Origin of the sequence: Thalassospira lucentensis, assembly GCF_050516545.1 — a bacterium.
Classification (GTDB): Bacteria; Pseudomonadota; Alphaproteobacteria; order Rhodospirillales; family Thalassospiraceae; genus Thalassospira; species Thalassospira lucentensis_C.
The window spans coordinates 230687-288357 of sequence record NZ_CP191544.1 but is presented as its reverse complement, the minus strand read 5'-3'; the positions used below and the strand labels follow the sequence as shown (position 1 = coordinate 288357).

The following is a 57671-nucleotide window of genomic DNA, read 5'->3' as shown; positions in this document are numbered from 1 at the left end:
AGCGCCCGGTCCCGCTTGGCGAAGACGAACTTGCTTTGCTGTTAAAGCCCGACGATCTGGCCGACATGGTCACCTATGTGGTCGCGGCCCCTACACGGGTCTGCTTCAATGAAATCGTGATGTCCCCAACGCACAACCGGGCCCTTCTGCCGCAGCCCTAAGGTCGGGGTGCCGTTACCTCGTAGACATAAAAAAGGCAGCGCCGATGATAATTCATCGCGCTGCCTTTTGATTGCTCTTCAGAAATCCCTGATCACATCGCACTTGCCGCGCGCGATGCCTGATCATAGACACCGGAAATGGCGCGCAGCGTTTTGGCAACGTCGCCGACTTCTTCGCTGTTTACGCCAAGACGCTGGAAGGTTTCGACAAGACAGGCTTCGCGGACTTCACGGTATTTTTCGCACATCGCGCGTCCGTCTGCGGTTGTGCCGTAATGCACTTCCTTGCCGCGCTTGATGCCTTCGACCAAACCAAGCTTGCGAAGCTTTTTCAGGGAATAGTTCACAAGATGGCTGTCTTCGACATTCAGAACAAAGCAGACTTCAGAAAGGCTTTTCTCGCGTTCGCGTGAATTGACATTGTGCAGCACAAGAATATCAAGCACGGACACATCGGGCATCCCGGCGGCCCGCATGCAACGTACCATCCAACGGTTAAACGCATTCCCCGACAAGATCAGGGCAAATTCAAGCTCGGACAGTTCGGCAGCGCGTTCCGAGACAAGATGTGACGATGAGACAATACGCGTTTTTTCAGCCATCCGACGTTCCCTGCTTTCAATTCTTCAGCTCTGTTATCGTCGATTTCAAATGAAATCATCGCAAGTTTGTCGGGATTTTATCGTAATAAAGGCGACAAGGTAAAGCCCCTGCCGCCTATTATTCTCGACAAATCATCGTCAAAGTGCGCGCATGCGTTCCAGGAACCCATCAATCTGGGTGCGCAAATCACTATTTTGTCTGTCCAGATTGTCCGCCGATGCGTTGACGTCTGTTGCCGCAGTGTTGGTTTCACTTACCGCCGCTGACACGCCTTGCATGGCCGATGAAATTTCCTCAGTCCCGGCAGCTGCCTGCTCAACATTTTGTGAAATTTCACTGGTGGCGACGGTTTGTTGTTCCACCGCAGCTGCAACGGCTGCAGCACGTTCACTGATATCGGCAATCATGGTGACGATTTCGTCAATCGCATCAACCGCAATACCCGTTGCCTGCTGGATATCATTGATCTGGGTGGTGATGTCTTCGGTCGCCTTGGCGGTTTGGTTGGCAAGGTTTTTGACTTCGCTTGCGACAACGGCAAAGCCTTTTCCGGCATCTCCTGCACGGGCAGCCTCAATGGTCGCATTAAGGGCGAGCAGATTCGTTTGACCGGCAATGTCACTGATAAGGCCAATAACCTCGCCAATTTTAAGGGCCGAATCATTCAAGCCCTGAATATTGTCATTGGTACTGCGCGCCCGCTCGGTTGCGGAAAGCGCCATGTTGGATGTTTCACTGACCTGACCGGAAATCTCGTTGATCGAAGCCGAAAGTTCCGTTGCCGCGGTTGCCACCAATTGGACATTTGCCGATGCTTCTTCGGCCCCCGATGATACCGCCATGGATTGATTGGCTGCTGTATCTGCACTGCTGCGCAGAACGTTGGAAACCTGATGGAGTTGCTTAACAGCTGCGGTCACGTCAACCATTACCGCAACAACGGCCTTATCAAATTCCTGAATATACTGTTCTTGCGTTTCCATGCGTTTGCGCCGCTGTTCATCGCGCTTTTTCTCGGCCGCTTCGAGTTTGATGCGCTCTATTCCATTTTCACGGAACACAAGAACCGCACGGCCCATCTCGCCAATTTCATCAGCGCGTTTGACTTCATTGATATCCACATCAAAGTCATTATCGGCAAGACGGGTCATTTTGTTGGTGAGACCTGCAATCGCACGAACAATGGCCCGCGACAGCAGGAATGAAAGCCCTAAAAGCGCGATCAGTCCAATGATATACATCACAACTGTAACTGTCAGACTGGTCGCCGCAATTTTTTCGGCACGTTGCTTTTCCGCCAATGCCTTTTCACCGATAGACACACTCAACGCGTCAAGGATCGGTTCGGCTTCGGCATAGTAATCAGACAGAAGGCCCAATTCGGAATTGCGTTTCAGAATTTTTTCAGCCAGTGCTTTAAAATCACTGACATAAGAATTCATCAGCTTGGCAATATCGGCTTTTTCGCCCTCAGAAATATCTGAAGCCGCGAGTGCCGGACCGAATTCTTCCAAACGGCTATCAATGCGCTCGACATATTTTTCATCAATGCGCGCGAGGAAATCTTTTTCGTGGCGCCGCATCATTAACATGATGATCGTCAGCTTATCCGCATTGTACTTGCCCAATGCTTCTTCAACATCATGCACGGATCCACGCAAGCTTCCCAAGAGACCGCTTTCTTCGTCAAAGCCGATCTCCCGCTGCAAATTGACAATCGTGGTAAACTCGTTTGCATAACTGGCAAATGCGGCCCTGATTTGAGACATCTCAGCGTCATAGGCCTCCAGGCTCTCATCAGCTTCAAGTAGGTCCAAATCAGCATTCACACGCGCAACGACATCGCCATGCTGGGTGATATATTTCTCATCAAGCCGAAGCAAGAAATCCTTTTCACGTCGGCGGGCATCGAGAAAATCACGCGAGATTGCATCCGCGACCAGTTTCACATCGAATGCGTTCTGGGCAACCACTTGTGCTGATTGTCGTTGCTGATTGGCGACAAACTGCACAGCCCCCACCACAACAAAGATCACAAATGCTACAGCACCGATCAACGAGATTTGATAGAGAAGTCTCATACGGGAAAGAAAATTCATCTCGGCCCCCAAGCCTTGAACCTGCACTATGCTTAAGTATTTCAATTCATAAGTCAGGTGCAGATCCGCGTTAAAAGACGAAGCGGGAAACGTCGTCACCCCAGTCCTTGTAGTTTGGGATGCAGTAGTCAATTTATCAGAAGATAAATATGACAATTTTGTTACAAGCCATCGATTTCTGGGATTCCAATCGCTTTCTGGCGTGAATATGCATTTCCACCGGCACCCGCTTTTACGTTATTCAAACACATTTGCACCCAGACCATACAAAACAAGGGGGAAGAACAATCTCCCCCCCCCCCCCTTTCGAGTAGATTCACTTATGCTTTCTGCCCGTTAAGTTCAGGATACGTCACGCATCCGTTCAAGGAATTGGTCAATCCGGGTGCTTAGATGATCGCTTTGCGTCCCCAGATTGTCTGCCGATCCCCGGACATCGGATGCCGCATTGGTCGTATCATTCACGGCAGTCGATACGCCTTGCATGGCAACCGAAATTTCACTGGTGGCCGATGCAGCCTGTTCCACATTCTGCGAGATTTCGCTGGTGGCAACGGTTTGTTGTACGACCGCTGCTGCAACGCTGGATGCCCGTTCACTGATATCGCTGATCATGCGAACGATTTCATCAATGGCCCCGACCGCTGACTGTGTTGCCTGTTGGATATCATTGATCTGAACGGTGATGTCTTCGGTTGCCTTGGCGGTTTGATTGGCAAGGTTTTTAACTTCGCTGGCAACCACGGCAAAGCCTTTGCCAGCTTCCCCTGCACGTGCGGCTTCAATCGTTGCGTTAAGTGCCAGAAGATTGGTTTGCCCGGCAATATCGTTGATCAAGCCAATGACTTCGCCAATACGCACAGCTGCGGCATTCAAGCCTTGGATATCGTCATTGGTTGTTTGTGCGCGTTCGCTGGCCGAAATCGCCATCTGGGACGTATCACTGACCTGTCCGGCAATTTCATGGATGGAAGCGGAAAGTTCGGTTGCTGCGGTTGCAACAAGCTGCACGTTCGAAGATGCCTCTTCCGTACCAGCAGATACCGTAACGGATTGTTCATTGGCCGTTGACGCGCTTTTGCGCAAGGCTTCGGAAACGGTATGAAGCTGCTGAACCGCTGTACCGACCTCACTCATCATAGCAACAACATCATTATCGAATTCACGAATATGCTGTTCCTGTTTCACGATGCGTTGGCGTTGTTTTTCATCTAGTTCGCGTTGTTGATTTTCAAGTTTTTGCCGTTCAAGTCCGTTTTCACGAAACACAACAACGGATCGGCCCATTTCGCCGATTTCGTCTTTACGATCTGCTTCTTCAAGTTTGACATCAAAGTCATTTTTCGCCAGTCGCGCCATTTTGGTTGTCAGGCCGGTAATCGCGCTTACAATTGCCCGCGCAAGGATAATTGACATCAAAATCAGCACGACCGCACCGGCAATGAAGATACCAAACGTAATACGCACACCGGTCTGCGCAATTTCTTCAGCTCGGAGCTGCATGCTTGCTGCAACCTGCCCGATGTCTTGACTTAGCGATTCAAGAACCGGCTCGACCGCAGAATAATAAGCGCTCAGTCTTCCCAGGGATTCTTCGCGGGCCAATGTCGCCTCGGCCAGCGCCTTGAAGTCCGATACATAGGACTCCATCAACTTACCAAGTTGGGCTTTCTTGTCATCTTGAATGCTGCCGGCCTTTTGCAAGGCGGCCGCGAATTCTTTGGACGTTGCTTCGACGCTGTCGATATAGGCCGGGTCAAGACGGGCGAGAAAATCCTTTTCATCGCGGCGCATTTTCAATACCGCAATCGACAGATCCTTAGAATCAGTAAGGCCCAGCATGGCTTCGAACTTCGCTACTTCGCCAAGGGCCTTCTCGACCTCGGATGCGGCCGTCCGCATTTCACCAAGCAGCCCCATATTCTCATCAAGACCCACTTTGATCTGCAGGTCGACCACAGTAGCAAATTCACTTACATAGTCTTCAAATGCGACGCGGGCCTGTCCGACATTATCAAGAAGCCCGCCCAGCTCTTCACGTCCAGCCAGTTCGTCAAGCCCGGCACGCACTGCCTTGGCCGTTTCACTGTGGGCTGTGATAAATTCCTCGCTTCGGCGCAGAACGAAATCTTTTTCGTGGCGCCGGGCATTTAGAAATTCCCGCGACACTTCATCAACAGTCAATTGATCAGCCGTTGCTGCCTTTGCGATCAATTGGGCAGATTGGCGTTGTTGATCGGCAACAAATTGTGTCGTTCCAACGATGGCAAAGATCACCAGCGCAACGATGCTTAGCAGCGAAATCTGGTATACCAGCTTCATGCGCGACAAAAAGGACATGTTTCCACCCCGGATTTAATGTTTGGGCTTATTGTTATCGTTTTATTATTTGACCCTAATTGAACCATTCTACCTTTGGTAGATCAATAAACACTTAAGTATATATCTAAAGGGCATTATTCTTTCATTTGGGTACCTAGAATCATAATTCCACTATTTATTTTCCGTCTTTGCCAACTATGTTGTGTGCTGGGAAAGATGGTATGAATGGAACACCATTCCAATTCACACCACGCATCACAAAAAGCAGGACACAAATCACCCATGAGCATCTGGGGCAAAATTATTGGCGGAGCAGCAGGTTTTGCCTTGGGCGGACCGTTGGGCGCAATCCTTGGCACAGCAGCCGGCCATGTCGTCGACAAAATTAAAAACGGTGCCAGCAGCCCCCAAATTGGCGGCCAGGACCCAAGGCAGATTGCCTTTGCAACCGGTGTCATTGTGCTGGCGGCCAAAATGGCCAAAGTCGACGGCCATGTGAGCCGTGATGAAGTCAATACGTTCAAACGTGTTTTCCACATTCCACCGGGCGAGGAAAAGAATGTTGGGCGTATTTTTGATATGGCGCGGCAATCTTCAGACGGGTTTGAAATCTATGCCCGTCAGATTGCAACCATGTTCCAAGGTGAACGTGCGTTGCTTGAAGGCATCCTTGAGGCCCTTTATCAAATCGCCATGGCGGATGGGCAATTGCATCCGGCAGAACAGGACTTTTTGAAAAAAGTCGCGCATATCTTTGGCTTTGCGGATGTTGATTTTGACCGTGTCCATCATGCCTTTACATCCTCAAACGGGCCGGACCCGTATGAGCAGCTTGGCCTTGGACGCGATGCCAGCGACGATGATTTAAAGTCAGCCCATCGCAAACTGTCACGCGAAAATCATCCTGACACCTTGATGGCCAAAGGTATGCCTCCGGAATTCGTTGAACAAGCCAACGAAAAAATGGCGCGGATCAATGCCGCATGGGATCAAATCCGCAAGGAACGCGGGATCCGCTAACCAAAAACCGTGCAAACACCCCAAAAACGAATGATTTCCCTTGCAACAGCACCAGATTTGCTGTTTGCAGAGGGCCAGTCATTCTGACCATTTTTCTGTTCTCAAGCTTATCGGTTTTTCCATGGCGCCACCGCTGATCAATATTAACGACATTCACCTGACCTTTGGCGGGAATGATCTGTTTTCCGATGTCTCCTTTGCCATCGGTGAACGCGATCGCCTGTGTCTTGTCGGGCGCAATGGTGGTGGCAAGTCGACCTTGCTTAAAATCATCGCCGGCGAGATCGAAGCCGATGGTGGCGAACGGTTCGTTCAGCCGGGCTGCAAAGTCGCCTATCTTAATCAGGAACCGAAGTTCGACGGATATGACACGGTCGAGGAATTTGTTCTTTCGGCTCTGGATGCGCATGAAGAAGAATATTCCTATCGTTCTGACATGCTGTTGGCATCGGTTGACATCGACCCGAAAGCCGATCCCAAGCAACTTTCAGGTGGCGAAGGTCGCCGTGCTGCGATTGCGCGTGCATTGATTGCCGACCCACAGGTTTTGCTGCTTGATGAGCCGACCAACCATCTTGATCTCCCGACGATTGAATGGCTTGAAGGCGAGATCAAGAATTTCCGCGGTGCTGTCGTCGTGATCTCGCATGACCGGGCATTTTTGAATGCGGTTTCCAACGGGGTTCTGTGGCTTGATCGTGGGGTGATGCATCAAGGGTCGCTTAACTTTGCCAAGTTCGAAGAATGGTCTGAGGAAATCTATCGCAAGGAATCCGAAGAACGCGCGAAGCTTGATAAGCTGATTGCCAAGGAAACCGTTTGGTCGGTTCAGGGCATTTCCGCCCGCCGCAAACGTAATCAGGGCCGCCTGCGCCGTCTTTATGACATGCGAGAACAGCGGTCCAGTCAGATTGATCGCATCGGCAATGTATCGCTTGCGGCAGACACAGGTTCTGCTTCGGGTAAGGTTGTGATTGAGGCAACCGACATCGCGAAATCGTTTGGCGACCGCCAGATCATTACCGATTTCTCCACCCGTATTTTGCGCGGTGACAAGGTTGGCATTATTGGCCCGAATGGAGCTGGTAAAACAACGCTTTTGAAAATGCTGACCGGGCAGATTGAGCCCGATAGCGGCACAATCAAAATCGGCACCAACCTGAATGCCAGTTACTTTGATCAGAAACGCGTCGCCCTTGATGATACCAAAACCCTTTGGGATACATTGTGCGATGTCGGTGGCGATCAGGTCATGGTGCGTGGCAACCCGCGCCATGTGGTCAGTTACCTGCGTGACTTCCTGTTTGATGAGAAACAGGCAAGAAGCCCGGTTGGCGCACTTTCGGGTGGGGAGCGTAACCGTCTTTTGCTCGCCAAACAGCTTGCCAAGCCGACCAACCTTCTGATCATGGATGAGCCGACCAACGATCTTGATATGGATACGCTCGATCTGTTGCAGGAAATGCTTGATGATTACGAAGGCACCCTGCTTCTGGTTAGCCATGACCGTGACTTCCTTGACCGGGTTGTGACATCCTCCATCGTCATGGAAGGCGACGGTTTGGCGGTTGAATATGCTGGCGGGTATTCCGACTATATCACGCAGCGCAAATTATCGCAGGCCGAAGCACCAAAGGACGACAAGAACCTTGGAAAACTTGGCAAGAAACCCGCGGGCAATAGTGGCGCAAAACCCAAGGCAGCCGCCAAAGTAAAGATGAGCTACAAGGACCAGCGCGAATACGACAATTTGCCCGGTGATATGGCGAAGCTTGAAAAAGAAATCAGCACGCTTGAAGAAGCGCTTGCTGATAGCAACCTGTTCGTCAAAGAACCGGCAAATTTCCAAAAGAAAGTTGATCGTCTGGATGCAGCGCGTAGCGAACTTGCGGCATCAGAAGAACGCTGGCTTGAACTTGAAATGCTGCGCGAGGAACTTGGGCAGGCATAGGCCTCGCTTCCAGACACCCAACCCTTCTGTCTTTATTTCAACGTAACTTATCCATGCGGAGCTTTACCCGCATGGAGAGTTGCGTCAAACTCACATCAAATAATTTAACTTTTGAGTTGAAAAGAACTCATTTGTCGTTTGACGCCAAACAGATGACAAAGGGTCTGTCCGTGCATCCGATCTAGTTGGATTGATTGCGAGGGCCGTCTCATCAGAGTTATCCAAATGCCCGCCCCCATTTTGCAGAAAGCACGCACGATGCCCTTAAAAGCCGTCCTTATGGCCCTGTCCGTTGCCGTTATCTGGGGCATCAATATGCTCACGGTCAAAGGGGCGGTTGGTGAAATCCCGCCATTCATGTTGACCACGATCCGCTTTGTCGCTGTGGCGATTTTACTGGTGCCGTTCGTTAAGATGCCGCGCGAACATCTGGGCAAAATTGCCATAACGTCGCTTGTGTTTGGATCCCTTCATTTTGGCGTGTTGTTCTTTGCGCTTTCACTGATTGATGCCGGGCCGGTGGCAATTATCATTCTACTCGGCGTGCCATTTTCATCGATGCTGGCGACCTATTTCTTTGATGACCGGCTTGGATGGAAACGGTTATCGGGGATGGCACTGGCCTTTATCGGCGTCACGATCATGTTCTGGGACCCGACCATGACCGACTTGCAACTCCCGCTTCTGTTGGTGGTGTTTGCCGCCTTCATGTGGGCAGTTGCCAATGTCATGATCAAGAAAATGGGCGATATCAACACGTTCGAGCTAAATGGTTGGATGGCCTTGATGGCAGCCCCCCAGTTGCTTTTACTGTCCCTGATCTTCGAACCGCATGCGTTTGAGGCGGTTATGGCGGCAAGCTGGGTTGCATGGGCAAACCTCAGCTTCACGGTGATTATGTCATCAATCGTTGCCTACGGATTTTGGTATCATTTGCTAAAGACCCAAGATGTGAATGTGGTGGTGCCTTGGTCATTGCTTGCCCCTGTTATCAGCATTCTGGGATCGTTCATCATATTTGACGAGACATTCTCATTGCTTAAAATCATTGGCAGTGCCGTTGTTCTGTGCGGTGTCACCGTCATCATGTTGCGCAAACCCGTACACCGCAAAACGCAAGGGATGGACTGATCCAGATGGTGGAAAGGGATATCAGGGACGGGTTACTTAAAAACGTGATTGACCATCCGTCGCCAAATTTCGGGCCGCGTCCAGATAATTGCCCGATAGATATCCTTGTCTTGCACTATACCGGCATGAAAAGCGGAAAAGACGCGCTTGATCGACTTTGCGATCCGGACAGTTCCGTTTCCAGTCATTATCTCGTTGAGGAAGATGGTCGTGTCTTCCACCTTGTCGATGAGGACAAACGTGCGTGGCATGCCGGGCGCGGCAATTGGCAGAATTGCGTTGATGTGAATTCGCATTCGATTGGCATTGAAATCGTCAATCCCGGCCATGAATTTGGCTACCGCCCGTTTCCCGATGAACAAATAGCGTCGGTTATTGCACTTTGTCAGGACATTCTGACCCGACATAACATTCCCTCCGATCGCATCATTGCCCATTCCGATATGGCGCCTGATCGCAAAGAAGATCCCGGCGAGTTTTTCCCATGGAACTTGCTGGCAGAGAACGGCATTGGTCTTTGGCCCGGCACCCGTCAAACTTCGCCGGTTGATCTACCTGAATTTGATCGCCTGCTGGATCAGATCGGTTATGGCAACCCGTCCGACGATGTCACCGATGCTGAACAGGATGCTTACTGCATCAAACGATACATCGCGTTTCAGCGCCATTGGCGACCATCGGATATTTCCGGTGTGATTGACGATGAATGTATGGGTATTGCCCAAGCCCTTGCCCGCAAGCTATAGGCGCCCCGGCATCAACCGCTTTGACCACCGCTTTTTCTTGACGCAACGCGCGATGTAACCTACATCACCGCCACCAGATGGCCGGATGGCTGCCCTTGCTGCTTGCAGTCGGGGAGGAAAGTCCGGGCTCCATGGAAACACGGTGCCAGATAACGTCTGGCGGGGGCGACCCTAGGGAAAGTGCCACAGAAAGCAAACCACCGACACGGCGCAAGCCCTGTCGGAAAGGGTGAAAGGGTGCGGTAAGAGCGCACCGGTCCTTCAGTAATGCGGGACGCATGGTAAACCCCACCGGGAGCAAAACCTAATAGGAATGGTCGGCCGGATGCTTCGGCATTGTCGGCAGGTGGGTTTTCGCACCACCATTCGGGTTGGTTGCAGGAGGCGTTCGGCGACGAACGTCCCAGATGAATAGCCATCCAATGCGGCTTGCCGCATGGACAGAACCCGGCTTACAGGCCATCTGGTCTTATTTTCTTTCGCCAAAAGACAAAAGGCGATGACATCCAAAGGGTCATCGCCTTGCAATAGTTGATATCCCGCGAACCGGAATAGCCGGAATATTCAGCCGCGTTCCGCAATTGACTGCGCAAAATACGTATCGGCTTCTTCCTGCGTTCCTTCTGGAATATCGACAGCGGTCTGATCTTTGATCATTTTGCCCAGTGTCGGCAGGGTTTTGCGGTCAATCTGGACATTGGCATCCCAAAGCTTGGAGCGCATCAGCGATTTCGCACAATGCAGGAAGGCCTCGTCAACCGTGATCCGGATTGCCGTAATGGGCGGCTTTGGCGTATCGGCAAACAGACCCAGCAAGGCGGGATCGGTGCTGATTTCAGCCGTGCCATTAATCCGCAGCGTTTCGTTGATACCCGGCACAAAGAAAAGCATGCCGACTTTCGGGTTATCAACAATGTTTGACAGCGTATCTACACGATTGTTACCCGGACGGTCGGGCATGACGATCGTGTTGTCATCAAGCACCTTGATAAAGCCCGGTCCATCGCCGCGCGGGCTGACATCGGCATCACCATTGCAATCGGCCGATGAAATCACGGCAAAGGGCGAAAGTTCGATAAAATGCTTACAATGCGGGTCAAGTTTGGACAGACACTTGGCAACAGCCAGTCCCATTGGTTCGCCGTAGACAGCACGGAGTTTTTCCTGAGTATCGATTTTGGTCATGGGGCGCACCTTCTGCGGGAATCAGGGGCCGAAATTGCGTCACTTGAGAACGCAAGTCAATTGCCGATCAACCCAAAATGATCTCGCTGACTGTTTTGACGGCTGCGAATTCGCCATTGAGACTGGCAAGGGTCACGTCGTGCACAAGATCAGCCTTAAAAACCCGGCCATCGGGCAGGCTACGATCAAATGTTCCACAGGCATCAGATGCGATAGTCGCATCAAAACCAAGATTACCGGCCATGCGTGTTGTGGTATTGACGCAATGATCGGTTGTGATCCCGCACAGAATCAGTTTCGAAATGCCTTGTGCGCGCAAATCCGCCTCAAGACTGGTTCCGATAAAGGCAGAATTGACATTCTTGCCATAGACAGGCTCACCCGCAATCGGCGCCAAGGCAGCCTTGATTGCGTTGCCCGCATTATCAGGATGCAAGCGTGATTTTGGTTCGGTTGAGTCATGCTTTACATGGAAAACCGGCTGGCCAATCTTTCGCCAATGGGAAAGTAACTTTTCGCCATTGATTTCTGCATCCGGGTTATTGCGATTTCCCCAATAATCAAGGTCATCAAATCCTTGCTGCCAATCAATCAGGATCAGGGCGGTCTGGCTCATTTCGGGGCTCCGGTATTCTCGGTGGAAGTGTGACAGGTATTTCTATGACCCATTTTACCCACAAAGCCGCTGGCGGAAATGACAATCACCCCACCAATTCTGCCAAACGACCTAAAGCCAGCCTTTGCGTTTGAAATACCAAAGCGGCAAGACAGCCGAAAGCACCATCAATCCAATCGCCACCGGATAACCAAACTGCCAACTGAGTTCGGGCATGACATCGAAATTCATGCCATAGATGCTTGCGATCAAGGTTGGCGGCAGGAACGCAGCAGCGGCGACTGAGAAAATCTTGATGATGTTGTTTTGTTCAAGACTGATCATGCCAAGGGTGGCATCGAGCAGGAAGGTTACTTTGTTCGCGATGAAATTGGCATGTTCCGTGATCGACACAATATCGCGCGAAATCACTTTAAGCCGCGCTTTGGCGTCTTTCTTCAGCCGGGTCTGGGTGGACAGGAAAAGCCCGACGCGGTGCAGGTTCAACAAACTGTCCTTGGCCTTGCCCGAGAGGTTACCCGTCCGTCCGATCTGACGCAGGGTATCGCGGTGATCCTGATCCGATCCGCGATCCTCGGGGTTGGCAAAAACCTGATTTGACAGGCTTTCAAGATCGGTTGCCGTTTGCTCCATCACATCGGCCAGACGATCGACAATCTGTTCAAGCAGCCCAAACAAAACCGCCTCGGCACTATTGGCCAAGGACGGGCTGCGTTTGACCCGACGGATAAAGGTTTTGAACGGCACCGGATCAGCATAGCGCAGCGTAATCAGGGTTTTCTTAACCAGAATGAAGGTCACAGCCGTTGTTTGCGGGGCGTCTGTCGCCGCGCGGTTCAAAACCGATACGGTCATAAACAGCGCGCCGTCTTCGTCATACAAACGCGAAGAAAGTTCAATTTCCTGCATTTCCTCGCGGGTCGGCACTTCAATCCCGAACCGTTCTTCAATGGTATGGATTTCTTCTGGCGTTGGCGAGAGAAGATCAATCCAGACAGGTTGGCGTTCGGCCTTTGCCACTGTCGGCGCAGGCGCAGAAGTTGGCTCAGGATCTGGCGTGGCCGCTACCTTTTGGCTAGGACCAGCTTCGATGTTAGCGCTAACACCAACAGGATTAGCGGCAGTATCTTCTGCGCCATCGCCGCTTTCGGGCGTCGAGCGCACCGGGGCAAAAAATTCGCTGGTGTCCATCAATCTTTCTCCATCCATGCTGGCTTGCCGTTGGCTCCGGATACCAGATTATTGTTTTAGTGCCATATGGTGTTTGCGTCGCCATCCAACCCGAATTGGCCTGCGCAAACCAACGATCGTTCAATGACGGTCCTTCCTAGAACGGCAGCACCGTCTGGAATGCAAACGGATCGAGGTCCGGGTCGTCTCCGCGCTTATCGTCATAGGTCAGGCGCGCCTGATCAAGGAATTCGTCCTTGCTAATCATATTGTCATTATTGGTATCAAAATTCGGAAACAGGATTTCAAGCCGACGGCTTTCGGTGCGCAATCGTTGCCGGTTGGCTTCTGCTGATCCTGGCAATTGTTCGACGGCGGTAAATTCACGTCCGACCAGAACGTTATCGCCATTGATATCACGTCTGCGAAACATCCAGCTTGAATAAGATGCTGCTTCATCAGCATTGATGCGGCCATCCTGATCAATATCAATCGGATGATATTGTTCCCGATAGAGTTTGACCTGTTCGGGAATGCCCGATGTCACAACACCAGCCCCGCCATTTTTCTGGGCGAGTGCCTTGGCAATGGCTTCACTCAACCCCGGAATATTTGCAGCACCATCGCCGGAAACGCTAGGAACGCCAGTCAACCCTGCGGCACCATCTGCCCCGTCCAGACCACCAAGCCCCGACAAACCGCCCAGACCAAATTGCGACATCAATTCAGGATTATTCTGCAATTGTTTCATGATCAATGGCAGTAATTCACGTACTTGCGGCGATGAAACTTCGGGCGAATTTGAACTGCTGCCCGCCTTATCAAGGGTTAAGCCCTGCGCCAAAGCAGAACCGTCGCCAGCAGGATTAAAGCCGGGCATCGCAACCGCGCCCAGAAATGCGCAACCCATTAATAAAGTGGCAGCTTTTATCCGCAACAATCGCTTCCTTCATTTCACTGACGCTGCCCCGCGCCAGAAAGTGACACATAACAGTCAGGCGTAACACGGCATTTGATTTCAATGCCAGCTCACCGACATTACGCAAGACTGCCGATCATGCCAAACATAGCGATCATAAAGTTATCTGGCATCCCTTCCATCAAATGTCATTCAGACATTCTGCAGGAGTTCGCCCGCGCATCAAACCCGATTGGGACCCAAATCGCAAATTGTCTTCAAACATCGCCCACCAGAACCCAAAACCGCACAGGACCCATTTAAACCCGGAAACAGGTTTTTTAGGGGCCTCCCATGGGAACCCATGGAACGGATTTGGGATTTTATGGGCACAGTATGGATAAGATCGTGTTTTTGCATGTTTTTGGCGGATTTCAGGCTTTTTGCATATACCGCAGAATCCGCGGAAATGTGCTGAAACGTCATAGTTGACCCCATCAAATCCCATTGACCCCCATCATTTCCCATGATACCCCATTAATAGGCACAAATTCCGTGTCACGCGGGGCATATCCAATTCAAACAGCGACAGGTCACATGACCGCCCATCTCGGGTTCTGATTTGAAGACGGATTTTTTGATCAGGGGAATGGCGAAGTGCTGTTCACAGGGACGCACATTCACAAGCTGGACCGAAAGGGGCGCGTATCCGTCCCCAAAAGGTTCCGTGCGGCCCTTGACCAAGAAGAGTTCTCTGGCATTCACCTGTACCAATCCCATAAGGAAAGTGCTCTTGAAGGCTGTAGCCACAGCCATATGGAGCGTATTGCAGCATCCCTAGATGAACTTGATATGTTCTCGGACGAAGCCGACGACCTGGCTGATACCATCCTTGGTTCGTCCCATATGCTGCCATATGACGGCGAAGGCCGTATCATCCTTCCCGCGGAATTGATCGAATTTGCCCGCATCGAAGATCAGGTCGCCTTTGTCGGCCGTGGTCGCACCTTCCGTCTGTGGAACCCTGACATCTTCAAGCCCCTGCAAGATGCCAGCCGGACCCGCACACTGAACCGTGGTGCGACGCTTAAGCTCAAACCGATGGCTGAATTCCCGCAAGGCGCACGTCCCAGCGCCCCAACCGGGGAGGACGCATCATGAGCGATAACGACATCAGCTTTGCCACAGAAGATCGCCCGCATAAGCCGGTCTTGCTGCGCGAGGTGCTGGACGCTCTGGCACCGTGTGACGGCGAAATCATGGTTGACGGCACCTTTGGCGCAGGCGGTTACTCCCGCGCCATTCTTGATTCTGCCAAATGCGAACTTTACGGCATCGACCGCGACCCAAGTGCAGTTGCGACCGGGCGGAAATTTGAAACCGAATTCGACGGCCGCTTCCATATGGTTGAAGGGTGCTTTGGCGATATGGGCCGTTTGATCCCGGCTGCCGGACCCCAAAAAGTGGACGGTATCGTTCTGGATATCGGCGTTTCATCGATGCAGATCGATCAGGCCGATCGCGGCTTTTCGTTCCGCACCGATGGCCCGCTTGATATGCGCATGTCGATGTCTGGCCCAACCGCGGCCGATTTCATCAACACCGCCGAAGAAGAAGACATCGCCAACGTCATTTATCGTTATGGCGAAGAACGTGCTTCACGCAAGGTCGCGCACAAGATCATTGAAATGCGCGCTGAAGAACCCTTTACCACAACATCCCAACTTGCCCGTGCGGTTCGTTCGGTCGTGCGCAAATCAAAAGATGGCATTGATCCAGCCACCCGCACGTTTCAAGCCCTGCGCATCTATGTGAATGATGAGTTGGGCGAACTTGAACGCGCGATGGATGCGGCTGAACATCTTTTGAATCCCGGCGGGCGTTTGGTGGTTGTGACGTTCCATTCGCTTGAAGACCGTCAGGTTAAAACGTTTATGAAAGCGCGTTCGGGTGATCCGCGCAAAATGTCGCGCCGCCTGCCCGGCGAACCAGAAGTCGCCATTCCGACCTTTACGACCATCACCCGCAAAGCTGTGACAGGTCAAAAGGACGAAATCCGCGCCAATCCACGTGCGCGGTCGGCCAAACTTCGTGCAGTTGCCCGTAACGAGCAGCCCGCCACACCGCAAGGGGGCAAAGAATGACCCGTGCGGTAACCATCATCGGTCTTTTCCTGACCATTCTGATTGGTGCGGGCACCTATTGGGTCAGCCACGAAGTCGAACGTCTTGAAAAACACTATGCCGAAATTCAGACAAACATTCTGGCCGAACAGGAAAGCATCCATGTGCTTCAGGCCGAATGGAGCTATCTGAACAATCCGGAACGGATTGAACGGCTGTCGCAAGAATATCTCAGCCTTGATCAGATCAAGGTGCTGCAAATGGCCAGCATCGACGATCTTCCAGAAGATGCCGATCTTCATCAGTACCGCATCGACAAATTCGGCGAAGCCGTTGCGTTTATGCCGGTTCCGCGCGCCCGTCCGGGTGATCTGATGTATGACGAAGCTGCTGACGCCATGATTATTGGCGCCCCGTCGGTCGCAACCGATACCGGAGGCGCACAATGAGCTTCACACGGTTCACATACTGGCTGCGCGGTGATCGCCCGGAACTTGGCCCGGATCAGCGCGAGCGTTTAGCGCTTGAAACCGCGCGCAACCGCATTTTCATTACCGGTGCGATGTTCATTATCGGTTTTTGCTGGATCACGTATGGTCTGGTTGATGCATCTGTCCTGCGTCAGGGCAATGAGCCCGCGGTTGCGTCGGGAACCGATGCCCGCGAACTTAAAACCGAACGTGCCGATATTGTTGATCGCAACGGCATCTTGCTTGCGACCGATCTTCCGACCAATTCGCTGTATGCCGATGCCCGTGTCGTTAAGGACCCGGTTGAATCAGCTGACCAGTTGCTTACGGTTTTGCCTGATCTGGATCGCGATACGCTGATCCGGCATTTAAGTTCGCGCAAACCCTTTGTCTGGCTGCGCCGCAACCTGACACCTGAACAGCAATATGAAGTCAATTCGCTGGGTGTCCCGGGGCTTAATTTCCAGCGCGAAGAACGCCGGGTTTACCCGCATGGGCGTCTGTTCGCCCACGTGCTTGGTTTTACCGACATTGATAATAACGGCATTGCCGGTGCCGAGCGCAAATTTGATAACGAACTTCGGATCAATAACGGACCACTTCAACTTTCGCTTGATACCCGTGTGCAATATGCGCTTGAGGAAGAAGTCGGAAGTGCCATGGAAACCTATAGCGCGGTCGGCGCTGCTGGTTTGGTCATGGACATTTATACCGGCGAAGTTGTTGCGATGACCTCGCTTCCGAATTTCGACCCACACCGTCCGGGACAGGCCCCGGCAGACGCGCGGTTCAATCGCGCGACGCTGGGCGTTTATGAAATGGGGTCGGTGTTTAAATTGTTTAACACCGCAATCGCGCTTGAAACCGGCACGGCGACATTGAACTCGGTTTACGATGCGACAGAACCGCTGCGCATTGCCCGGTTCTCGATCCGCGATTATCACGCTGAAAACCGCTGGCTGACGGTCCCGGAAATTCTGGTGCACAGCTCCAACATCGGGTCGGCCCGGATGGCCATGGCCTTTGGCGGCGACAACCAGCAAAAATATCTTAAAAAGCTTGGCATGCTCGACAAACCGGAGATCGAGCTTCCTGAAGTTGGCGGACCGCTTGTGCCCAGTCCGTGGCGCGAGATCAACACCATGACAATCGCATTTGGTCATGGGTTGGCTGTGACCCCGCTTCAGGTTGTCAGTGGCATTTCCACCATTGCAAATGGTGGCATTCGCCGCCCGGCGACCATCGTTAAGCAAGATGGCGCACCGGCAGGTGAACGTGTGTTTTCCCAACAAACTTCGGAACAGCTCCGGCGCTTGATGCGCCTGGTTGTAACCGAAGGGTCGGGTAAAAAAGCCGAAGTGGCGGGGTACTTCCTTGGCGGGAAGACCGGCACCTCGGAGAAACTTGTGAACGGGCGCTACGTAAAGAATGCCCGCATGTCGACCTTTGTCGCCGCCTTCCCGATGCAGGACCCGAAATATGTGGTTCTGGTGACGTTAGACGAGCCCAAAGGCACCAAAGAAACTTATGGATTTGCCACAGCAGGTTGGGTGTCCGCCCCTGCGGTTGGCAAGGTTGTGACACGTATTGCTCCCCTTTTGGGCATTGAACCGGCGAATGCGAAGGCGCCGGAGATCGAGCAAGCGTTGCAGATTGAACTTCGCAAAGGGGAACGCAAACTTGCGTCTTTCTGAGCTCATGGCAGGTGATCAAGCGGCACTTAAATATGCCGAAGGACAGGACCCGAACATTTCGGGCCTGACAGCAGACTCACGCACCGTGAAGGATGGCTATATGTTTGCCGCCCTTTCAGGTGCCAGAGATGACGGCTCCAAATATATCGCTGATGCGATCAAACTTGGTGCTGCGGCCATCCTTGCAAAGGACGGCACCCCACGCCCGACAGCCGCGACAGTTCCGCTGATACCAGTGGAAAATCCGCGCAAACGTTACGCCCAGCTCGCTGCCCGTTTTTATGGTCAGCAACCGGCAAACATTGCGGCGATTACCGGTACAAACGGCAAAACATCGACCGCGATCTTTACCGAACAGCTTTGGACGATCCTTGGCAACCTGTCGGGGTCCATCGGCACCCTTGGCATTCGTGCCGCCGGGGCGAAAATCCCCGGATCGCTGACGACACCTGATCCGGTTGCGCTTCATCAAAGTCTTGATGAAATGTGTGGCATTGGCATCACCCATGTTGCGATGGAAGCAAGTTCGCACGGGCTTGATCAATATCGCCTTGATGGCGTGAAAGTAACCGTTGCCGCCTTTACCAATCTGTCGCGCGATCATCTTGATTATCACGGCACGTTCGAAAAATACTTCGCCGCCAAGGCCCGCCTGTTTAAGGACCTTCTGGTTGCCGATGGTACCGCGGTTCTAAACGCCGATGTCGAACAGTTCGCGATGCTGAAAAAGATGTGCGAAAAGCGCGGTGTGGATGTTTTGTCCTATGGTCAGAATGCCGATGACATCAAACTGATCAATGCCACCCCTGACAGCACCGGCACCAAAATCACCCTTCTGGCCAAAAAAGGTGAATACAGCATTCATCTGCCTTTGATGGGCAGCTTCCAGGTGATGAACGCGCTTGCAGCCCTTACAATCGTTGTTGCATCGGGTGCTGATCTTGATCAGGCGGTCTTGGCCCTTGAAAAACTTGAAGGTGTTCGGGGTCGTCTGGAACTTGTTGGCAAGACAAGTTTCAGGGCACCGGTCTTTGTTGACTATGCCCATACGCCAGACGCGCTTGAAACCGTGATCAAGGCCGTTCGCCCGCATTGCAAAGGCCGCATCGTTTGTGTATTTGGTGCTGGCGGTGACCGGGACGTTGGCAAGCGCCCATTGATGGGTGCCGTTGCCAAGGATTTTGCCGATATCGCCATCATTACCGATGACAATCCGCGCAGCGAAGACCCTGCCCTTATTCGCGCTGCCATCAAGGCAAAATGCGACGGTGCGGTCGAGATTGCGGATCGTGCAGAGGCGATCAAACGCGGCATCGGCATCCTGCAACGTAACGACGTCCTTATTATCGCCGGAAAAGGCCACGAAAGAGGCCAAATTGTCGGCGATACGGTTCTTCCGTTTGACGATGCATCTGTTGCCCGCAACATTCTTGCCGGCGGCAACTGACAAAAATTCCCGTTACGGCAACTGGCCGTGACGGCCTGACCGAAAAGAAAGCAATAGGATGACGAAGGCTGTTTTATGGACGGCAGGAGATGCCGCAACCGCAACCGGTGGCAAAACCACGGGCGACTGGTCCGTAACGGGTATCTCGATTGACAGCAGAAAAGTCAGTAAGGGTGATTTGTTTATCGCCCTTAAAGGTCCGAATTTTGACGGCCACAAATTTGCCCAAGCCGCCCTTGATACCGGTGCGCATGCGGTCATGGTTTCCGATGCCCGTGGCATTACCGAAACCGACAAGGTTCTTCTGGTTGATGACACGATGGCAGCGCTGGAGCGCCTTGGCATTGCAGGCCGCGCACGCAGCAGCGCCAAAATCATCGCCATTACCGGCAGTGTTGGTAAAACCGGCACCAAAGAAGCCCTGAAATACGTTTTATCCCAACAGGGTAAAACCCACGCCAGCCCGGCCAGTTTCAACAATCACTGGGGCGTTCCGATCAGTTTGGCGACACTGCCTTCTGATGCGCAATATGGCGTTCTGGAAATCGGCATGAACCATCCGGGCGAAATCAGCCCGCTGGTTAAAATGGCCAAACCGTCGGTTGCCTTGATCACCACCGTTGTTGGCGCTCATACCGAGTTCTTTAAGGACGAAGGTGAAATCGCCATGGCCAAGGCCGAAATTTTCGACGGTCTGGACACAGACGGCACCGTGATCCTGAACCGCGATAATCTGCATTACTTTGCCCTTGTGCGTCGTGCCAAGGAAATCGGACTGACCGACATTAAATGTTTTGGCACCGATGCCATGGCCAATTACCGATTGTTTGAAGCGAATATCGTCACCGATGGCAGTGCCGTTCGCGCCCGTGTTGGGAGCCGCGATCTTGAATATTTCATTGGCTGCCCCGGCGAACACTGGGTTTTGAATTCACTGGCCGTTCTTGGCTGTGTCGAGGCAATCGGGGCTGATACGGAACGCGCGGCACGCGATTTGGCCGATGTGACACCGCCTGCGGGTCGTGGCGAAATCTCGATCCTCAAAGTCCCGTCAGGGGATGGCACTTTTACGCTGATTGATGATGCCTATAACGCCAATCCGACATCCATGATGGCCGGGATCAAGGTTCTTGCACAAAGCAAGCCGGGTGAAAATGGGCGCAAGATTGCGGTTGTCGGTGACATGCGCGAGCTCGGCGATGATGCGGTTAAAATGCATGCCGATCTGCACCAACCCTTGACCGCGTTGGAGATTGATCGGGTTTATTCCGTCGGGCCCCTGATGGCTGAGCTTGATAAAACACTGCCTGCTGAACGCAATGCCGGTCATTTTGACACCGCCGAGGACGCAATCGACCCGATCAAGGCCGATTTACGCGATGGCGACGTTGTTTTGATCAAAGGATCGCTTGGCATTTACGTTTCGAAAATTGTATCGGCGCTAAAATCCGGTGGTGTGGTCGAACAGACCGCAACCGAACAGAACTAAGTCGCAGAAGGAACGACAAGAGCGATGCTCTATAATCTGCTTTATCCACTGGCCGATCAGATGCCGGTTTTCAACCTGTTTCGTTACATCACGTTCCGGACAGGTGGCGCGATCATAACGTCGCTTATCCTTGCTTTTGTTTTGGGTCCGTCCCTGATCCGCTGGTTGCGATCAAAACAAAGCGAAGGACAGCCGATCCGCGAAGACGGCCCGGAAAGTCACCTTCTGACGAAAAAAGGCACCCCGACGATGGGCGGCCTTTTACTGTTAATCTCAACATCGATTGCCACCCTTTTATGGGCGGACTTGACCAACGCCTATGTCTGGGCGGTTTTGCTGGTCACCATCGGCTATGGCTTCCTTGGTTTCCTTGATGACTTCCTGAAAGTTTCCAAGAAAAACACCAAAGGGTTGCCCGGCAAGATAAAGCTGCTTGGTCAGTTTTCGATTGCCGCAGTCGCTGCGTTCTGGATTTCCTATAACACGGCAGATCCGCTTTCGACCGCGCTGGCTTTCCCGTTCTTTAAAAATTATCTGCTTGATCTTGGCTGGTTCTTTGTCCCGTTTGCCATGTTTGTCATGGTCGGGGCATCCAATTCGGTCAATCTGACTGACGGGCTTGATGGTCTTGCCATCGTGCCGGTCATGATTGCTGCGGCAAGCTTTGCCCTGATCACGTATCTGATCGGGAACGTGCAGTTTGCCGAATATCTTCAGGTCCATTATGTCGCAGGTTCCGGCGAGTTGACCATTTTTCTTGGCGCACTGGTGGGGGCTGGCCTCGGGTTCCTTTGGTACAACGCCCCGCCTGCGATGGTGTTTATGGGCGATACCGGATCACTTGCCCTTGGTGGCGCACTTGGCGCGGTTTCGGTTGTCACCAAGCATGAACTGGTTCTTGCCATCATTGGCGGTTTGTTTGTTCTCGAAACCCTGTCGGTGATCATTCAGGTCGGGTCGTTCAAACTGACCGGAAAGCGCGTTTTCCGTATGGCCCCGCTGCACCACCATTTTGAGAAAAAAGGTTGGCAGGAACCCACCATCGTTATCCGGTTCTGGATCATTGCCGTCATTCTGGCCTTGGTCGGGCTTGCAACATTGAAACTTCGGTAAGGATACCGTCACGTGATTGATCTTTCGCATCTGCGCGGCAAAACCATTGCGGTGTTGGGTCTGGGGAAATCCGGACTTGCCAGTGTGAAAGCATTGATCAATGCAGGCGCGATTGTCTGGGCGTGGGATGACACGGCACAAGGCCGCGATCTGATCGAACCGTTGGGTCTTGCCCCGATCAATCTTGCGGAATGCGACTGGACGGAACCCGACATGCTGGTGATCAGCCCGGGCATTCCTTCGACCTTCCCGACCCCGCACCCCGCAGCCGAAAAAGCCCGCCGTGCCGGAAGGCCGATCATTTGCGATGTTGAATTGCTGTGTACTGCACAGGCCGATGTGCCGACTTTGGCCATCACCGGGACCAATGGCAAATCGACCACAACGGCCCTGACCGCCCATATCATCGCCCAAGCCGGAATTAAAACCCAGGCCGGTGGCAATCTTGGCAATGCCGCCCTTGGCTTAGAGCCATCTACAGCCGATGATTGCCTTGTTCTGGAACTGTCATCCTATCAGCTTGATCTGCTTGAACATTCTGAATTTGATGCCTGTGCGCTTTTGAACATCACCCCGGACCATCTTGACCGCCATGGCGGGATGGATGGCTATATCGGGTCCAAACGCCAGATCTTCGCACGCAACAAGGGGCCGAAATGGGCGATCATTTCAATTGATGATGAACCCTGTGCCAAGATGGCGGTTGAACTGGCCCGCGAAGGCGGTCGCCACATCATCGAAATTTCGGTCAAAAACCCGGTAGATCACGGCATTTACGTCGATGACAACGGATGGCTGATTGATGATCTTTCAGGGGCCAAAACCCGCATTCTTGATCTGAATACTGTTGCCCATATGCCGGGCAAACATAACTGGCAAAACATCGCCTTTGCTTACGGCCTTTGCCGAGCACGCGGTGTTGATGCCACACGGATCATTGATGGGGTCATGTCGTTTCCGGGGCTTGCACACCGTCAGGAACGGTTGGGCAGCATTGATGGTGTCGTGTTTGTCAATGACAGCAAGGCCACCAATGCCGAAGCATCGGCCAAAGCACTTTCCTCATATCATAATGTTTATTGGATTGTTGGCGGAAAACCCAAGGAAGGCGGCATTGCCGGACTTGAGGAATTCTATCCCAACATCAAGAAGGCCTATCTGATCGGGGCAGCGGCCAACGAATTTTCCGAGGCCCTTGGCGATGACCTGCCATGGGCAAAGTGTGAGACCCTTGATGTCGCCACCAAGGCGGCATTTGAGGATGCCAAGGCAAGTGGTGATGACGCGCCGGTGGTAATGTTAACCCCGGCCTGCGCATCCTTTGATCAGTTCAAAAGTTTTGAAGCACGTGGCGACGCATTTCGCGATCTTTACAACGCACTGGCCAAGGCCGGGAAGGTAAACGCATGAAGTCGCTGTTTGGCACGAACACCAACATTGCCTTTTCCCGTGCGGATACATCCGTTCTGGGCATCTGGTGGTGGACCGTTGATCGCTGGCTGCTAGCTGCCATCATTCTTTTGATGGGGATCGGGGCGCTTTTGGTCATGTCGGCAAGCCCGCCGGTCGCCGATCGTATCAATGTCGACAGCTTTCACTTTGTTACCCGCCAGTTCGTGTTTCTTGGCATGGCTGTTGTCTGCATGCTGTCGATTTCGCTGCTGCCGGTGAAATGGGTGCGACGGCTGGCATCCTTTATGTTTTTGGGCGTTATTTTCCTTTTGATCGTCACACCCTTTATCGGGTCCGAGATCAAAGGGGCGGTGCGATGGATCCATGTGGCCGGGGTAACGATCCAGCCGTCAGAGTTCCTGAAACCGGCATTTGCTGTCGTTGTGGCATGGATGTTTGCCGAAGGTCGGCTTAACCCGAACTTCCCGGGCTATATCGTTTCCAGCCTGATGCTGGCGATTTGTATTTTCCTGTTGATGATCCAGCCGGATTTCGGTCAAACCGTTGTTGTGACATCGATCTGGTCGGTTCAGATTTTCCTTGCTGGCCTTCCGATCATTTTGGTGTTCTGTCTTGGGCTTGGCGCGGTCGGCTTGGCCGTTAGTGCCTATTTGATCCTGCCACACGTGCAATCACGCGTGGATCGCTTCCTTGATCCGGCATCGGGAGACAATTATCAAATCGAACGATCCATGGAAGCCTTCATGAATGGCGGCATCATGGGCCGTGGCCCGGGCGAAGGCTGGGTTAAAAATTCCATCCCCGATGCCCATTCCGATTTTATCTTTGCCGTTGCCGGTGAAGAATTCGGACTTTTGTTCTGCGTGTTGGTCGTTGGTGTCTTTACCTTCATCATCATGCGTGGCCTGTCGCGCCTGATGGGGGAACGTAATCTGTTTGTCGTTCTGGCCGTCACCGGCATTCTGGTTCAGTTCGGGTTGCAAGCGGTGATTAACATGGCCTCCACCCTGCAACTGGTCCCGCCAAAGGGCATGACATTGCCGTTCGTATCGTATGGCGGATCTGCCACCATCGGTATCGCGATCGGCATGGGATTTGTTCTCGCCCTAACGCGCAAACGGCCCGGCGAATAAGCGGATCAAACGCGCACCTTGCCGTTCTTATAGCTGCATAGAAAACCGATTGTGGCCCAGCCCTGTCACGGTTTACGACGGACCCAAAATAATATGATCGATATTCTGCACGCCGAACCAAAGCACCGTTCTGGCTGGGAACAACTTTGGCGCCAATACATTTTCAAATTTGGTGCCCCCGATATGCCAGGTGAAGTGATTGATGGTCTTTGGCATCGTATCCTTGATCCGGATCACGCCATGCAGGCTTGGCTGGCGATTGGCCCTGATAGCCAAAACGAAGACCACTCCGTCATTGGTTTGGCGCATCTCATCATCCATCCCCACACATTTTCACTGCGCAATGTCGCCTATCTTGAAGATTTCTGGGTGTCGGCCGATCAACGTGGCCGGGGCATCGGCGGACAGATGATGACGGCATTGCAAGCAAAGGCCAAACAGCAAGACTGGGCCCGTCTGTATTGGTTAACCAGCGATGACAATGACGGTGCTCAACGCCTATATGACCGGTTGGCCAAACGCGATCATTCGGTTTTATACAAGATTGATACGGTTTAATGCGCGGCTCCAATACTTAGTGCAAAAGATCCCCCATTACGCGGGAATGACCAGCTTGGCAGTCGCATACCCGTTTCAAAACACACAGCCCTAAAAAACGACAAATTCCGGCCCTATAAATGCCCCCGCTTGAAGGGATGTTAACCTTTCTCGGGTTCTGATAGGGCAAACCGTCGTTGCGTAAGTGGATCAGATGACCGACAGCCAAAACATTGAAAATTCCCCGGCCACATCGCCGGACGTTACGCCCGACATTTCGCACGTTGCGGATGTGACGGAACACCCTTTGGCCGGACAGGTCATCGCCCTGACGTCGGGCGGAACTGGCGGGCATATGTTCCCCGCCGTTGCCTTGGCACGTGCGCTTGTGCGCCGCGGGGCCAAGGTTCTGTTTTTCACTGATGCCCGTGCATCACGCTATACCGACGGTGTTGACGGGGTTGAAACCATCATCCTTCCGGCAGGCGGCATTGCTGGCAAGGGATTAAAGGGCCGGATTACCGGCGCCCTTCGCCTTGGCCTTGGCACGATGAAGGCACGTTCGCTTCTGAAACAATCAAAGCCTGCTGCCGTGATTGGCTTTGGCGGCTATGCGTCGATCCCAGCAACATTATCGGCCAAATGGCTGGGTATTCCGTTTGCCATTCACGAACAAAATGCGGTTCTTGGTCGGGCCAACCGATTGGTTGCCGGTGCTGCCAAACGCATCGCAACATCATTTGCCACGGTCAGATTGATTGCCAAAAATGATGACGCCAAAGTCACATGGACCGGCAATCCGATCCGCCACGAAGTCGCCGCCCTTGCCAGCACGGAATATGACGTCCCGACGACAGAAGGTCCGGTGCGTTTACTGATTACCGGCGGGTCACAAGGTGCGCGCGTTTTATCAGAAGTTTTGCCGGCGGCCCTTGTCGCCCTGCCGCGTGATTTGCGTAACCGGCTGGTGGTGACACAACAGGCCCGCGCAGAAGATATCGATGCCGTCCGCAAAACCTATGACGGGTCGGGCATTGATGTGACACTGGCATCCTTTATCGATGATATCCCTGATCGCCTGCGTGATTGCCATCTGGTAATTGCACGGTCCGGGGCATCGACGGTGGCCGAACTGACCGCGGCCGGGCGTCCATCGCTTTTGGTGCCCCTGCCCCATGCCATTGATGATCATCAACGTTTTAACGCCCAACAGGTCGAAGAAGCCGGTGGGGCGTGGTTGTTGCCCCAAGATCGTTTTACGGTCGAAATTCTAAGCGAACGCCTGACCAAACTTTTGCAAAATCCGGCAGCCTTAAGCCGCGCAGCAAAGGCCGCCAAAGCCACGGGCCGCCCGAATGCCGCCGAACGGCTGGCTGATATGGTGCTTGATATGCTGGGACTGAACCCGGCAGGAAGCCCGAGCAACGAGAACATAAGTAAAGACCGAGGAGACACACTATGAACACCCTGCCGCTCAACATCGGCACCATCCACTTTGTCGGTATTGGCGGCATCGGTATGTCCGGTATTGCCGAAATTCTGCATAACCTTGGGTATTCCGTGCAAGGGTCTGACATTTCTGACAATGCCAACGTGCAGCGCCTGCGCGGTCTTGGCATCAAGGTCTTTGTCGGTCATGAAGGTAGCAATGTTACCGATGCCAAAGTTGTCGTGATTTCAACCGCGGTCAAGCCAAACAACCCTGAAGTCGTGGCCGCACGTGCCGATATGATCCCGGTTGTCCGCCGTGCGGAAATGTTGGCCGAACTGATGCGGCTTAAGGCGGCGATTGCAGTTGGTGGCACGCACGGCAAAACAACTACGACATCGCTTGTTGCGACCATGCTGGATGCGGCGGGCCTTGACCCAACTGTGATCAATGGCGGGATCATTAATTCATATGGCACCAATGCCCGTTTGGGCGATGGCGATTGGATGGTGGTTGAGGCCGATGAGTCTGATGGCACCTTTGTTAAGGTTCCCTCGACCATTTCTGTCGTCACCAACATTGATCCGGAACATCTTGATCACTGGAAAGATTTCGACCAACTGCGCGAAGCATTCAAAAACTTTGTTCAGAACATCCCGTTCTATGGCTTTGCCGTTTTGTGCATCGACCATCCCGAAGTTCAGGCCCTGATTGGCAAAGTCACAGATCGTCGTATCTTCACCTTTGGCTTTTCACCCCAAGCCGATGTGCGCGCGGTCAATGTGCGCACCAATATCGGCGATAGCGTCTTTGACGTTGTCATCCGTGAACGGGTTGATAGCGAAGAACGCGTGATCAAGGATGTCCGCCTGCCAATGGTTGGCGACCACAATGTTTCAAACTCGTTGGCGGCGATCACGGTTGCGCTTGAACTTGGCATTCCTGATGAAAAAATCGTATCGGCCTTTGATGGCTTTACCGGGGTTAAGCGCCGCTTTACCAAAACCGGAGAGGTTGATGGTGTCACCATTATTGATGATTACGGTCATCACCCGGTCGAAATCAAAGCCGTTCTAAAAGCCGCCCGTCAGGCAACCCGAAACAATGTCATTGCCGTGGTTCAGCCGCACCGTTATTCGCGCCTGCATGATCTGTTTGAAGATTTCTGCACCTGCTTTAACGATGCGGATAGCGTTATTGTTGCCGATGTTTATGAAGCCGGTGAAAGCCCGATTGAAGGCGCATCACGGGACTCGCTCGTTGAAGGTCTGCGCAACCGTGGCCACCGCCATGTTAGTGCCCTTGAGGGCCCGGAAAAACTGGCCGAAGCCGTCGCAGCAGAAGCAAAACCGGGCGATCTGGTTGTTTGCCTTGGTGCTGGTTCGATCAGTGCATGGGCCAACGCGCTTCCTGCACAACTTCAAGCATTGAAAAGCTGAGATCGTCATGAGCACGCCCGGACATCACACGCCACTGATTGACCGCCTGCCCAAGGTACGGGGCAAGCTGCGCGAAGGTGCGCAATTGTCCAAAGTTACCTGGTTTCAGGTGGGCGGTCCGGCCGATGTTATGTTCCGCCCTGCCGATGAAGCCGACCTTGCAGACTTTCTGAAAGCCAAGCCTGAAGATATGCCAGTTACCGTTATTGGTGTTGGATCAAATCTTTTGGTGCGTGATGGCGGCATTCGCGGCGTTGTCATTCGCCTTGGCCGCCCATTTACCGATGCAGTTGTGAAAGATGGCGACATTCATGTCGGTGCCGGTGCGCTTGATCTGAATGTCGCGCAAGTCGCGCAGCAAGCAGGCATTGCCGGACTTGAATTTTTGTCTGGCATTCCCGGCACCGTTGGAGGCGCCCTTCGCATGAATGCCGGGGCATATGGGACGGAAATCAAGGACGTGCTTGTAAGTGCCACCGCAATTGATGGCAAGGGAACGCGCCATACCATTACCCCCGATGCGATAGAAATGTCGTACCGTCATTGCGGTCTGCCCGAAGACTGGATTTTCACATCTGCCATCTTGCGCGGCACAACAGGCGATCCCGACGAAATCGCCAAACGCATGGATGACATTCAAAAAGCCCGTGCCGAATCACAACCAATCAAATCACGTACCGGTGGGTCGACATTTGCCAATCCAGAGTACAGTCGCGCATGGGAAGCCATTGATGCGGCTGGCTGCCGGGGTCTGAAAATTGGTGGCGCACAGATGTCGCAACAACATTGCAATTTCATGATCAATACCGGGGATGCCACCGCCCTTGATCTTGAACTATTGGGTGATGAAGTTCGCAAACGGGTTAAACAACATAGTGGCGTTGAGCTGCGCTGGGAAATCCGGCGCATTGGCGAACGCCTAGGTCACTCGATCATAGGAAAAGACGCATGAGCAAGCATGTCGCTGTCATTTACGGCGGTTGGTCGGCCGAGCGCGAAGTATCCCTGTCATCGGGCCGTGAATGTATCAAGGCGCTGCGTGAAAAGGGTTATAAAGTTACGGAAATCGACGCCATCCGTGACCTTGCCCGTCAATTGTCCGCTATTGATCCGAAACCGGATGTTATTTTCAACGCCTTACATGGCCGTTGGGGCGAAGATGGTGCGGTTCAGGGGCTGCTTGAAATTATGGATATTCCCTACACCCATTCCGGTGTCCGGGCATCCGCCATTGCCATGGATAAAATGTCGGCCAAGGCAATGTTCATGGAATATGACATTCCATGTGCCCGTCATGTCTGGGTGACACGCGATGAAATTGCCAATGGCACCGCGTTGCCGCCGCCCTATGTTCTTAAACCCAACAACGAAGGGTCATCTGTCGGGGTTGAGATCATCCTTACCCCGGAAGAAGAACAGAACATGCTGGCCCGCGCATGGGTCCATGGCGACGGCGTCATGCAGGAAGAATTCATTCCGGGCCGGGAAATGACCGTTGCGGTCAAGGACGGCAAGGCAATGGAAGTCATTGAAATTCTGACCGGAAATCATGCCTTTTACGATTTTGAATCAAAATATGTTCAAGGCGGTTCTGAACATATCATCCCGGCAGACATTCAAAGCGATTTGCGCGACCGTTTACAACGCCATGCCGAAGAATCTTATCGCGCCTTGGGGTGCCGTGGCATTGCCCGCGCCGATTTCCGCTATGACCCGGAAAATGATCGGTTGGCAATTCTGGAAATCAATACCCAACCCGGCATGACGCCAACATCCCTTGTTCCCGATGCAGCCCGTCATGACGGTATGAGCTTTGGCGACATCGTTGCATGGATGGTAGAGGATGCATCATGCGAACGTTAGGCACCATCGGAACGCTTGAAGAACAGGCCCGTGAACGCCGCGAAAAGCTTGATAAACAGCACGGCGTTGCTTCCAACCTGAAAAAGGTTGCGCGCGGTTTGTGGTGGACCGGTTTTATTGGCGCCATCACCATTATTCCCGCCGCCATCTGGTATACTGGCAAAGCCGACAAATGGCTTGTCATGGCGGAAAATGAAAGTATCCGCCTGTCAGCCGAACTTGGCATGACTGTCAAAAATATCGAAGTATCGGGCCGTGAAAAAACCGAACCCGATGCGCTTTTGGCCGCAATCGGCAAGAAAACCGGAACGCCGATCATTACCTTTGACGTTGATGCCGCGCGCGAACGGATCGAAGAACTTTCGTGGGTGCGCACCGCAACGGTTGAACGCCAATTGCCAGATACCCTGATTGTGTCGGTCATAGAACGCAAACCCCTTGCCCTGTGGCAAACCGAAGACCGCGGCCATGTTTTGATCGATGGCGACGGCGAGCAACTTCAGAACTATGAACTTGGTGATTACCTTGATCTGCCGGTTCTGGTGGGGGATGACGCGCCACAACATGCTGCCGAGATGCTGGCAACCATTCAGACCATTCCGCATTTGTACGATATGGTTACGGGTGCGCAGCGCATTGGTCATCGTCGCTGGAATATCCAGCTTTCAAACGGCATGTTTGTGCGTTTGCCGGAAAAGGATATGGACAAGGCCTGGCAGCGGCTTGAGATCCTTGACCGTGATCACGATTTGCTTAACCGAGATGTCTTGATTGTGGATTTACGCCTGCCCGACCGGACCTTTGTCCGTTTGACACCGGGTGCTGCGGAACTAAGACGCAACCCGCCAAAGAAGGAAGGGGCGGTTTAACCCCACCCTAGGCTCAAAGCCAATTAATAACCTTATGGCTCGTTGCGCCAAACCGGGATCGGCTGGCCAAGCGATTGCAGAATGCTGACATCACGTTTTTCAATAACATCAATCAGATGGGCGGCCAGTTCCTGTCCGGCGACGATCAGGTCTTCGCGCAAACTGTCAATCCGGGGTCGGGTATAGTTCAGCAGGTCCGATGTTTCCTTGGCGATCACGTCAATATCCCGGCCGACATCGAAACCTGACTGGATCAGGCCATCAATCAGCGCCATCGCGCATAACTCACTGCCACAGACAATGCCATCAGGCACATAATCCTGATGGCGCAACGCCATTCCAGCCTGCCTCAGAACTTCGCTGCTGCTATCAAGATCAATGCCGGTCAGAACCTTATGCGGGACGCCCGCGGCATCGGAAGCGGCGGTAAATCCGGCCAGGCTTTCCTGATAATATGAAAACTCGGATGGCGGGGACAGCAGGGCCAGACGTTTGCGTCCACGTTCGATCAACCGGTTGGCCGCCATTTCACAAAAAGATCTGTTATCAAAATCATGATAGGCATGCGCCGGCCCAGAAAGGCTTCGCCCATGCGCAACAAATGGCAAGCCACTTTGACGGAGCACGGCAATCCGTTCATCATCGGGACGCACATGGGTAATGATCACACCGTCTGCGGCCCGGCTATCAAGGATATAACGCACAGGGTCCATAGGATCATCTGATCGGGACTGCGGCGTTACCACCAAATGATACGGTGTGCCGCGTGTCGCATTCGATATCCCGACAATCATACGCCGGGCAAATTCCGGCACCTTGTCCGTTTGATCCAGAATCAGGCTGATGACGTTGGTTTTACCCGTACGCAGACGCACCCCTGCACGATCAGGATGATAACCGATTGCGTCCGCGACCTTGCGCACCCGCAACTTAGTTTTGACACTGATATCATGCGCATCCTTTAACGCGCGCGATACCGTGGTCACCCCAAGGCCGGTCATTTCCGCAATGGTTTTAAGCGTCGGTCGGCTTTGGGTACGCGATTGGCCCATATTGCCAACAGGATCATGATCGGGCAGGTTTCGGTCCCTCCTTAAAAGACATTCCAATAGGCATCTGAACGTCTAGCGCAGCCTTATGCCGCTTTGCGGATCGAAAAACACAACTTTTTCAAGGTTGAACACCAATTCCGCATGTTGTTTTGCCTGACCGGACCAATCTTGATGCAGGCGGGTGACGACTTCTTTGCCGCCCAGTGCTGTAATGGCGAAAATATCGGCCCCGGCCGGTTCGACCACATCAATCAAACAGGATGCCAAAACGTATTTCTGATCGACGCGCCCGGTTGCGCGGTTATCAACATCCGTAATGGCTTCGGGCCGAATGCCAACAATCACGTCACGCCCATCATAGCTTGCGACATCAGCTGGCAATTGTTTGAAATCAAGCACAAGCGGGACTTCGCCAGAACGTGCCATTTCAACCGTACTGCCCCGCACGGTTGCCGGGATCAGGTTCATGGCCGGTGATCCCATAAAATCAGCAACGAACAAATTGGACGGATCGTTATAAATCTCGGCCGGGGTGCCGTATTGCTGAACAATTCCGTCTTTTAAAACTGCGATCCGTGTGCCCAGTGTCATGGCTTCGATCTGGTCATGGGTGACATAGACAATTGTCGTGCCCAAGGCCTGATGCATGCGTTTGATTTCAGTGCGCATATCAACGCGCAGCTTGGCATCAAGGTTCGATAGTGGTTCATCAAACAGGAATAATTGTGGGTTCCGCACCAATGCACGGCCCATTGCCACGCGCTGGCGTTGCCCGCCGGAAAGTTGGCCGGGTTTACGATCCAACAAATGTTCGATCTGAAGTGTTTTGGCGACCTCGGCGACCTTGGCATCGCGTTCATCTTTGGGCATGCCGCGCATTTCCAGACCAAAGGCAATATTCTGACCAACATTCATGTTGGGATAAAGCGCATAGCTTTGGAACACCATCGCAATATTGCGTTCCGCAGGCGGCAGATCATCAATCACATTGCCATCAATGCGAATTTCCCCGGTTGTCAGGTTTTCAAGCCCGGCAATGGTGTTCAAAAGGGTCGATTTGCCACACCCTGATGGTCCGACAAGGACCAGAAAACCGCCTTCTTCAACATCAAGTGAAATATCGCGTAAGACATTGATCGGACCAAAACTTTTGCAAACCTTATCGATTTGTAGAAAGGACATGATAACTTCCCTGTACTTCTTTTTATGATGGCCTTAGTGGCCTAGCCCTTGACCGCACCGGCCATCAATCCACGGACGAAATAACGCCCGGAAACGACGTAAACGATCAGTGTCGGAAGGGCCGCAAGCACCGCACCGGCAAAATGCACGTTGTATTCCTTGACCCCGGTTGAGGACGAAACAAGGTTGTTAAGCGCCACCGTCATCGGCATGGAATCAAAATCGGCAAATGATGCCCCAAACAGGAAGTCATTCCAGATATTGGTGAACTGCCAAATTACGGTAACAACAATGATTGGCCCGGAACTGGGCAGAAGAATACGGGTAAAGGTCCGCCAGAACCCCGCCCCATCCATCTTGGCCGCCTTGATCAGCTCATCTGGGAATGCTGCGTAATAATTGCGGAAAAACAACGTAGTAAAGCCAAGCCCATAGACCACATGCACCAAAACCAACCCGCTTGTCGTCCCGGCAATGCCAATCATGCCAAGCACACGCGCCATCGGGATCAGAACGATCTGGAACGGGATAAAGCAGGCAAACAGCATCAAACCAAAGATGATTTTGTCCCCGGGGAAACGCCATTTTGTCAGAACATACCCATTCATTGCGCCAAGAGCGGTTGATATCGCTACGGCAGGCACGACCATCATGATGCTGTTGATGAAATATGGGCTTAGTCCAGTTGGCTCGACCCCGATTTGGGCCTTTGACCATGCGACCAACCACGGTTCAATCGTGAAAGCTTCGGGTAGCGACATCATATTGCCACCACGAATTTCATCCAGTGTCTTGACCGAATTCACCAGCATGACAAATAGCGGCAGCAAGTAATAAACCGCAAACAGGATCAGGACTGAATAAAGAGCTGCGCGTAGAAGCTTATTTGTCCCAAAGGAAGGCTGTCTCGAATGTGACATCAGCGACGCTCCCTGAGTTCGGAATAAAGATAGGGGACAATGATTGATGCAATCATGGCCAACATGATCACAGCCGATGATGCCCCAACCCCCATTTGATTACGGGTAAAGGTATAGGAATACATAAAGGTCGCAGGAAGTTCGGTCGCCCGGCCCGGCCCGCCATTGGTCAACGCAATAACAAGGTCATAGGCCTTGATCGCCAGATGGGCCAAGACCACAAAAGCCGACAAAAACACTGGACGCAATTGCGGGATGACGATCCGTGTATACAGGCTCCATCGACTTGCCCCATCCATCTGGGCGGCTTTAAGGATTTCACTGTCAATGCCGCGTAATCCTGCCAAAAACATTGCCATGACAAACCCAGATGACTGCCACACAGCGGCAATCACCACGGTATAGATCGCCATATTGCGATCCTTGATCCAGTTGAATGTGAAGCTTTCCCATCCCCACAGATGCATGGTGTTTTCAAGACCAAGGCCGGGATCAAGGAACCATTTCCATGCCGTGCCGGTCACGATGAAGGACAACGCCATTGGATACAGATAAATCGGGCGCAAAATGCCTTCGCCACGAATTTTCTGATCCAGCAATATCGCCAGAAGCAGTCCAAGGACCGAGCATATTACGATATAAAGAACGCCAAAAATCGCCAGATTTTGAAGGGCGATTAGCCAATTACGCTGTCCCCAGAGTTTGGCATAATTACCAAACCCTTCAAGATCATAAGAAGGCAGCATCCGGCTGTCAGTCAAAGACAGATAACCGGTGTAAATGATAAATCCGTAAACGAATAAAAGGATCAGAAACAGGCTTGGGCTCAGCACCAGGCGGGGCAGAACTTCCCGCAGGGTTGCTTGTGCCTTGCCGGGCAAGGATGGTTGCATGAAGATGCTCCGCACTTTGTCCGACGGCCGAAAGCGTTATTCCGGCCGCCGGTTTGTCATTTTGGTCTTATTGTGCGGATTCAACCGCATTTACGAGCTCTTCCACAGCAGCAGCACTGTCATATTCGCCGTTGAAATGCGCCGTAATCACGTCATACATCGCGTTTTTGACACCGGCCGGAACCGAGTGGCCATGCGCCATCGACCCAAACAAAGTGCCTTTCTTATTGGCTGCAGCCAATTCAGCCATGCCTTTTTTGCCGCAGGCATCAAAGGCATCGTTTGGCACATCCGTCCGTGCAGGGACGGAACCCTTAACCACGTTGAATGCCGACTGGAAGCTTGGCGACATTACGGCTGATGCCAATTTCATCTGCGCATCCTGACGATCTGCGCCAACTTCAAACATCACAAACTGATCAGAGTTAAACGTCACCGCATCTTGCGTGCCGGGGAAACGGAAGCACATAAAATCAGTATCGGGTACTTTTCCAGCATTCAGGAATTCACCCTTGGCCCAATCGCCCATGAACTGCACGCCGGCTTCTTTATTGATCACCATTGCGGTCGCAAGGTTCCAGTCACGACCCGAGAAATTATCATCAACATAGGTCCGTAATTGTGCCATGCGATCAAACACGGTTTTCATGGTGTCTGATCCCAATGCATCAGAATCGGTATCGATCATCGATGCTTGATAGAAATCCGGACCACCCGTTGCCATCACAACCGCATCAAAAATAGTTGCGTCCTGCCATGCCTGTCCGCCATGAGCCACAGCCGTGTAACCAGCCGCCTTGATTTTATCAAGGGCTGCAATCAGCTCATCCCAGTCGGTCGGCTGTTTCAGGCCAAGCTCGTCAAAGATGGCCTTGTTGGCCCAAACCCAGTTGGTTGAATGCACATTGACCGGGGCTGCGATCCAGTGACCGTCATATTTTGAAAAGCCCTTAAGCGCATCTGGAACGACATCATCCCAGCCTTCCTTTGCGGCCAGTTCATCAAGATTGGCCAGAACGCCTTCGCCTGCCCAGTCCTTGATGTCAAAGCCCAGCATTTGAACGGCTGTTGGCGCATTGCCCGATGTGACGCGTGCGCGCAGAACAGTCATAGCCTGTTCGCCACCACCGCCAGCTACCGGCATGTCATTCCAAGAAACGCCCTGGTCTTCGAGGTCTTTTTTAAGAACCTGAAGCGCCTTTGCTTCGCCACCAGAGGTCCACCAATGCAGGACTTCAACACTTTCCTGCGCAGATGCAATGCTGGTCGAAAGCCCGAGTGCCGCAATCATTCCGATCCCGGCACGTGTCATTTTTCCAAGAAACATGCTGTTTCCTCCCTGTTAGTTTTTTAATTTGGCGGTTAATTACTGCAACGTTACAGTTGACTGTCAAGCTGGACCTGTAACGTTGCAGTACAGCAAAGAGGGAACCGGCGAAAACCAACGGTTGATCATCGCCGCTATTTCGCACCGCAAAACAACCATTCCATGCCTTTGGGAATTAGATTGCAAAAGACTCCGGTCAGCCTTAACCAATTTGCAACGGCTTTTAGTGGAAAACGGGCGTAAGGTTTGCCCTACAAATAATTGAACCAATAACTCTTAAAAAGATTTCGAGCAGATAATTGGCACGCAGCAAAACCAGATCAGGATTGATTGCGGCTTTGGACATCGGAACGTCCAAGGTCTGTTGTTTTATTGCGCGACGCGAAAAAGATCAGCCGCCGAAAGTCATCGGCATCGGACACAATATGTCCAAAGGGCTGCAAAGCGGATCGATCGCAAATATTGACGCTGCACAGGAAGTTGTGCTGGCCGCGGTGAATGCTGCTGAAAAAATGGCCGGGCAAACTATCGAATCGGTGATTGTGAACCTGTCAGGTGGGCGCCCGGAATCGGAAACCCATACGGTTGAGCTCCCGCTTGGTTCCCGCCCGATTGGCAATCTTGAGATCAGAAAGCTGAATGACCAGAAAGAAGCCCTTTTGCGTCAGGCCGGTGATGAATTGATCCACACCGTTCCGCTTGGGTTCCGGCTTGATGGTGCGAATTCGATGAATGATCCGCGCGGCATGTATGGATCTACCCTTGGTCTGGATCTGCACTTTGTCCGCACACAGACAGCGCCACTGCGTAATCTTGGCACCCTTCTGGGCCGTTGCCATCTTGCGATCGAGGAAACCGTTGTCACACCGCTGGCATCGGGTCTTTCGGCCCTGACCCCCGATCAGCGTGAACTTGGCGCAACCGTGATCGACATGGGGGCCGGCACCACCAGTGTTGCGGTGTTTAACGGTGGTCAGGTGATCTATACCACCTCGATCCCGGTCGGTGGTGCGCATGTGACGCGCGACATTGCCTATGGGCTTAATACGTCGCTTAACCATGCTGAACGCATGAAGACGCTGCATGGCAGTGCACTGACATCGCCGTCAGACGATCAGGAAATCCTTGCGGTTCCGATCATTGGTGATGAAGACGAGAATAATTTCAATCATGTGCCGCGCTCGATGCTGATCAACATCATCAAGCCGCGCCTTGAAGAAACCTTTGAGCTGATCCGTGATCAGCTTGAGGAGCATGGCTTATCCCAAATTGGTGGACGCAGCATTGTTCTGACCGGCGGTGCCAGCCAGCTTAATGCCATTGCCGATCTTGCCAATCAGATGTTTGAACGCCCGGCAACCATTGCGCATCCTCACGGGGTATCCGGTTTGGCCGAAGCAACGAGTGGTCCGGCCTTTTCGGCCTGTGCCGGGTTGCTGCTGCGGGCTGTTGAACAGCAAAACGATCCATTAAGCGAAGCCATGGCGAAAATCCGTCAGTCCGGCGGACGCTGGGGTCGTTTCGGGGCCTGGTTCAAGGAAAATTTCTAGTTTCCAAACGTCAAACCCTGCCCAATCTGCGAGAAACAGCGGATTTGAAAAATAAGTGCACTTTTTTGTGCATTTTTTCGAAAACTTTGGTGCTCATTAACACGGCAATAACTCTTTGCCCGCTAAAACGAACTCGGAGGTCTTTGTGCCCGAAGCAATTCTGGCACGCATAAGCGAAGGGAAGGCTTGTGTGATCTTTAAGCTCTAAAGCGCGGAGAGGAAGAGCAAACAATGAGTACAATCAATTTTTCCGTTCCAGAAACGGAAGAAAACCTAAAACCGAAGATCACCGTCATCGGTGTCGGCGGTGCCGGTGGCAACGCCGTTAACAACATGATCTCATCTGAACTTGAAGGGTGCGATTTTGTTGTTGCCAACACCGATTCTCAGGCCCTGAGCCAGAGCAAAGCCACACGTAAGATGCAGCTTGGCCGCAAAATTACGCAAGGTTTGGGTGCAGGTGCACGTCCTGATGCAGGAAGTGCCGCCGCAGAAGAATCCATTGAAGACATTCAGGCCCAGCTTGAAGGTAGCCACATGGTATTCATCACCGCCGGTATGGGCGGTGGTACGGGTACCGGTGCAGCACCGGTCATCGCACGTGCCGCAAAAGAATCCGGCATTCTGACCGTTGGTGTCGTTACCAAGCCGTTCCATTTTGAAGGCACGCGCCGCATGCGCACCGCCGAACAGGGGATCGAGCAACTTCAGCAGTATGTTGATACCCTGATTATCATTCCGAACCAGAACCTGTTCCGGGTCGCGAACGAAAAAACCACCTTTGCAGATGCCTTCCAGATGGCAGACGATGTTCTGCGCAATGGTGTGCGTTCGATTACCGACCTTATGATGGTTCCGGGTCTTGTGAACCTTGATTTTGCCGATATCCGCACGGTTATGAGCGAGATGGGCAAAGCCATGATGGGCACAGGCGAAGCATCCGGCGAGAAACGTGCGCTTGAAGCTGCCGAAGCCGCCATTGCCAATCCGCTTCTGGAAGATGCTTCGATGAAGGGCGCACGTGCTGTCCTTATCAACATCACCGGTGGCATGGATATGGCCCTGTATGAAGTTGACGAAGCCGCGAACCGTATTCGCGAAGAAGTCGCTTCAGAAGCCAACATCATCTTCGGTTCGACCTTCGATCCAACCATCGAAGGTGCCTTGCGGGTTTCCGTGGTTGCAACTGGTATCGACGCCGAAGAAATGCGCCGTCCGCAACCAACCACCGTATCCGTGGCACAGCCAAAAGCAGCCCAGCCAGCCGAAAAACCATCTGTGCCATCCTTTGCACAGCATGGCGCGGGCAATGCAGCGGCCAGTGCTCATGACGGGTCCGCCGACTATGCCGGTGGTGCATCAATTGATCACATCCCGGCAGAACGTTTTGCGGCAACCGGCAGCGCACAGCAGCCGGAAATCAGCCATCAGGCTGAAGCACACGAAACCGGTTCGATTGAAATGGGCCAAACGGTCCTGAAACCGAAACCGGTTCTGCGCGCAAACAAACCGACCGAAAAAACCAACAGCAATGGTGACATGGCCTTTATTCCGCCACGCGCCATGACCCCAAGCGAAGCCAATCAGTCCCATCACAGCCCGGATGTATTCGAAGCAGCAGATGCCCAGAATGCAACCTCGCCGCGTTCGGTTCTGAGCAGCCTGTTTGGCAAAAACAAAACCGTCAAGGACCCGCATCAGCATCAGCATGTGGAACCAAAAGTCTCGCAGCCGCAGGCACCTGCCCCGCGTCAGACTGAAATGCCCCTTGGCGAAGACAGCTCGGCGACCCTCAAGAAGGAGCCCGCTTCCCGGGGCAAGGCGCCTGGCGCGTCTGATGACCTTCTTGAAATTCCGGCCTTCCTTCGTCGTCAGGCCAACTGACCACGATCTCCGCGCACAGAAAGGGAAGGCTTTATTGCCTTCCCTTTTTTTATAGATACCCCGTGCGGGATCGGGCCAACCGCCCCTGCCTGTTACCAAACAGGTTACAACGCCCTGAAAATGTCCTTCTTCCATCAATTAAATATCTGATTTTATTTATTATTTTCTGCATTTCAGATGATTTACAAAGCGTAACAAAGAGTGATTTGTCTGATTGTCACAACGTCGGTAGTGTCTGAAGCTAACGAAGTGAGGGTTGAGGCTCTGCCAAGCACTTCACCAAGATAGATTACAAACTGACTGACCTGATTTGGGGGTTTTTGTGAATAATATTACCGACCTAACTGCTGCCATTGCGCAGACAGGCGCGCACGGTGACGATTTTGTGCGCCAGCGCACATTGAAAGCGTCCATCGGCTGTGCCGGTGTCGGCCTGCATTCCGGTCAGAAAATCCGTATCACGTTGCATCCTGCTTCTGCCAATCATGGCATCGTATTTCGCCGCACGGATCTGGAAGACCAGCCGTTGTTCCCGGCACGTTACGATGGCGTGATCGACACCCGTCTTTGCACCTGCCTTGGCGATGCATCCAAAGGGATCAAAATTGGCACCATCGAACATCTGATGGCCGCCCTTGCCGGATCACGCATTGATAACGTTCTGATCGACATTGATGCCGATGAAGTCCCGGTCATGGATGGCAGTTCCGCACCGTTCAATTTCCTGATCGATTGCGTTGGCATCGAAGAACAGAATGCACCGCGTCAGGTCATCGAAGTTCTGAAACCGATTGAAGTCGAATTTAACGGCTGCACCGCACGAGTTGAACCGGCAGATGGGTTTGAGATCGATTTTGAAATCGATTTCACCAGCAAAGCCATCGCCAATCAGCGCATGAGCGTGAAATTCGATGACGGTGTCTTCGTTGCCGATATTTCGCGTGCCCGTACGTTTGGCTTCCTTCATGAAGTCGAAGCCATGCGTTCAGCCGGTCTGGCCCGTGGTGGCTCACTTGACAATGCCGTTGTACTTTCAGGCGACGAAGTCATGAACGAAGAAGGCCTGCGCTACGAAGACGAGTTTGTCCGCCACAAGATCCTTGATGCGTTGGGCGATCTTTACACCGCTGGCATGCAGCTTCAGGGCAAGGTAACCGCTTATAAATCGGGTCATCACGTCAACAACCTGTTGCTTCAGGCTTTGCTGGCAGATGAAACCGCCTATCAGGTGACCCCGATGCGTAAATCCGCCCTGCATGGCGTGGCCGAACCGGTTCTGGCAACCGCCTGATTGCATCATCTGGCTGTGCCACATATGCATATATCAATTAAAAATGGCGGCCCATCGGGTCGCCTTTTTTGTTGTCTTGAGCATTTTTCATCACGCGGGTCAAAGCAACTGGCGGTTATCAGCAAGAAAAGTCACCAATTGGGCATACAACTACTTGCCCAAGGGCGCCCTTCGCATGATATAGTCCGGCGGATTTTCAAGTGAGTGCGTCACAAGATTCAAGGATAGGTCACAGTGCTTAGTACCGTTCGCGCCAAACACATCATTGCAACCTGCGGCATGGCAATTTTGCTTGCCGCCTGCTCTAGCAATGAGGCGCCGGAATATGTCGAACGTCCGGTTTCCGAACTGTATAACAGTGCGCAAGACCTGCTTGATGCCAAAGAATACCAGAAGGCGGCCGAGGGATTTGATGAAGTCGAACGTCAGCATCCCTATTCGGTATGGGCGACCAAGGCGACATTGATGTCGGCTTATTCGTACTATCAGGACAACAAATATGACGATGCGATCAACGCACTTGATCGTTTCATCTCGTTGCATCCGGCCAACCCGGATGTGCCATATGCCTATTATCTCAAGGCGCTGTCCTATTACGAGCAGATCTCGGACGTTGGTCGCGATCAACAAATGACCCAACACGCAATGGATTCGCTTGATGACGTCATTCGCCGTTTCCCCGACAGCAAATATTCCCGTGATGCCAAGCTGAAAAAAGACCTGACCGTTGACCACCTTGCCGGCAAGGAAATGAGTGTTGGCCGTTACTATCAGGACCGCAAAGAATTTTTGGCGGCGATCAACCGGTTTAAATCGGTGATCCAGACATATCAAACCACCACCCACGTTCCCGAAGCCCTTGCCCGCCTGACCGAATGCTATCTTGCACTCGGGCTTGAAGGCGAAGCAAAGCGCACCGCCTCGGTCCTGGGTCATAACTTCCCGGGCAGTGAGTATTACAGCGAATCCTACAGCCTTCTGGTTGAAGAAGGCGGTGATACGCGCACGGAAGAAAGCTGGTGGGACTCAACAACCCAGTCGATTTCTGATCTGTTCTGATTTTTGTTTTCATAAACAGCGGGCTTCATACAGGTTTCCTTGACATTCGGGGTAAAACAACCCTAGAACACAACAGGAACAAATTGCAGTTACGCCCTGTTTTCAAACATTTTTGACAGCCACCGGCCATGTGAATGCTTTTGATCCAAGGAAGGCATCTGCAACACTTGCAAGGTCGATCGGTATTGGGCACTCTGAAATTACTAATAAGTTTGGCAAAACCTGTCTGCGGCCCCGTTAACAACATCAGTACCCAGAAATGCTTCGACGTCTCAGCATTCGGAATGTAGTCCTAATCGACAAGCTGGATCTTGATTTCCACGACGGGCTTAGCGTCCTGACGGGGGAAACAGGTGCCGGTAAATCCATTCTGCTTGATTCGTTGGGGCTTGCACTTGGTGCGCGCGCCGATAGCGGCCTTGTCCGCCATGGCTGCGACAAATGCAGCGTGACAGCAACCTTTGCCCTGCCGCTTGGTCATCCGGTATTCAGCCTTCTGTCCGAACAAGATATCGATCTGGACGGTGAAGAATTGGTGGTGCGCCGCGTAGTCACCGCCGATGGTCGTTCACGCGCCTATGTCAATGATCAGGCGGTATCGGTCGGGCTTTTGCGCGACGTTGGTGATTATTGCGTTGAAATTCAGGGGCAGTTTGATCAACACGGCCTGCTTGATCCGACCACGCACCGCGCGACCCTTGATGCCCATGGACATCTTGGCAGTCTTGCCATGACGGTGCGCGATCATTGGCGGGCATGGCGCGAAACGCAAAAAGAACTCAACAGCGCACGCGCTCGCATCGACAAGGCCCGCGAAGAAGAAGAATGGCTGCGCCATGCAGTTGACGAGCTTGAAAAGCTTGGCCCGGAAGAGGGCGAAGAAGAACGTCTTGCCGAAGAACGCCAATTCCTGATGCATGGGGAAAAACTGGTTGCGGCATTGAATGATGCGGGCGGAGAACTATCACGCGGCAAGGGTGCTGAAAGTGCGCTTCGTAGTGCGCAACGTTGCCTTGAACGGGAACTCGAAAAGGCCGATGGCCGGTTTGAACCGATCATTGAGGCGCTTGACCGTGCCGCCATCGAACTAGAGGAAGCCAGCCGATCTATTTCGGCAACCTTGGCTGATTTGAACGTCGATACCGGGCATCAGGAAAATGTCGAAGAACGGCTCTTTGCCCTGCGGGCTGCTGCGCGCAAATACAAAGTGCCGGTCGATGGGCTTAATGCCCTGATGAAAGATTTCCGATCCCAGATCAATCAGCTTGAATTTGGTGAAAAAGAACTCACGCGCCTGACGGCTGCTGTGAAAGAGCATCGCGCGGCCTATATCGAAGCCGGACAAAAGCTTCATGCGGCGCGCAAAGAAGCTGCGGCCAAGCTTGATGGCGCGATCAATACCGAACTCCCGCCGCTTCGCATGGAAAAAGCCCGCTTTGTCACCGACATTGCCGAACTTGAAGAAGGCGAATGGGGAATTGACGGTATTGACCGGGTTCAGTTCACGGTTACGACCAACCCCGGAAGCCCGCCCGGAGCCCTTAACAAGATTGCATCCGGTGGTGAACTTTCCCGGTTCCTTTTGGCGCTCAAGGTCGTCCTTGCCCGTGTTTCAGCCGTCCCAAGCCTTGTCTTTGACGAGGTTGATAGCGGCGTTGGCGGGGCAACGGCAGCAGCCATTGGGCAGCGACTTCATCTATTGGCAAAGGAACGCCAAATCCTTGTCATCACCCATAGCCCGCAAGTGGCCGCACGCGGACGCACGCATTTTTACATTGCCAAGCGCGAAACCGACGGCACCATGGTGACCCGTGTTGATGCACTGGTTGATGGTGCACGGCGCGAAGAAATCGCCCGTATGCTGGCCGGTCATGCTGTGACTGCCGAAGCCCGCGCTGCGGCCGATAGTCTGTTAGAACAACCCACTTAAGGACAGCCACCATCCATGGCTGCCCCATTATCGAATACGGAACAAAAAGAATATGAACGCCGACCACGCGTCAAACACATCCGACCTGCCGGAATTGCCCGAGACAAGTACCGAGGCACGCAAACAGCATGCGGAAATTTCCGATCGCATTCGTTCATTTAACCAAGCTTATTACATTAATGACGAACCGCTGGTTCCAGATGCAGAATATGATGCGCTGTTCAATCGTCTGATCGAACTTGAAACACATTACCCAACATTAAAGAAAAACAGCCCAACCCAAGAAGTCGGCGCGGCCCCGGCGGACGGCTTTGCCAAGGTCAAACATGCCCGTCCGATGCTATCGCTTGGCAATGCGTTTTCACGTGAAGATATTGTCGATTTCCTTGCCCGTATTCGCCGCTTCCTGAGCATGACCGCACATAGCCCGGTTGAAGTGGTTGGAGAACCCAAGATTGATGGATTGTCACTGTCGCTACGCTATGAGAACCGCCAACTTGTCACCGCAGCAACTCGTGGCGATGGGTCCGAAGGTGAAGACGTTACCGCAAATGTCGCCCATATCAGCGACATTCCACAAACCTTGCCCGATGATGCGCCCGATGTGGTCGAAATCCGCGGTGAGGTTTATATGGCGCGATCTGCCTTCCATAAACTCAATGAAACGCAGACCGAAGCTGGTGGCAAAACCTTTGCCAATCCGCGCAATGCGGCTGCGGGATCATTGCGCCAACTAGACCCCGCCATCAGTGCCAAACGCCCGCTTCGCTTTTTTGCTTATAGCTTTGGCGAGCTATCTGAAAGCCTTGCGCAGACCCAATGGGATTTCCTGCAAAAGGCCGGTGGGTGGGGCTTTAGCATTAACCCGCTTACCCGCCTTTTGAACGATGCCGATGATATCATGGCGTTCTATGATGAATTGGGCATCCTGCGCCCTGATCTTGATTACGACATTGATGGTATCGTCTATAAGGTCAATGATTTCGAACTTCAGTTGCGGCTTGGCTTTGTCAGCAGATCGCCCCGCTGGGCGATTGCCCATAAATTCCCGGCAGAGAAGGCCCGCACACGTTTAAACGCCATCGAAGTTCAGGTTGGTCGTACAGGCGCACTGACACCGGTTGCCCGTCTGGAACCTGTCACCGTTGGTGGTGTTGTGGTTTCAAACGCAACCCTTCATAACCGCGATGAAATCGAACGCCTTGGTGTGCGTGTTGGTGACATGGTGGTTATTCAGCGGGCCGGTGATGTCATCCCGCAAGTGGTGGAAGTCATCCTTGATGAACGCCCCGACGACACAGTTGAATATCAGTTCCCTGATACCTGCCCGAAATGCGGCAGCCACGCCATGCGCGAAGAAGGCGAAGCCGTCACGCGCTGTACCGGTGGGCTTATCTGCCCGGCACAGGCAGTCGAACGCCTGAAGCATTTCGTATCACGCACAGCCTTTGATATTGACGGGCTCGGCGCAAAAAATGTCGAGGCGTTCTTTGAACTGGGCTGGCTGAAGTCTCCTGGCGATATTTTCCGCCTTGAAAGCGATCATGGCGATGCCATTCGCAAGCTTGAAGGTTGGGGCGAAAAATCCGCGACCAAGCTTTTTGACGGAGTGAATGAACGCCGCACCATCGGCCTTGATCGGTTTATCTATGCCCTTGGCATACGACAGATCGGTCAGGCCACCGCAAAGCTTCTTGCGCGGCATTATGGATCGCTCACGGAATGGCGCAGCGCGATCATTGCCGCCAACGAGGCCGATAGCGATGCTTTGCGCGAATTGATCAATATCGACCAGATCGGACCAGGTGTTGCCAAAGATCTGATTGAATTCATGGCCGAAGATCACAATCTTGAGGTTCTTGATGACCTGCAAGAACTTCTGACCGTCAACGATGTCGAAGCACCCACCGTTTCTGACAACCCGGTGAGTGGTAAAACCGTTGTTTTTACGGGCAAGCTGGAACTGTTTTCTCGTAACGAGGCCAAGGTCAGAGCCGAAAGCCTTGGGGCGAAAGTTGCAGGATCCGTATCAGCAAAAACCGATTATCTGGTTGCAGGACCGGGTGCGGGTTCCAAATTAAAGAAAGCAGAAGAATTAGGTGTTACAGTGCTTGATGAACAAGGTTGGCTTGATCTGATTGCCGCTGAATAGTACGGATCATTTTCGAAAGGGACGCGTGCCGATGGAAGATCTTGGAAGTTTTTTTCACCGCTATGTTGATGCCCATCTCAAGCTGGAAGAAGATGCGCTTGATGAGTTTTATCACTACCCGTCCCTGATCAATGATCTATCCGGCGTGCACGCCATTTCATCGGTGGATGATCTTCATACCTATCATCAATCATTCTTTGAAGAATTGAAAAACGCTGATCTTGCCATGGCGAAATCCATCGTGATCGAACAGCATTCCGCACTTCCGGGCGGTGCGCGTGCGATTGTCTCATTTAGGTTTGGCAACTCGGAAAACAATCTGATTTTTGATTGTGATTATGCGTTTGCGTTACTCAAGCAAGAAGACAAATGGAAAGTCGTCTTTGCCCAGCTTGATGAAATCCGCTTTAGCGATCTTTACTGACCTTAGTTGATCCGCCCCGCCCGTGTGGGAAGCAAGTCAGAATTGCAGGTTAGCCTCAACTAGAATCTATTGCTTATCTCCGGCCTCGACTTCATCATCTTCAGGCACCTCTGCATCCTCGACAGCTCCGAGTATGCTCTCAACAACTTCAGGGGCACTCACAAAATCACGTAATCCATATCCTTGGAAATACTGCACGCCTGCCTTCACAGCAATTTCGATCTGCTCGACGGTTTCACACCGCGTACAAATGATTTTTTCCATCATTTCAGGTGGGAGTTTTGCCAATGCATCATGAAGATCAGTTCCTTCAAGTGGGGAAACATGCACCTTCAAAAACTGGCTTACTCCCGCATCATTTTCCGGCAGATCAGATAATTTCGACACTGAGATTCCATCCAATGCCAGTCCAATCCCTTCGCGATTAAAATCTTCAAGAATACTCTTGCTCCGCGAACTATTTTGTTGCCAAGACGTCAATCCCATCTCAACAGTTAGCTTTTCAAGTCTTTGATAAGGCAATGACTTAATAACTTTGTGGAAATTGTCGCTGACGATCGCAACCGGATTCAAATTAACAAATAACTGTTTTTCCCAAAGCGTTTGATCAACCGAAAGATGCGAAAGAACCCGATTATCGAGCAGCTCGGTAAACCGGGAAAACATCCATGTATCCTGAATGATATGTTTACCTGTGATTTCTTCCATCGCTGCAATTGATACCCACAATTCTTCCCCAAGAATCACAGGTTTCCTGTTTTTTGCCAGCTTCCAAATATGCTGACGCCGTAAATGCATCGACATATCAGCTTGGCCAACGATACGCTCCAGATCAATCAGTTCTGCCAGTTGATCCAGCCCACTTGGTGGTTGCTGATAAAACTCGCGAAATGCCTCAGCACTCGCCCTGCTGCCTCTTAAAAGATATTGGCTACAGCATTGGGCAAATTCCTGCGCATTCCCATCCAGATTGAAGTACCGAACGTCAATTTTTCCGTAGCGGCGCAAAAGAAGAAAATCATTTAAGCGCTTGATAAACCCTTCGACCTCACGGCGCACCACGACAGGAAACATCAACGACGCCGTATTGTTCGACAACAGCTTTGCCGTCAAACCATCAATCTCACTACTCTCGATGTATCGAACAAATGAACAGAAGACGGTTCGACTATCCGCAGCCGGTATTCCCGAAAAATCCAAAACAAGTGAAGCATGATCCGGCTTGTGTAGATCGGCTTTCGCAATACTGTCCAACAGTGCTTTTGGAATTTTATCGTCCATATATAACCTCATCGGTCCATCTTGTGGCAAAGGAGACGATTGGATGCCCCAAGACATTGGCATTCAGGATTTTACGTGTTGCAGATATTCCCCTGATCAGATTCAACATACACCACCACTGGCTGATTATCTGCTACTTTACCGTTCTGGTATTGTTTCCAACTAACAAACATATAGGAATGTCAAAAGTGTGATCATCAACCGGCGTTAAGAAATGCATGTATCATCCACAATATTCTTTCAAGCGAACCTTCATTCCGGCTCAGAAAGGCAACAGGCGATGCACAACAAAAGACATTTCTTCAGCTCCGTCTCACTTGGCTTTGATTTCTGTGCAATTGCGTGTGCAATCCTGATCACTGTCACCATTCCCAACAGTGCTGTCGCAGATCCAGACTTTGATCGCTTGACCGGCCCGGCACGCGCCATTGATCCAGACACACTGGAATTTGGTTTTCGCCGAATTGATTTGTGGGGTGCCGACGCCCTAGAACGGTTTCAAAAATGTCTGATCAACGGGCAAAGTACTGCTTGTGGTGCCGAAGCATGGCAAGTCACCACCAACCTTCTGGTCGCCACCCCAGTCACATGCGAAGTCCGTGGAAAAAATCGCTATCACCGCAACATGGCCGTCTGTCGTAATGCAAATGGCGTTGATATTGGGCAAAGCCTGATCATACGTGGCATGGCCGTTGCCCGCACAGATGAAATGCCTGAATACAGCTCCGTCGAAGACCGTGCCAGACAGGCCCGCACTGGTGTATGGGCAGGACAATTCATTGATCCGTTCGAATGGCGTCAGGGTGAACGACTTCCCGAACACGAAACAAAAGTCCGCACTTGGCAACGTGACACAAACTGATCAGGCCAACACTACCTGCCAGCCACTTACAACTTCGTGTTTGAAGCAAACGGCCGTGCGAGCAACCGACCAAGTCCCGCCAGGCTAAAGCTGTTTTTCAGGGACGCCACCCCAATGGTCACGACGGCAAACCCGATCAATTGCGGCAGTGTCAACATCTCGCCCAACAGCAACCAGGCCGCAAAAAACGTCATTGCCGGCCCAGACAGCGAAATCAGCGATGCCTGCGTCGCCCCGATCCGCCGGATGCCTTCATAAAGCAGGAAGAACGGGATCACGGTGCAAAAGATCGAAATCCCCGCCGTCCACAAAACCCCATCCAGATTAAGGTTCAGCGGCTTTTGCATGATCAGCTGATATAGAACCATCGAAAGCCCGGCCATGGTGTTGACCAAGGCAGCAAAATGCATCGACCCGATGACCGTTATCATCCGCTGCCCGAAATAAAGATAACAGGCATAGGTCAACGCAGAGGCAAAAGCCAACAACGCCCCATACCACAAACCGTCAGACACCTCGCCAAAACCACTTGGGGCAAGAACCATCATCAGGCCAAAATAGGTCACAACAAAACAGACGATTTGCCGCATCGGTGGAAAGCGCCGTTTGTGCAAACCTTCAAGGATCAAGACCACGGCGGGAAAGGTAAACAGCACAATCCGCGAGATGGTGACATCAATCAGCGAAACGGCCGTAAAATCAAACAAGGCAGCGGCAAAAAACAAACCGCCATACAAAGCCCCCCATGCCAGATCGAGCGGCTTCATTTTGCGCTCACCCGGACGGTGTTTGCCAAACCAGAACACCCCGGCCCAAAAGAACGGCATCGCAATCAAAAACCGCAAGAGCAACAAGCCATCCACCGTCATGCCCGTGGCATAGACAAACTTTGCCAGCAAACCCTTCATGGCAAACGCAACTGTTGCCAACAGCACGATCATCAAGGCAGAACCTGCGGGCGTTGCCGCAGGCTGCGATTGGGGCGATGTTGTCATGGTGGTCTCCGATCCTCTCTTTGAGGATATACTCGCCCGTGCCCTGACATTATTCAATTCGAATTAATTGCTAACAGATATCAGTTTTGGCTATATCTGTAGTCAAGACCAACATACATACCGGCGTCAGGGCCTGATTTTATGGATATCAAGCAGCTTAGAAGCTTCGTTCACATTGCTGAACTCGGCAGTCTGTCGCGTGCGGCCGAACGGCTAAACCTGTCACAACCGGCCCTTAGCCGTCAGTTAAACCTGCTTGAAGAAACCCTTGATACCAAGCTTCTGGAACGCACCGGACGCGGAGTGAAACTTACTGAATCGGGTCAGATGTTGGCCGAACGCGCGAGCGTCATTCTGGCCGATCTCGCCCGGTTGGAGGCCGATTTGTCTGCGCGCAGCAGCAAAGTTACCGGCCACGTCCATGTCGGCGTGCCGCCAAGCGCCGGAATTGTCATTACAGGTGCCCTGATTGAACGGCTGCGAGACCACTATCCTGATCTCAACATTTCGGTCTCTGAGGATCTGACGGGCGATGTTCAGGAAGGATTGCTCTCGGGGCGTCTGGATATCGGCATCCTGCATGACGGTATGATTTCGCGCAGCTTGCATGCTGAACCGTTATGGCGCGAAGACCTGTTTCTGATTTCCCACCCGACACAGGTTGGCGAACAGGAAACCGAAATTGCCTATGAAGATGTCCTTTCCCTGCCGCTGATCATGCCGACCAACAAACACGGACTTCGCGCAAAAATGCAAGAAGCCGCCTTCCGCGCCGGGCGCCCGTTAACCCCGGTTGTTGAGGCCGATGCACTGCGCGTTTTGGTCGATCTGGTGCATCGAAATCTGGGACATACTGTACTGCCAAGAAGTTCGCTTGTGATGGAACTTTCAACCGGTCGCTTGCGGGCCCGGCGGATCATAAGCCCGGAATTGTCGCGTAAGGTCATGTTGTCATGGCTGCATGATCGCCCGCTTAGTTCCGGGGCGAAGGCGGTTATCGATACGCTTCGCGATTTGGCGGGAACCTTGCCGATGGCCGAAAAATAGCCTTACAGCGCATATCCAGATACACAAAAGCCCGACCCAAAATCATCGGTCGGGCTTTTGCAAAGATCAGAACGCTGATTCGGCTGATTAGGCCGGTGCCTGTGAATCAGATGATTTCTGCCACAGATTCAAACCACCGTCCGCCGCATATTTATCGATTTCGGCAAGTTCATCTGCACTGAATTCAAGATTATCAAGCGCATCAAGGCTGTTATCAAGCTGCTGAACGTGACGTGCCCCGATCAGGGCCGAGGTGATTTCCGGACGGCGCAGCACCCATGCAATTGCCATCTGCGCCAATGACTGGCCCCGACGTTTGGCAATTTCATTGAGTGCTCTTACACGATTAAGGTTTTCCTCGGTCAGCATTCCGGTCTGGAAAGACCCTTCAAGGGCCGCACGGGATGCTTCGGGCACACCATTCAGGTACTTGTTGGTCAAAAGACCCTGCGCCAATGGCGAGAACGCAATACATCCCATACCAAGTTCCGACAGCGTATCGAGCAAACCATCTTCGACCCAACGGTTCATCATCGAATAGGACGGCTGATGAATGACGCAAGGTGTTCCCAGATCTTTCAGGATCGCGTGCGCCTTACGGGTCATTTCCGGCGAATAGGATGAAATCCCGACATACAAAGCCTTGCCGGATCGCACGATTTGATCAAGGGCACCCATGGTTTCGGCCAATGGTGTATTCGGATCAACCCGATGCGAATAAAAGATATCGACGTAATCAAGCCCCATACGCGTAAGACTTTGATCCAGACTGGAAATCAGATATTTGCGTGATCCCCATTCCCCGAACGGTCCCGGCCACATGCGGTAACCCGCCTTGGTCGAAATGATCAGCTCATCACGGTGTTTTTTCAAATCCTGACCAAGAACCTTGCCGAAGTTTTCTTCGGCCGATCCCGGGGGCGGGCCATAGTTATTGGCCAGATCAAAGTGAAACACACCACGGTCAAAGGCACGGCGGATCATGGCGCGTTGGGTCTCATAGACATCCACGCCGCCGAAATTCTGCCACAGGCCAAGGGTGATTTTCGGCAAGATCAAACCGCTTTGACCACAACGGTTATAGGTTTCGTCGTCATAGCGGTTGGGGTTTGCCATCCACTGTTCTTCGACTTCAGCCATGTCTTCCTCCAGTTATCAGAAGCGGTACTCCGCTTTTATTGAATCGATCCAATGAGCTCTTATTACGTCATTCCATCAGACTTGTCAGTGCCCAATGGGCGAAAAAACCGCCCCGTTTGCCAGGGCGGCTTTCGTTTTTCACATCGCGGCAAAGCCAACCAAAATCAGATACGTTTCTTTTTGATCGGTGCCGTAGCCTTTTGCAGCCATTCAAGGTGATCGTCATCAAGATCATCGGCATACATGCCATAGACCTGCGCATGATAATCGTTGAGCCACTGAAGCTCGTCCGTTGACATCAGTTCAGGGTCAATCAATTTGCGTTCAATCGGCGAGAAGGTAAGCGTCTCGAACCCCAGCATCTTTCGGTCTGCACCAATCGGGGCGTCGATTTCAGTTACCGCAATCAGGTTTTCAATCCGGATACCGTATTCACCTTCCTTATAGAATCCCGGCTCGTTCGACAGGATCATGCCCGGCTTCAGGGCAATCTTGTTTGGTGCTTTGGAAATCCGCTGCGGGCCTTCATGCACGCCAAGATAACTGCCAACCCCGTGCCCGGTGCCATGATCGAAATCAAGCCCGGCTTCCCACAACGGCATCCGCGCCAAGGTGTCAAGCTGCTGGCCCGTGGTGCCAACCGGGAAAATTGCACGTGCCAATGCAATGTGACCTTTCAGAACACGGGTAAACCGATCACGGTGTTCTTGCGATGGATTGCCAATCACTGTGGTCCGGGTGATATCGGTCGTGCCATCAATATACTGGCCGCCGGAATCAACCAGGAAAATCTCGCCGGGTGTCAGGTTGCGGTTGCTTTGCGGTGTGTTGCGATAATGGCAAAGTGCACCATTCGGGCCGCTGCCCGGGATGGTTTCAAAGCTGGAATCACGGAACAATGGATCTTCGGCGCGAAGTGAAAGCAGTTTGTCGGCGGCAACACGTTCATCCATGCTGCCATCTGCCGCATTTTCATCAAGCCATTTGAAATAGCGGATGATCTTTTCGCCGTCACGTTTATGGGCTTTGCGCGATCCTTCAAGTTCCACATCGTTCTTGCATGCTTTGGGAATGGCAACCGGATCACGGCCCACACGAACGGTTGCCCCGGCCTTGGCAAGCTGCATGCGCAACCAGTCACCCGCAGTTGCCTCATCAAGGCGCACAGACTGATTGCCCATCGCCAAAAGGGCTTCGCCCAGTTCGCCCGGCGCACGCAAGGTTGCCTCGTTCGAAAGCCATTCGACCGTCTCGCTGACAAGTTTGCGTTCATCCATAAACAATTCGACCGACGCGTCGCTGTGAATGATCGCATAACCCAGTGCAAGCGGCGTTTGCGACACATCGGCACCGCGAATATTCAACAACCACGCAATGCTGTCCGGCGCAGAAAGGATCGCACTGTCACATGAAATACGCGATAGAAGCCCGGCAATCTGTTCGCGCTTCTCAGCTGTTGATTTACCCGAATATTCCATCGGATGCGGACGTATCGGCCCAAGCGGCATGGCTGGTTGCCCGTGCCACAGGGCATCAATCGGATTGGTATCAATCGCGATCAGTTCCGCCCCGATCCCTTCACAGGCGGCGCGCAGATGGTTGGCCTGCTGAACGGTATGCACCCACGGATCATAGGCCAGTTTCTGCCCCGATTTCAGATTATCATGCAGCCAGCCCACAATCGGCTCATCGACCAGATGACGATATTCAAACTGGTCGCGGCTGACTTCCTGGCGCACTTGAATGGTGTAACGTCCATCAACAAATATTGCAGCCTTGTCTGACAGAACAACAGCGGCACCTGCCGACCCGGTGAAGCCGGTCAGCCATTCCAGACGCTCGGCACGGAGCGGCACACGCTCGCCCTGATGTTCATCGGCACGCGGGACGATAAATCCATCAACACCTTTGGCAGCAAGATAGGTGCGCAGTGATGCGACACGTTCTACCGGATCAAAACCGTCTTCCGCCATCTTGAACAGCGGTTTGCGTTCATCACGTAGCGCCAACAAGGCAGCCTTAAGCTCGTCGTCAGGTGACGTGGTGATCAAGTCAATCCAATCGGCACGGGTATCGCCGTCCGCCGCGGCAAGAACGCCATCGACCAGATCAATGACAGCGCTAACATCCTTGTCGACATTGTTGCGTTCAAGAAGTGCAGCAAGTTGAGCATCACCGGAAATGGCCATGAATATCCTCTTTTAAAATCGTGGGGCAGTTGATCTATGTAAGGGTTATTCCTGATACGGCGCAAGCATCAAAGGCAATCGGGGCACTTTACGCCACTTTTTCATACCGTTACACGTCACATGCGTCAGGCGAATGAATGCGTTGCAAGCTTCGCAATACAAATTAGTTAAAGATTAACCTATTACATCTCCGTGACAAAAAGATGACCCGTCGGGACGTCAATTTGCAGGAGACCATGAACGGTGATCCGTTTTCCTATTACTGCCCTGAGTGTCGTACAATCCCGTCGTCGTCAGATGGCCTATGATGGCCTTGAGCGCCTGACCGCTGGTCAAAGAGCTGCACATGGTCTTGATACAGGCCCTGCCCATCTGGCGGATGATGTTTCTGACCGGTCCCCAACCGGACCAGAAGACACCAAAGGCAAGGATTGAAGGATCAGTCCCGCCCGAATTGGTTTTATGCCTTATGACGAAGCGCAGGATCACGGTTCATGATCCTTGCGGTATTTTTTGTCTCTTCCCTCTGAAACGGCCCTGCTCCTCCACAGCAGGGCCGTTTCTTTTTGACCATTCCCGATCATCCACGGCATAGTAGCCAAAATAATTAAGACGATTTCGGAGTGGTTATGACGAAAACAATCCTTATTACCGGCGGATCACGCGGTATCGGGCGGGCAACGGCTGTGCTGTTTGCCCGCAAAGGCTGGAATGTCGCCCTTAGCTTTGTCGGCGATCAAAAAAGTGCAGATGAAACCTGTGCCCTGTGTGAACGAGCGGGCATCACCGGAAACGTCTTTGCGCGCAAATGCGACGTCCGTGACGAAAAAAGCGTGATTGAATTCTTTAACAGCGCACGCGAGCGGTTTGGCTCCATCAGCGGCGTTGTCAACAATGCCGGAATTGTCGCCCCGCAAAGCACGCTTGCCGATATGGATATTGATCGGATGAAGGATGTCTTTGACACCAACATACTTGGCGCCTATCTGGTCGCCCGCGAAGCGGCCAAAACCCTGCATTCCGGCACCGCTATTGTGAATGTGTCCTCAATCGCGGCAAAACTCGGATCACCGGGTGAATATGTTGATTACGCCGGATCAAAAGGCGCGATTGATACCCTGACGATCGGACTTGCCAAGGAGCTTGGCCCGATGGGCATTCGGGTCAATGCCGTGCGCCCCGGCATCATAGATACCGAAATTCATGCCAGTGTTGGCCGTCCTGAACGGATCACAGAACTTGGACCAAATTGTCCGCTTGGCCGTCCCGGGGATGCTGAAGAAGTCGCGCACAGCATCTATTGGCTGATTTCAAGTGACGCGTCCTATGTTACGGGCAGCATCGTTGATGTTTCCGGTGGCCGTTGATTGAACAGGTAAATATCATCATACAAAAGGCCCCGCATCGCGGAGCCTTTTAGCATCTTATATCCGAACATGTCTGGCCGTTTTATCCAACCAAAAGCGTCGTCCAGTTTTCAACCTTGAACCGCTTGATCAGTGACAAACCAACTTCGCGGTAAGCCGACAGGACAAACTGTTCCTGATGAGACAGAAGACCCGACAAAACCACCACGCCATTTTCGGAAAGTGTGCTGCTGAGTTCGTGGGCCATCGACCGCAGCGGACGGGCAAGAATATTCGCACAGATGATGTCGTAATACCCGGCATCCCGAATGCGGGTATCCTGAAAACCGTTTGAATGGATGGCCGTGACCAGATCCGAAATCTTGTTGATTCTGGCATTTTCGCGGGCAACACGCACCGATGCGGCATCGATATCGGCCATCATCACAGTGCTGCGCCATGCCTTGGCACAGGCCATCCCAAGAATGCCCGAACCACAGCCCATATCAAGCGCGTTTGAACGCGGGCCTTTCTTGGCAATCCAGTCAATCGCGGCCAAGCACCCCTTGGTCGTCTGATGTTCGCCCGAACCAAATGCCAGACCGGCATCAACCTGCAGACCAATTTTGGCAACCGGGATGCCTTCGCCCCAATGCGATCCATGGACGTAAAAACGTCCAACTGAAATCGGCTTAAAGCTGCGCAGATTTTCGCTTACCCAGTCTTTTGGCTCGTACGTTCCAAATGTCACGGCCGGTGCTTCTATCCCCACCGCCGATGCCATGATCGAAACTGCGGTTTCAACGGCTGCCTTGTCAAACAGCTCGCCTGCGAAACCTTCAATCCGCCAAGGTCCTGCCGGATCGCCGTCGCGCTCGAAATGCGATAGGGCATCGCAATATTCATAAAGTGCTTCGGCAAAAGCTGCGGCATAGGCGCCATCAACTTCGAACTGGAAGTTATAGCAAAGGACGGGTTCGGTCATATCGCTTCTCGCTTGTCTGGGCTGCTTGCGATTGCTGCCCGGTTAGATCGCTATTGCGTGAATATTGCATCGGGGCTTACCCCGGCAGAATAAAGCTGTCGACCACTTTCTTTGTCCCGACACCTTCGAAATGGATTTCCAGCTTGTTGCCTTCAACACCGCGCACAGTCCCCGGACCGAATTTACGATGCCGCACTTTATCACCGACCTTATATTTCGATGATTTTGGATTGGTCGAATAGCTGGTTTCGCCATCTGGCTTAACATCAATGATGTCTTTGCGCACCCGATCCTGCCAGCCGCTCGAAGCAAATTTACGCTCCCCCGCGCCCGATACCGGATTTCGGTTCGCATTGCCATCATCCGCCCAGCTTGGCATCTTCATCCAGTCATCCGAACCCCAAGCGCCGGGTGAATGATTGCCACCATGTCCGCCAAGGCCCGTATCACTGATCCGCTCGATATGTTCATCAGGCAGTTCATCAACAAAGCGCGACGGCAAGGCGGATTGCCACTGATTGTAAATCCGACGGTTCGCCGCATAAGAAATGGTCGCCCGTTTGCGCGCACGGGTGATCCCGACATAGGCAAGACGGCGTTCTTCCTCAAGCCCCTTGACCCCGCTTTCATCCATCGCGCGTTGATGAGGGAAAACACCTTCTTCCCAGCCCGGCAAGAAGACATAGTCAAATTCCAGCCCCTTTGCCGCATGCAGGGTCATGATGGTTACTTTTTCATCCGCATCGTTCTGAACATTTTCCATCACCAGCGAAACATGCTCAAGGAATGTGGTCAGGTTTTCAAACTCGCCAATCGCGGACACAAGCGCACTTAGGTTTTCCAACCGACCGGGCGCATCAATTTCCTTTGATGCGCGCCACATATCGGTATAGCCGCTTTCATCAAGGACGGCTTCGACCACCTCGACATGTGATTTTTCGCCAAGCATTTCGCGCCAGCGTTTGAAATCACCCAAAAGCCCGCCGATGCTTTGGCGCATTTTCGGTTTGAGTTCTTCGGTATCCATCAAATCCTTGGCCGCAACAGGAAGCGAAACCGCCTGATCGCGGGAATATTGATGAAGGGTCTGAAGGGTGGCTTTGCCGACACCGCGTTTGGGCACATTGACAATGCGTTCAAACGCCAAGCTGTCATCAGGTTGGGCGACAAGGCGGATATAAGCCAGCGCATCACGGACTTCCTGACGTTCGTAAAAACGCGGGCCGCCAATAACACGGTAC

At 52.6% G+C, this 57671-nt stretch carries 49 protein-coding genes and 1 other RNA gene (2 of these 50 running past the window's edge); 32 read left to right on the top strand and 18 right to left on the bottom strand.

The annotated features are described in order from the left end of the window. Positions 1-161, top strand: partial view of an SDR family oxidoreductase gene (locus ACQ0MK_RS01215; RefSeq protein WP_430474478.1) — the 3' end only. 589 nt of this gene lie to the left of the window's left edge; the window shows 161 of its 750 coding nt (coding positions 590-750); its start codon lies off the left edge, out of view; its stop codon occupies positions 159-161. Positions 162-253: 92 nt separating this feature from the next. On the opposite strand, the gene ACQ0MK_RS01210 is transcribed toward ACQ0MK_RS01215, so the two are convergent. From ACQ0MK_RS01210 to ACQ0MK_RS01200, 3 genes are all read right to left on the bottom strand, one after another. Beyond that, complete coding sequence (locus tag ACQ0MK_RS01210) at positions 254-763, bottom strand: winged helix DNA-binding protein (protein ID WP_350043965.1); 510 nt, start codon at positions 761-763, stop codon at positions 254-256. A 138-nt stretch (positions 764-901) separates the two neighbouring features. Next, positions 902-2863: a methyl-accepting chemotaxis protein gene (locus ACQ0MK_RS01205; protein ID WP_430474477.1), complete on the bottom strand. Its 1962-nt coding sequence runs from the start codon at positions 2861-2863 to the stop codon at positions 902-904. 342 nt (positions 2864-3205) lie between these two features. Continuing rightward, complete coding sequence (locus ACQ0MK_RS01200) at positions 3206-5203, bottom strand: methyl-accepting chemotaxis protein (protein ID WP_430474476.1); 1998 nt, start codon at positions 5201-5203, stop codon at positions 3206-3208. Between the two features lie 264 nt (positions 5204-5467). On the opposite strand from ACQ0MK_RS01200, the gene ACQ0MK_RS01195 reads away from it, so the two are divergent. The 5 genes from ACQ0MK_RS01195 (at position 5468) to rnpB (ending at position 10504) form a co-directional block, all read left to right on the top strand. Further along, the gene (locus ACQ0MK_RS01195) at positions 5468-6205 is read left to right on the top strand and encodes a TerB family tellurite resistance protein (RefSeq protein WP_430474475.1); all 738 of its coding nucleotides are present in this window, start codon (positions 5468-5470) and stop codon (positions 6203-6205) included. A gap of 121 nt (positions 6206-6326) precedes the next feature. Further along, positions 6327-8156, top strand: a complete 1830-nt coding sequence (locus tag ACQ0MK_RS01190) for an ATP-binding cassette domain-containing protein (protein WP_430474474.1) — start codon at positions 6327-6329, stop codon at positions 8154-8156. Between the two features lie 225 nt (positions 8157-8381). Next, positions 8382-9287 carry a DMT family transporter gene (locus ACQ0MK_RS01185; protein WP_430474473.1) on the top strand — a complete coding sequence of 302 codons (906 nt, stop codon included), beginning with the start codon at positions 8382-8384 and terminating at the stop codon, positions 9285-9287. Positions 9288-9292: 5 nt separating this feature from the next. Continuing rightward, positions 9293-10033: an N-acetylmuramoyl-L-alanine amidase gene (locus ACQ0MK_RS01180; protein WP_430474472.1), complete on the top strand. Its 741-nt coding sequence runs from the start codon at positions 9293-9295 to the stop codon at positions 10031-10033. A gap of 73 nt (positions 10034-10106) precedes the next feature. Next, positions 10107-10504, top strand: an RNA gene (gene rnpB / locus ACQ0MK_RS01175) — RNase P RNA component class A. 93 nt (positions 10505-10597) lie between these two features. Here rnpB and ACQ0MK_RS01170 read toward each other — a convergent pair. The 4 genes from ACQ0MK_RS01170 to ACQ0MK_RS01155 all read right to left on the bottom strand — a co-directional run bounded on the left by ACQ0MK_RS01170 (position 10598) and on the right by ACQ0MK_RS01155 (position 13884). Next, on the bottom strand, positions 10598-11218 hold the full coding sequence (locus ACQ0MK_RS01170; protein ID WP_430474471.1) for a pyridoxamine 5'-phosphate oxidase family protein: 621 nt from the start codon (positions 11216-11218) through the stop codon (positions 10598-10600). Between the two features lie 67 nt (positions 11219-11285). Then, positions 11286-11834 (bottom strand): cysteine hydrolase family protein, encoded by a 549-nt coding sequence (locus tag ACQ0MK_RS01165; RefSeq protein ID WP_430474470.1) that lies wholly within the window; start codon positions 11832-11834, stop codon positions 11286-11288. Positions 11835-11945: 111 nt separating this feature from the next. Next, entirely contained in the window at positions 11946-13025 is a 1080-nt protein-coding gene (gene corA, locus ACQ0MK_RS01160) for a magnesium/cobalt transporter CorA (RefSeq protein ID WP_430474469.1), read from the bottom strand. Positions 13026-13161: 136 nt separating this feature from the next. Further along, positions 13162-13884, bottom strand: a complete 723-nt coding sequence (locus tag ACQ0MK_RS01155) for a hypothetical protein (protein WP_430474468.1) — start codon at positions 13882-13884, stop codon at positions 13162-13164. 675 nt (positions 13885-14559) lie between these two features. Between ACQ0MK_RS01155 and ACQ0MK_RS01150 the strand changes: the two genes are divergently transcribed. The 15 genes from ACQ0MK_RS01150 (at position 14560) to ACQ0MK_RS01080 (ending at position 30921) form a co-directional block, all read left to right on the top strand. Then, the gene (locus ACQ0MK_RS01150; protein ID WP_430474467.1) at positions 14560-15063 is read left to right on the top strand and encodes a division/cell wall cluster transcriptional repressor MraZ; all 504 of its coding nucleotides are present in this window, start codon (positions 14560-14562) and stop codon (positions 15061-15063) included. Then, positions 15060-16046, top strand: coding sequence for a 16S rRNA (cytosine(1402)-N(4))-methyltransferase RsmH (rsmH, locus tag ACQ0MK_RS01145; protein ID WP_430474466.1), 987 nt, complete (start codon positions 15060-15062; stop codon positions 16044-16046). Before ACQ0MK_RS01150 ends, rsmH begins: the two co-directional genes overlap by 4 nt. Then, on the top strand, positions 16043-16474 hold the full coding sequence (gene ftsL, locus ACQ0MK_RS01140) for a cell division protein FtsL (RefSeq protein WP_430474465.1): 432 nt from the start codon (positions 16043-16045) through the stop codon (positions 16472-16474). Before rsmH ends, ftsL begins: the two co-directional genes overlap by 4 nt. Beyond that, complete coding sequence (locus tag ACQ0MK_RS01135; protein WP_350047299.1) at positions 16471-18189, top strand: peptidoglycan D,D-transpeptidase FtsI family protein; 1719 nt, start codon at positions 16471-16473, stop codon at positions 18187-18189. The genes ftsL and ACQ0MK_RS01135 overlap by 4 nt, the downstream gene beginning before the upstream one ends. After that, positions 18176-19636, top strand: coding sequence for a UDP-N-acetylmuramoyl-L-alanyl-D-glutamate--2,6-diaminopimelate ligase (locus ACQ0MK_RS01130; protein ID WP_430474464.1), 1461 nt, complete (start codon positions 18176-18178; stop codon positions 19634-19636). Before ACQ0MK_RS01135 ends, ACQ0MK_RS01130 begins: the two co-directional genes overlap by 14 nt. A gap of 58 nt (positions 19637-19694) precedes the next feature. Next, positions 19695-21125, top strand: a complete 1431-nt coding sequence (locus ACQ0MK_RS01125; RefSeq protein WP_430474463.1) for a UDP-N-acetylmuramoyl-tripeptide--D-alanyl-D-alanine ligase — start codon at positions 19695-19697, stop codon at positions 21123-21125. Positions 21126-21149: 24 nt separating this feature from the next. Then, positions 21150-22238, top strand: a complete 1089-nt coding sequence (mraY, locus tag ACQ0MK_RS01120) for a phospho-N-acetylmuramoyl-pentapeptide-transferase (RefSeq protein ID WP_430474462.1) — start codon at positions 21150-21152, stop codon at positions 22236-22238. 12 nt (positions 22239-22250) lie between these two features. After that, positions 22251-23648, top strand: a complete 1398-nt coding sequence (gene murD, locus ACQ0MK_RS01115; protein ID WP_430474461.1) for a UDP-N-acetylmuramoyl-L-alanine--D-glutamate ligase — start codon at positions 22251-22253, stop codon at positions 23646-23648. Then, entirely contained in the window at positions 23645-24784 is a 1140-nt protein-coding gene (ftsW, locus tag ACQ0MK_RS01110) for a putative lipid II flippase FtsW (RefSeq protein ID WP_430474460.1), read from the top strand. Before murD ends, ftsW begins: the two co-directional genes overlap by 4 nt. Before the next feature lie 93 nt (positions 24785-24877). Beyond that, positions 24878-25342 (top strand): GNAT family N-acetyltransferase, encoded by a 465-nt coding sequence (locus ACQ0MK_RS01105; RefSeq protein ID WP_430474459.1) that lies wholly within the window; start codon positions 24878-24880, stop codon positions 25340-25342. 184 nt (positions 25343-25526) lie between these two features. Then, positions 25527-26783, top strand: coding sequence for an undecaprenyldiphospho-muramoylpentapeptide beta-N-acetylglucosaminyltransferase (murG, locus tag ACQ0MK_RS01100; RefSeq protein WP_430474458.1), 1257 nt, complete (start codon positions 25527-25529; stop codon positions 26781-26783). Then, the gene (gene murC / locus ACQ0MK_RS01095) at positions 26780-28189 is read left to right on the top strand and encodes a UDP-N-acetylmuramate--L-alanine ligase (protein ID WP_430474457.1); all 1410 of its coding nucleotides are present in this window, start codon (positions 26780-26782) and stop codon (positions 28187-28189) included. The genes murG and murC overlap by 4 nt, the downstream gene beginning before the upstream one ends. A 7-nt stretch (positions 28190-28196) precedes the next feature. Beyond that, positions 28197-29141: a UDP-N-acetylmuramate dehydrogenase gene (gene murB, locus ACQ0MK_RS01090; protein ID WP_430474456.1), complete on the top strand. Its 945-nt coding sequence runs from the start codon at positions 28197-28199 to the stop codon at positions 29139-29141. Beyond that, on the top strand, positions 29138-30052 hold the full coding sequence (locus ACQ0MK_RS01085; protein ID WP_430474455.1) for a D-alanine--D-alanine ligase: 915 nt from the start codon (positions 29138-29140) through the stop codon (positions 30050-30052). Before murB ends, ACQ0MK_RS01085 begins: the two co-directional genes overlap by 4 nt. Further along, on the top strand, positions 30040-30921 hold the full coding sequence (locus ACQ0MK_RS01080; protein WP_430474454.1) for a cell division protein FtsQ/DivIB: 882 nt from the start codon (positions 30040-30042) through the stop codon (positions 30919-30921). Before ACQ0MK_RS01085 ends, ACQ0MK_RS01080 begins: the two co-directional genes overlap by 13 nt. A gap of 32 nt (positions 30922-30953) precedes the next feature. Here the strand turns inward: ACQ0MK_RS01080 and ACQ0MK_RS01075 are convergent, their stop codons facing one another. The 5 genes from ACQ0MK_RS01075 to ACQ0MK_RS01055 form a co-directional block, all read right to left on the bottom strand. Next, a complete protein-coding gene (locus tag ACQ0MK_RS01075) occupies positions 30954-31973 on the bottom strand; it encodes a LacI family transcriptional regulator (protein ID WP_430474453.1) in 1020 nt (339 codons plus the stop codon). Positions 31974-32045: 72 nt separating this feature from the next. Beyond that, complete coding sequence (locus tag ACQ0MK_RS01070) at positions 32046-33155, bottom strand: ABC transporter ATP-binding protein (protein WP_430474452.1); 1110 nt, start codon at positions 33153-33155, stop codon at positions 32046-32048. A gap of 41 nt (positions 33156-33196) precedes the next feature. Continuing rightward, positions 33197-34075, bottom strand: a complete 879-nt coding sequence (locus tag ACQ0MK_RS01065; RefSeq protein ID WP_430474451.1) for a carbohydrate ABC transporter permease — start codon at positions 34073-34075, stop codon at positions 33197-33199. Continuing rightward, positions 34075-34968: a carbohydrate ABC transporter permease gene (locus ACQ0MK_RS01060; RefSeq protein WP_430474450.1), complete on the bottom strand. Its 894-nt coding sequence runs from the start codon at positions 34966-34968 to the stop codon at positions 34075-34077. Before ACQ0MK_RS01060 ends, ACQ0MK_RS01065 begins: the two co-directional genes overlap by 1 nt. Before the next feature lie 67 nt (positions 34969-35035). Further along, a complete protein-coding gene (locus ACQ0MK_RS01055; RefSeq protein ID WP_430474449.1) occupies positions 35036-36295 on the bottom strand; it encodes an ABC transporter substrate-binding protein in 1260 nt (419 codons plus the stop codon). 299 nt (positions 36296-36594) lie between these two features. Between ACQ0MK_RS01055 and ftsA the strand changes: the two genes are divergently transcribed. From ftsA to ACQ0MK_RS01020, 7 genes are all read left to right on the top strand, one after another. After that, positions 36595-37845: a cell division protein FtsA gene (gene ftsA / locus ACQ0MK_RS01050; protein ID WP_350042906.1), complete on the top strand. Its 1251-nt coding sequence runs from the start codon at positions 36595-36597 to the stop codon at positions 37843-37845. 231 nt (positions 37846-38076) lie between these two features. After that, positions 38077-39729: a cell division protein FtsZ gene (gene ftsZ / locus ACQ0MK_RS01045; RefSeq protein ID WP_430474448.1), complete on the top strand. Its 1653-nt coding sequence runs from the start codon at positions 38077-38079 to the stop codon at positions 39727-39729. A 322-nt stretch (positions 39730-40051) separates the two neighbouring features. Then, the gene (lpxC, locus tag ACQ0MK_RS01040) at positions 40052-41020 is read left to right on the top strand and encodes a UDP-3-O-acyl-N-acetylglucosamine deacetylase (protein WP_430474447.1); all 969 of its coding nucleotides are present in this window, start codon (positions 40052-40054) and stop codon (positions 41018-41020) included. Positions 41021-41299: 279 nt separating this feature from the next. Then, complete coding sequence (locus ACQ0MK_RS01035) at positions 41300-42079, top strand: outer membrane protein assembly factor BamD (RefSeq protein ID WP_430476062.1); 780 nt, start codon at positions 41300-41302, stop codon at positions 42077-42079. A gap of 259 nt (positions 42080-42338) precedes the next feature. After that, positions 42339-44009, top strand: a complete 1671-nt coding sequence (recN, locus tag ACQ0MK_RS01030; RefSeq protein ID WP_430474446.1) for a DNA repair protein RecN — start codon at positions 42339-42341, stop codon at positions 44007-44009. Between the two features lie 52 nt (positions 44010-44061). Beyond that, positions 44062-46161, top strand: coding sequence for an NAD-dependent DNA ligase LigA (ligA, locus tag ACQ0MK_RS01025; RefSeq protein ID WP_430474445.1), 2100 nt, complete (start codon positions 44062-44064; stop codon positions 46159-46161). Between the two features lie 31 nt (positions 46162-46192). After that, positions 46193-46585 (top strand): hypothetical protein, encoded by a 393-nt coding sequence (locus ACQ0MK_RS01020; protein WP_430474444.1) that lies wholly within the window; start codon positions 46193-46195, stop codon positions 46583-46585. Positions 46586-46651: 66 nt separating this feature from the next. On the opposite strand, the gene ACQ0MK_RS01015 is transcribed toward ACQ0MK_RS01020, so the two are convergent. Beyond that, positions 46652-47866 carry a hypothetical protein gene (locus tag ACQ0MK_RS01015; protein ID WP_430474443.1) on the bottom strand — a complete coding sequence of 405 codons (1215 nt, stop codon included), beginning with the start codon at positions 47864-47866 and terminating at the stop codon, positions 46652-46654. A 280-nt stretch (positions 47867-48146) separates the two neighbouring features. Here ACQ0MK_RS01015 and ACQ0MK_RS01010 point away from each other — a divergent pair, with 280 nt between their 5' ends. Continuing rightward, positions 48147-48728 carry a thermonuclease family protein gene (locus ACQ0MK_RS01010; RefSeq protein ID WP_430474442.1) on the top strand — a complete coding sequence of 194 codons (582 nt, stop codon included), beginning with the start codon at positions 48147-48149 and terminating at the stop codon, positions 48726-48728. Between the two features lie 26 nt (positions 48729-48754). On the opposite strand, the gene ACQ0MK_RS01005 is transcribed toward ACQ0MK_RS01010, so the two are convergent. Further along, a complete protein-coding gene (locus ACQ0MK_RS01005) occupies positions 48755-49723 on the bottom strand; it encodes a DMT family transporter (protein WP_430474441.1) in 969 nt (322 codons plus the stop codon). 141 nt (positions 49724-49864) lie between these two features. Between ACQ0MK_RS01005 and ACQ0MK_RS01000 the strand changes: the two genes are divergently transcribed. Beyond that, the gene (locus ACQ0MK_RS01000) at positions 49865-50770 is read left to right on the top strand and encodes a LysR family transcriptional regulator (protein WP_430474440.1); all 906 of its coding nucleotides are present in this window, start codon (positions 49865-49867) and stop codon (positions 50768-50770) included. 87 nt (positions 50771-50857) lie between these two features. Here the strand turns inward: ACQ0MK_RS01000 and mgrA are convergent, their stop codons facing one another. Continuing rightward, the gene (gene mgrA, locus ACQ0MK_RS00995; RefSeq protein ID WP_430474439.1) at positions 50858-51910 is read right to left on the bottom strand and encodes an L-glyceraldehyde 3-phosphate reductase; all 1053 of its coding nucleotides are present in this window, start codon (positions 51908-51910) and stop codon (positions 50858-50860) included. 164 nt (positions 51911-52074) lie between these two features. Beyond that, complete coding sequence (locus ACQ0MK_RS00990) at positions 52075-54099, bottom strand: aminopeptidase P family protein (protein WP_430474438.1); 2025 nt, start codon at positions 54097-54099, stop codon at positions 52075-52077. A gap of 243 nt (positions 54100-54342) precedes the next feature. Between ACQ0MK_RS00990 and ACQ0MK_RS00985 the strand changes: the two genes are divergently transcribed. Continuing rightward, entirely contained in the window at positions 54343-54534 is a 192-nt protein-coding gene (locus ACQ0MK_RS00985; protein WP_430474437.1) for a hypothetical protein, read from the top strand. Between the two features lie 194 nt (positions 54535-54728). Further along, entirely contained in the window at positions 54729-55466 is a 738-nt protein-coding gene (locus ACQ0MK_RS00980; protein WP_430474436.1) for an SDR family oxidoreductase, read from the top strand. 82 nt (positions 55467-55548) lie between these two features. On the opposite strand, the gene ACQ0MK_RS00975 is transcribed toward ACQ0MK_RS00980, so the two are convergent. Both ACQ0MK_RS00975 and ACQ0MK_RS00970 read right to left on the bottom strand, forming a co-directional pair. Further along, a complete protein-coding gene (locus ACQ0MK_RS00975) occupies positions 55549-56430 on the bottom strand; it encodes a 50S ribosomal protein L11 methyltransferase (protein ID WP_350042922.1) in 882 nt (293 codons plus the stop codon). Positions 56431-56506: 76 nt separating this feature from the next. Beyond that, a protein-coding gene (locus ACQ0MK_RS00970; protein WP_430476061.1) for an ATP-dependent helicase crosses the window boundary here: on the bottom strand, positions 56507-57671 show its 3' end. Its footprint extends 1190 nt past the window's final position; 1165 of the gene's 2355 nt are visible here — the last part of the coding sequence; its start codon lies off the right edge, out of view; it ends in the stop codon at positions 56507-56509.

What these genes read in the sequence shown, in the direction of transcription:
- ACQ0MK_RS01210 (WP_350043965.1), bottom strand. Translation starts at nt 763, where the DNA reads ATGGCTGAAAAAACGCGTATTGTCTCATCGTCACATCTTGTCTCGGAA.
- ACQ0MK_RS01205 (WP_430474477.1), bottom strand. Translation starts at nt 2,863, where the DNA reads ATGAATTTTCTTTCCCGTATGAGACTTCTCTATCAAATCTCGTTGATC.
- ACQ0MK_RS01200 (WP_430474476.1), bottom strand. Translation starts at nt 5,203, where the DNA reads ATGTCCTTTTTGTCGCGCATGAAGCTGGTATACCAGATTTCGCTGCTA.
- ACQ0MK_RS01195 (WP_430474475.1), top strand. Translation starts at nt 5,468, where the DNA reads ATGAGCATCTGGGGCAAAATTATTGGCGGAGCAGCAGGTTTTGCCTTG.
- ACQ0MK_RS01190 (WP_430474474.1), top strand. Translation starts at nt 6,327, where the DNA reads ATGGCGCCACCGCTGATCAATATTAACGACATTCACCTGACCTTTGGC.
- ACQ0MK_RS01185 (WP_430474473.1), top strand. Translation starts at nt 8,382, where the DNA reads ATGCCCGCCCCCATTTTGCAGAAAGCACGCACGATGCCCTTAAAAGCC.
- ACQ0MK_RS01180 (WP_430474472.1), top strand. Translation starts at nt 9,293, where the DNA reads ATGGTGGAAAGGGATATCAGGGACGGGTTACTTAAAAACGTGATTGAC.
- ACQ0MK_RS01170 (WP_430474471.1), bottom strand. Translation starts at nt 11,218, where the DNA reads ATGACCAAAATCGATACTCAGGAAAAACTCCGTGCTGTCTACGGCGAA.
- ACQ0MK_RS01165 (WP_430474470.1), bottom strand. Translation starts at nt 11,834, where the DNA reads ATGAGCCAGACCGCCCTGATCCTGATTGATTGGCAGCAAGGATTTGAT.
- corA (WP_430474469.1), bottom strand. Translation starts at nt 13,025, where the DNA reads ATGGACACCAGCGAATTTTTTGCCCCGGTGCGCTCGACGCCCGAAAGC.
- ACQ0MK_RS01155 (WP_430474468.1), bottom strand. Translation starts at nt 13,884, where the DNA reads ATGCCCGGCTTTAATCCTGCTGGCGACGGTTCTGCTTTGGCGCAGGGC.
- rsmH (WP_430474466.1), top strand. Translation starts at nt 15,060, where the DNA reads ATGAGCGATAACGACATCAGCTTTGCCACAGAAGATCGCCCGCATAAG.
- ftsL (WP_430474465.1), top strand. Translation starts at nt 16,043, where the DNA reads ATGACCCGTGCGGTAACCATCATCGGTCTTTTCCTGACCATTCTGATT.
- ACQ0MK_RS01135 (WP_350047299.1), top strand. Translation starts at nt 16,471, where the DNA reads ATGAGCTTCACACGGTTCACATACTGGCTGCGCGGTGATCGCCCGGAA.
- ACQ0MK_RS01125 (WP_430474463.1), top strand. Translation starts at nt 19,695, where the DNA reads ATGACGAAGGCTGTTTTATGGACGGCAGGAGATGCCGCAACCGCAACC.
- mraY (WP_430474462.1), top strand. Translation starts at nt 21,150, where the DNA reads ATGCTCTATAATCTGCTTTATCCACTGGCCGATCAGATGCCGGTTTTC.
- ftsW (WP_430474460.1), top strand. Translation starts at nt 23,645, where the DNA reads ATGAAGTCGCTGTTTGGCACGAACACCAACATTGCCTTTTCCCGTGCG.
- ACQ0MK_RS01105 (WP_430474459.1), top strand. Translation starts at nt 24,878, where the DNA reads ATGATCGATATTCTGCACGCCGAACCAAAGCACCGTTCTGGCTGGGAA.
- murC (WP_430474457.1), top strand. Translation starts at nt 26,780, where the DNA reads ATGAACACCCTGCCGCTCAACATCGGCACCATCCACTTTGTCGGTATT.
- murB (WP_430474456.1), top strand. Translation starts at nt 28,197, where the DNA reads ATGAGCACGCCCGGACATCACACGCCACTGATTGACCGCCTGCCCAAG.
- ACQ0MK_RS01085 (WP_430474455.1), top strand. Translation starts at nt 29,138, where the DNA reads ATGAGCAAGCATGTCGCTGTCATTTACGGCGGTTGGTCGGCCGAGCGC.
- ACQ0MK_RS01080 (WP_430474454.1), top strand. Translation starts at nt 30,040, where the DNA reads ATGCGAACGTTAGGCACCATCGGAACGCTTGAAGAACAGGCCCGTGAA.
- ACQ0MK_RS01075 (WP_430474453.1), bottom strand. Translation starts at nt 31,973, where the DNA reads ATGGGCCAATCGCGTACCCAAAGCCGACCGACGCTTAAAACCATTGCG.
- ACQ0MK_RS01070 (WP_430474452.1), bottom strand. Translation starts at nt 33,155, where the DNA reads ATGTCCTTTCTACAAATCGATAAGGTTTGCAAAAGTTTTGGTCCGATC.
- ACQ0MK_RS01065 (WP_430474451.1), bottom strand. Translation starts at nt 34,075, where the DNA reads ATGTCACATTCGAGACAGCCTTCCTTTGGGACAAATAAGCTTCTACGC.
- ACQ0MK_RS01060 (WP_430474450.1), bottom strand. Translation starts at nt 34,968, where the DNA reads ATGCAACCATCCTTGCCCGGCAAGGCACAAGCAACCCTGCGGGAAGTT.
- ACQ0MK_RS01055 (WP_430474449.1), bottom strand. Translation starts at nt 36,295, where the DNA reads ATGTTTCTTGGAAAAATGACACGTGCCGGGATCGGAATGATTGCGGCA.
- ftsZ (WP_430474448.1), top strand. Translation starts at nt 38,077, where the DNA reads ATGAGTACAATCAATTTTTCCGTTCCAGAAACGGAAGAAAACCTAAAA.
- ACQ0MK_RS01035 (WP_430476062.1), top strand. Translation starts at nt 41,300, where the DNA reads ATGGCAATTTTGCTTGCCGCCTGCTCTAGCAATGAGGCGCCGGAATAT.
- recN (WP_430474446.1), top strand. Translation starts at nt 42,339, where the DNA reads ATGCTTCGACGTCTCAGCATTCGGAATGTAGTCCTAATCGACAAGCTG.
- ligA (WP_430474445.1), top strand. Translation starts at nt 44,062, where the DNA reads ATGAACGCCGACCACGCGTCAAACACATCCGACCTGCCGGAATTGCCC.
- ACQ0MK_RS01020 (WP_430474444.1), top strand. Translation starts at nt 46,193, where the DNA reads ATGGAAGATCTTGGAAGTTTTTTTCACCGCTATGTTGATGCCCATCTC.
- ACQ0MK_RS01015 (WP_430474443.1), bottom strand. Translation starts at nt 47,866, where the DNA reads ATGGACGATAAAATTCCAAAAGCACTGTTGGACAGTATTGCGAAAGCC.
- ACQ0MK_RS01010 (WP_430474442.1), top strand. Translation starts at nt 48,147, where the DNA reads ATGCACAACAAAAGACATTTCTTCAGCTCCGTCTCACTTGGCTTTGAT.
- ACQ0MK_RS01005 (WP_430474441.1), bottom strand. Translation starts at nt 49,723, where the DNA reads ATGACAACATCGCCCCAATCGCAGCCTGCGGCAACGCCCGCAGGTTCT.
- ACQ0MK_RS01000 (WP_430474440.1), top strand. Translation starts at nt 49,865, where the DNA reads ATGGATATCAAGCAGCTTAGAAGCTTCGTTCACATTGCTGAACTCGGC.
- mgrA (WP_430474439.1), bottom strand. Translation starts at nt 51,910, where the DNA reads ATGGCTGAAGTCGAAGAACAGTGGATGGCAAACCCCAACCGCTATGAC.
- ACQ0MK_RS00990 (WP_430474438.1), bottom strand. Translation starts at nt 54,099, where the DNA reads ATGGCCATTTCCGGTGATGCTCAACTTGCTGCACTTCTTGAACGCAAC.
- ACQ0MK_RS00980 (WP_430474436.1), top strand. Translation starts at nt 54,729, where the DNA reads ATGACGAAAACAATCCTTATTACCGGCGGATCACGCGGTATCGGGCGG.
- ACQ0MK_RS00975 (WP_350042922.1), bottom strand. Translation starts at nt 56,430, where the DNA reads ATGACCGAACCCGTCCTTTGCTATAACTTCCAGTTCGAAGTTGATGGC.